This is a genomic window from Benzoatithermus flavus, from assembly GCF_037908215.1.
GTDB lineage: Bacteria > Pseudomonadota > Alphaproteobacteria > Geminicoccales > Geminicoccaceae > Benzoatithermus > Benzoatithermus flavus.
On the sequence record NZ_JBBLZC010000007.1, the window covers coordinates 1 to 56,146 of the forward strand.

Here is a 56,146-nt window from a genome sequence, read left to right on the forward strand (position 1 = left end):
GCGGTCCGCTTGGCCCGCCGGCTCGGCAGCGAGCCCGCCGGGTGCGCGCTGCTGTCGGCCGGCGCCGCCGCGCCGGCACCGGCCCGGCCGCGTCTCGCCGGCCTGCCCCGCCGCCCGCGCGGTCCTTGACCGGCCGACGTGAGCCACCCGTCAGTGCCGGGTGCTCGCCTCCTCGCTGTGAGCGGCGGCGTAGCTGCGCGCGCGTCTGCCGCCGCGGCCGGGCGGCGTCGCCTCCGCTCCCGGCAGGGGTTCGTACTGCTTCCAGCCGGTTGCCCGCCACTGGCCGGCGCGCTCGTCGAGATCGATCGCACCCGCACTTTCGAGGACCGCCATCGTCTCCTCGACCCGCGCCTCCTCGACCCGGGCCGCGACGAGAACGCCGCCGCGACGGATGCCTTCCTCGTAGCTGCGCTGGTCCTCCGACGGCAAGAACAGGGCCGCGAGCGAGGCCAGAAAGCCGCGCTCCTCCTGCGGCGGCTCGCTCGTCGTGCCCACGGGGGCGGAATCGTCACGGATGATCGCGACGGCGCTGCCCGGCACGCCGATGCCGGCGAGGTCGGCCGCTGCCCGCTCGGCCTCGGCCCGACCGTCGAAGACGGCCGCTACCGTGTGCATGGCGGCCCCGGCTCGCTCGGCCGTGGCGCCGGCCGTAGCCGCGGCTGTCGTCGCCGCCGTCGTGGTGCCCTCGCTCCGGGCGGCGGACGACGATCCCGTATCCTCGCTCTGGGGTGCTGCCGCCGGCTCGATGGTGGCAGGACCGCTCGTGGAGCCGTGCTTGGGCGCATCGGCCGAAGGCGTCGCGTCGAGGCCGTAGGCGGCGGCCACCGGCGTGCCGTAGCCGCCGAGCGTGGCGGTCGTGCCCTGCTGGCGCAGGCGCAGATTGTTCTGGACGTGGACGATGCCCGGGACCTCGAGCGCCAGGTCTTCGGCACGGCGGCGGGTGCCGCGATCGTCGACGAAGCCCTTGAGCGTCACCTCGCCGTTCTCGGCCGTGACCTCGATCTCGGACGCATCGACGAACGGATCGTCGGTGAGCCGGTCGCTCACATCCTCGAGAATGCGCCGGTCGGAACGGCGATAACTTCTGGGCCCGCGCCCGCGATGGCCGCCCGCCTCGCTGCTCCAGTCGCCGTAGAGCTCGCGCCGCCACTCGGCCGGCCCGGACCAGAAGCCCCGCTCGCCCCAGCCGCGACCTTCCTCGCGCCAGCCGCCGAAGCGGCCGGAACTCTGCTCGGCCCAGGACTCGTGGGGCCTGCTGCCTTCGTCGCCCTCGTCGCGCCAACCACGCTCGCTGGCCATGACCGGCCTCCCCTGATCGATCCTGCGGGATGGACCGACAGGAAAGAGCGCGACGCCGGCGCGGGTTCCAGCGCTTCAGCCCGCCCGTTCCGGGAACAGTCCGGCGAGCCCGGCCTCGCTCGCCGGGCACACGCCGCGCTCGGTGACGAGCGCCGTGACGAGGCGGGCCGGCGTCACGTCGAAGCCCCAGTTGCCGGCGGGCGAGCCCTTGGGCGTGATGCAGATGGTCTCGATCCGCCCATCCGCGGTGCGGCCGCGCATGTGCGTCACCTCGGCCTCGCCCCGCTCCTCGATCGGGATCTCGGCGAGGCCGTCGCACATGGTCCAGTCGATGGTGGTGGAAGGCAGCGCCACGTAGAACGGCACGCCGTTGTCCTTGGCGGCCAGCGCCTTGAGATAGGTGCCGATCTTGTTGGCGACGTCGCCGCAGCGCGTGGTGCGGTCGGTGCCGACGATGCACAGGTCCACCATGCCGTGCTGCATGAGGTGGCCGCCGACATTGTCGGCGATCACGGTGTGTGGCACCTCCTGGTGCAGGAGTTCGAAGGCGGTGATCGCGGCACCCTGATTCCTGGGCCGGGTCTCGTCGACCCAGACATGGACCGGGATTCCTTCCTCCTGCGCCCGGTAGATCGGGGCCGTGGCCGTGCCCCAGTCGATCGTGGCGAGCCAGCCGGCGTTGCAGTGGGTGAGGATGTTGACGGGCTCGCCCGGCTTCTTTCTCGCCGCGGCCGCGCGGATGAGCGGCAGACCGTGATCACCGATCGCCTTGCAGATGGCGACGTCCTCGTCGCAGATCGCGGCGGCCTCGGCATAGGCCAGCTCGATCCGCCGCTCGTAGGGCTGGTTGAGCAGCCGGCTGCGCATCCGATCCAGCGCCCAGCGCAAGTTGATCGCGGTCGGGCGGGTGCGGATCAGGCGGGCGTAAGCGCGCTCGATGCCCTCGTCGGTGACGTCCTCGCGCAGGCCCAGGCACATGCCGTAGGCGGCGGTGGCGCCGATCAGGGGCGCCCCGCGCACCTTCATCTCCTCGATCGCCTCGGCGGCATCCCCGAGCGATCGCAGCTCGGCGATCTCGATCTCGTGTGGCAGCCGGGTCTGGTCCAGGATCATGACCGTCCAGCCGTCCTCGGCGACCCAGATCGTGCGGTAGTGCTTGCCGTCGATGCGCATGCGCTCTCCCCTCCTTGGCCGCGGGAGATTAGGGGGCGGCGGCCTGCCTCGGCAATGCCGGCGGCCGGAACCCTCAACGCACGGCCGCGGGGGATGTTGCCGAGCGCCGCGCGGGATTGGCGTCGCCGGCGGGCGTGCTATCTAGCGCGCGTCATGCTGCACCTCAACGACATCACGCTCCGCATCGCCGGCCGTCCGCTCCTGGAAGGGGCGACGCTGCACGTCCCGGCCGGGACCCGGATGGCGCTCGTCGGCCGCAACGGCACGGGCAAGTCGACGCTTCTCAGGCTGATCGCCGGCGAGCTCCAGCCCGATGCCGGCTCGATCCGGCTGCAGACAGGGGCCCGGATCGGCGTCGTGAAGCAGGAAGCGCCGGGCGGCACAGCGACGCCGCTCGAGGCGGTGCTCGCGACCGACACGGAGCGTGCCAGCCTCCTCGCCGAAGTGCCTACCGCCACCGACCCCGCCCGCATCGCCGAGATCCACAACCGCCTCGCCGAGATCGGCGCCGACGCCGCACCCGCCCGTGCGGCCCGCATCCTGAAGGGTCTCGGCTTCGACGATGCGGCGCAAGCGCAGCCCCTCTCCTCGTTCTCGGGCGGCTGGCGGATGCGCGTGGCACTCGCCGGTGTCCTCTTCCTCGAGCCCGATCTGCTCCTGCTCGACGAGCCCACGAACCATCTCGACCTCGAGGCGGCGATGTGGCTCGAAGAGCATCTGAAGCGCTACCCGCGCACGCTCATCCTGGTCAGCCACGACCGCGACTTTCTGAACTCGGTGCCGGAGAAGATCTGCCATCTCGAAGGCCGGAAGCTCACGGTCTATGTCGGCGGCTACGACCAGTTCGAGCGCCAGCGGCGCGAGAAGCTCGTGCTCGCCGAGAAGGCAAGAGCGCGCCAGGAGGCGGAGCGGGCGCGCATCCAGGCCTTCGTCGACCGGTTCCGCTACAAGGCGAGCAAGGCGCGCCAGGCGCAGAGCCGGATCAAGATGCTGGAGCGAATGCAGCCCATCGCCCAGGCCCTGGTCGAGCCCGAGATCCGCTTCAGCTTCCCGGCCGCCGCCATTCCGGCGCCGCCGCTCGTCACCATGGAGATGGCGCGCGTCGGCTACGGCGCGAAGGTCGTGCTCGATCGGCTCTCGCTGCGGATCGATCCCGACGACCGCATCGCGCTGCTCGGCCGCAACGGCAACGGCAAGAGCACCTTCGCGAAGCTCGTCGCCGGCAGGCTCGAGCCGATGGCGGGCGAGCTGACTCGGGCGCGCGGGCTGAAAGTCGGCTTCTTCGCTCAGCACCAGATCGAGGACCTCCTGCCGGAGGAGACCCCGATCCGCCACGTCCAGCTTCGCCGGCCGTTGGAGACCGAGCAGCAGGTACGAGCGCGCCTCGCCCGCTTCGGGCTCGGCCAGGAGCGGGCCGAGACCAAGGCCAGGCATCTCTCGGGCGGCGAGAAGACCCGCCTCGCCATGGCGCTCATGTGCCTCGACGAGCCGCAGCTCCTGATCCTCGACGAGCCCACGAACCATCTCGACATCGACAGCCGCGACGCTCTGGTCGAGGCGATCAACGAGTTCGCGGGTGCCGTGATCGTCATCAGCCACGACCGGCACCTCGTCGAGCTCGTGGCCGACTCTTTGTGGCTCGTGGCCGACGGCCGGGTGAGGCCCTACGAGGGCGATCTCGACGACTACCGGAAGCTCTTCCTCGAGACCTCGAGCGAGCCCGCCCCGGCGCCGAAGGAACCCGAGAGGCCGAAGGCCGACCGGCTCTCGGCGAGCGAGCGGCGCTCGCGGCTGGCACCGCTGCGCCAGCGGGCGAAGGAGGCCGAGCGCGAGGTGGAGAGGCTCGTCGCCGAGCGGGAACGGCTGGAGGCCAGGCTCGCCGATCCCGCGAGCTACGCCGACGGCACCGACATCGGGGCGCTGCAGAAGCGCCTGGCCGAGCTCGCCGCGCTCATGGAGGCGGCCGAGACACGCTGGCTCGAGGCCGAGGCCGAGATCGAGCGCGTCGAGGCGGCGGCATGAGAACCCTGCAGCAGCTCGGATGTTGAGGATGAGGCGGATCCGCTGCTCGCCGCTGCCGGCGCAGCGTCCGGCCATGGCCTGCGGGATGCCGGGCTCCCGCGGGTGGAGACACGTCCATGCAGCGCATCACCTCGGCCTCGTTCCTCGTCCTGAGGGCCGCCCTTTTTGTCGCCCGGCCGGCGGCGGCGCAGGATGCGGCCCACGCCTGCGCGAACGAGGTGCAGCGGCTGTCGGAAGCCTTCCAGATAGGCGAGACCAAAGGCGAGGCGAAGGTGACCATCCAGCAGGCGCCGGGCGCGCAAGGGAGCGAGCCTCGGCGAGGAGCAGCGCCGGCAGATCGGCCGGCTCGTCAAAGAGGCGCGCACGGCCGGCGAGCGGGGCGATGAGGCGACCTGCCTGCAGCGGCTCGGCGACGCCCGCGTCATGCTGCGTCAGGCCGGTCTCGGCGGCGGCCAGTCCGGCGTGGCCAACACCGGCCCCGGCACGGCCGGAAGCGCTGGCGCCGTCGGTGCTGGCCCCGCCTCCGGTGCTGCGGGCGTCACGTCCGGAACCGGCGCAACGGGTGCAGCACCCGGCGCGAGCGGCGGCAACCGAGCGCCTGCTCCGATCATGCCAGAGCCGGTATTCGCTCCCCAGCCCTGCTCCCCGAAGCTGCCGTTTCCATCAGTCCGGCGATAGAAGCGGCGGCGCGGCTCGTCTATAGAGGCGCGCAGCTTTCGGAACGGATGGATACGAACGATGAAGGCGGGCTGGCAGTTCTGGATCGATCGCGGCGGCACGTTCACCGACGTGGTGGGCCGAGCACCCGACGGCTCGATCCGGATCCACAAGCTCCTCTCGGAGAACCCCGAGCAGTACAAGGACGCGGCGATCCAGGGCATCCGCGACCTCTTGGGCCTCGGCAAGAACGAGAAGCTGCCCGATGCGATCATCGACGCCGTCAAGATGGGCACCACGGTCGCGACCAATGCGCTGCTCGAGCGCAAAGGCACGCCCACCGTGCTCGCGATCACGCGGGGCCTGGGCGACGCGCTCCGCATCGGCTACCAGCACCGCCCCGACATCTTCGCCCGCCACATCGTGCTCCCTGAGCAGCTCTACACCCGTACGATCGAGATCGAGGAGCGGCTCGAGGCCGACGGCACGGTGATCCAGCCCCTGGACCGCGACAAGGCCAAGGCCGATCTCGCCGCCGCCTACGCCGAGGGCTACCGCGCCGTCGCGATCGTCCTCATGCACGGCTACCGCTACCACCAGCACGAGATCGCGGTGGCCGAGATCGCGCGCGAGATCGGCTTCACCCAGATCTCGGTGAGCCACGAGGTGAGCCCGCTCATGAAGATCGTGGGCCGCGGCGACACCACCGTGGTCGATGCCTATCTCTCGCCGATCCTGCGCGAATACGTGGACCGGGTCGCGGCCGAAACCGGCGACGTGCGGCTGATGTTCATGCAGTCGAACGGTGGCCTGGTCGATGCCCACCGGTTCCAGGGCAAGGATGCGATCCTCTCCGGGCCGGCGGGTGGCATCGTCGGTGCGGCCAAGACGGCGGCGCTTGCCGGGTTCGATCACATCATCGGCTTCGACATGGGCGGCACCTCCACGGACGTCACCCACTATGCCGGGGCCTTCGAGCGCGCCTTCGACACCGAGGTGGCGGGGGTACGGATGCGCGCGCCCATGATGAAGATCCACACCGTCGCGGCCGGCGGCGGGTCGATCATCAGCTTCGACGGCCAGCGCTTCCGGGTGGGGCCCGAGAGTGCCGGCGCCAACCCCGGCCCTGCCTGCTACCGTCGCGGCGGCCCGCTCGCCGTGACCGATGCCAACCTCATGGTCGGCAAGCTCCTGCCGGACTTCTTCCCGCACGTGTTCGGTCCCAATGCCGATCAGCCACTCGACGCCGAGGTGGTGAGGGCGACGTTCGCGGCCTTGGCGCACGAGGTCGAGCGCGCCACCGGGATCAGCCGCACGCCCGAGGAGCTGGCGCACGGCTGCCTTGCCATCGCCAACGACAACATGGCGAACGCGATCAAGGAGATCTCGGTCCAGCGCGGCATCGACGTCACGCGCTACACGCTGTGCTGCTTCGGCGGTGCGGGCGCCCAGCACGCCTGTCAGGTGGCCGATCTTTTGGGCATCGGCCGCGTCTTCATCCATCCTTACGCTTCCGTGCTCTCGGCCTACGGCATGGGCCTCGCCGACGTGCGCACGCTGCGCCAGAAGGCGATCGAGCGCCCCTTGGACGAGAGCGTCACCGCCGAGCTGGCCCAGGCGGTGGAGCAGCTTCGCAAGGAAGCGCTGGACGAGCTCCACGCCCAGAACGTGCCCGACGAGCGGATCACGACCGAGGCGCGGGTTCATGTCCGCTATGCCGGCACCGATACCTCGCTCGAGGTGCCGCTCGCCGACGTCGCGGGCCTGCGCGAGGCGTTCGAGGCCGAGCATCGCACGCGCTACGGCTTCATCGTCGAGGGCCGCGGCCTCGTGGTCGAGGCGGTGACGGTGGAAGGCATCGGCGCCATGGAGGCGGTCGAGGAGCCGGAGCTGCCGGTGCTCCCACGCGAGATCAACGCCCCGCTCGAGCCGATCCTGAAGACCCAGATCTTCACGAGCCGCGCGCCCCACCAGCCGGCCGAGCGCTTCGAGGCCGCCGTCTACACCCGGGAAGCGCTGCGCCCCGGCGACCGCGTCACCGGCCCCGCCCTCGTCTGCGGCGCCACCACGACCGTCGTGGTCGAGCCGGGCTGGGCGCTCGCGGTGACGCCGCGCGATCATCTCGTGCTGGAGCGCGTCGAGCCGCTGGCACGCGAGGTCGCGGTCGGCACGCACTGCGACCCCATCCTGCTCGAAATCTTCAACAATCTCTTCATGACCATCGCCGAACAGATGGGGGTCACGCTCCAGAGCACCGCCTATTCGGTGAACGTCAAGGAACGGCTCGACTTCTCTTGCGCGGTGTTCGCGGCCGACGGCTCGCTCGTCGCCAACGCGCCGCACATGCCGGTCCATCTGGGCTCGATGGGTGAATCGGTCCGCACCATCCTGAAGCTCAACCGCGACAAGCTGAAGCCCGGCCGTGTGTGGGCGCTCAACAATCCCTACAACGGCGGCACGCACCTTCCCGACATCACGGTGGTGATGCCGGTGTTCGAGGGCGACGAGCTCGTCTTCTTCACCGCATCCCGCGCGCATCATGCCGACGTCGGCGGCATCACGCCAGGGTCGATGCCGCCCGACAGCACCCACATCGACCAGGAAGGTGTCCTGTTCGACAACTTCCTCCTGGTCGAGGACGGTCAGCTCCGCGAGCAAGCGCTGCTCGAGCTCTTACGCTCGGGGCCTTATCCGGTGCGGAACGAGACCCAGAACGTGGCCGACCTCCAAGCCCAGATCGCGGCCTGCCAGCGCGGCGCCAACGAGCTCGGCAAGATGGTGAGCCAGTTCGGCCTCGCCACGGTCAAGGCCTACATGGGCCACGTCCAGGACAACGCCGAGGAGAGCGTGCGCCGCGTGCTCGACGTGCTGCAGGACGGCGAGTTCACCTACCCGCACGACGCCGGGCCGGTGATCAAGGTCAGGATCTCGATCGACAAAGAAGCGCGCCGGGCCAAGGTCGACTTCACCGGGACGAGCGAGCAGCAGCCCTGGAACTTCAACGCGCCCGCGGCCGTGACCCGTGCCGCCGTGCTCTACGTGTTCAGAACGTTGGTCGACGACGACATCCCGATGAACGAGGGCTGCCTGAAGCCCATCGACATCGTGCTGCCCGAGGGCTCGATCGTGGCCTGCAAGTACCCGGCTGCGGTCTGCGCGGGCAACGTCGAGACCTCGCAGTGGGTCACGGACACGCTCTATGGCGCTCTGGGCGTGCTCGCGGCGGCGCAGGGGACCATGAACAACTTCACGTTCGGGAACGACAAGTACCAGTATTACGAGACGATCTGCGGCGGCTCGGGGGCGGGACCCGACTTCGACGGCACCTCGGCCGTCCACACCCACATGACCAACTCGCGCCTGACCGATCCCGAGGTCCTGGAGTGGCGCTATCCCGTGCTCCTGGAAAGCCACCGCATCAATCGCGGCTCCGGCGGCAAGGGCAGGCACAGAGGCGGCGACGGCACGATCCGCCGCATCCGCTTCCTCGAGCCGATGCAGGCAGCGCTGGTTTCGAACCATCGCAAGGTGCCGCCCTTCGGCCTCAAGGGCGGCGAGCCCGGCATCGTTGGCGATCAGTGGGTCGAGCGCGCCGACGGGCGGGTCGAGAAGCTGGAAGGCCGCTGCCGGACCGAGGTGGGCGTGGGCGACGTGTTCGCCATCCAGACGCCGAGCGGCGGGGGCTACGGGGCGCTTTGAGCCCGTGCTAAGGTAGGGCCGGGTCGCCGAAGGAGGGTCCTCATGGGCGAGCCGGCCTTGCCGGTCTTCCACGACGTGGAGGCGTTCCTCGCCTGGGAGGAGCGCCGGGAGGAGCGCTACGAGTTCGTGGGCGGTGTCCTCACCCCGATGGCAGGGGGCACCGAGAACCACGACCTGATCAGCGCCAATGCCATTGGCGCGCTCTATGACCGCCTGCGCGGCTCGCCCTGCCGCGCGCACGGCAGCAACCTGAAGGTCCGCTCGCCGGTGGGCGCCATCATGTACCCCGACGCCTTCGTCCGCTGCGGCCACGCGCAAGGAGGCCGCACGGTCGTGGACGATCCGGTCCTCGTGGTGGAGGTGCTCTCGCCCGGCACGCAGCAGGCGACCTCACCCGCAAGCGCTGGGCTTACCAGGCCATCCCCAGCCTGCAGGCGATCCTGTTCGTCGCCGCCGACGAGCCGCGCGTCGAACTCGCCGTCCGCGGCCCCGACGGGAGCTGGATCTCGCGCCACTATGCCGGCCTCGATGCGTCGCTGCCTCTCGCCGCCCTGGACATCGAGCTGCCGCTCGCCGATCTCTATGCGGGCGCGGCGCTGGAGCTTGAACCTCTGTTAGCTGATGGCTAACTCTTGTCGCGTAGAGCTGACACGCTCCGCCTTTGGAGCCTCAAGCAAATGGAGGCAAAGCAGCGGAACAGAATCCGCGCCAAGCTCGACGAGCTCGCCCAGGACCCTCGGGCACGGCATCTGGATATCAAAAAGCTGGAGGGCCGGCCCGGCTACCGGCTTCGTGTGGATGACTGGCGTGTGATCTACGAGATCGAGGATGTCGTGCGGGTCGTGACAGTGCAGAGGATCGCGCCACCGGGGAGCGTCTACCGTTGACGGTGCAGTTCATCGTGGAGGAAGGGCAGCCGCGGTTTGCCGTGTTGCCCATCGCAGAATACCAAAAGCTCGTCGAAGCCGCCGAGATGCTGGACGACATTCGGGCCTATGACGAAGCCAAGGCGCGCAACGAAGAGGCCTTGCCGATCGAGGTGGCCGACCGCATCCTCGCCGGCGAGAGCGGCATCCGGGTGTTCCGCGAGTATCGCGGCCTCACCCAGCAGGCCCTGGCCGACCAATGCGGCATCTCCAAGCCCTATCTGTCGCAGATCGAGGCCGGCCAGCGCACGCCCTCGACGGAGGTGCTGAAGAAGCTGGCGGCCGCTCTGGCAGTCGAGATCGACGATCTTGTCTGAGCCCGCTCTTCGCCGACAAGGCGGGCGTATGCAGCGCGACCCGCTCGAGGTCCTGCGCACGGTCTGGGGCTATCCCGCCTTCCGCGGCCTGCAGGAGGAGGTGATCCGCCACGTCCTCGATGGCGGCGACGCGCTCGTGCTCATGCCGACGGGCGGCGGCAAGTCGCTCTGCTACCAGGTGCCGGCCTTGTGCCTCGACGGGCTCACCATCGTGATCTCGCCGCTCATCGCCCTGATGCAGGACCAGGTCGCAGCATTGACCCAGCTCGGCGTGCGCGCCGCCATGCTCAACTCGACGCTCGAGTTCCGTGAAGCCATGCGGGTCGAGCGCGCCATGGAGCAGGGCGAGCTCGATCTCGTCTACGTGGCACCCGAGCGGCTGAAGGCCCTGGGCTTCCTCGACCTCCTCGCCCGCTGCCGCCTGGCCCTGTTCGCGATCGACGAGGCGCACTGCGTCTCGCAGTGGGGCCACGACTTCCGCCCCGACTATCTCGAGCTCAAGCTGCTGCACGAGCGGTTCCCCGACGTGCCGCGCCTGGCCCTCACCGCCACCGCCGATGCGCCCACCCGGCGCGAGATCGTGGAGCGGCTCGACCTCGGGGCAGGCCGCGTGTTCGTGGCCGGCTTCGACCGGCCCAACATCCGCTACCGCGTCGTGCCGAAGCTCCAGCCCAAGGCACAGCTCCTGGGCTATCTCGGACGCGAGCAGGCCGGCAGAAGCGGCATCGTCTACTGCCTCTCGCGCCGCAAGGTCGAGGAGACCGCGGCGGCGCTCGAGGAGGCAGGCTTCGATGCGCTGCCCTATCATGCCGGGCTCGACAAGGAGGTGCGCGCCGCGAACCAGGACCGCTTCCTCGAGGAGGAGGGTCTCGTCATGGTGGCGACCATCGCCTTCGGCATGGGCATCGACAAGCCGGACGTGCGCTTCGTCGTCCATCTCGATCTGCCGAAGAGCCTCGAGGCCTACTACCAGGAGACCGGCCGGGCCGGGCGCGATGGGCTGCCTTCGGAAGCCTTCATGCTCTACGGGCTCGACGACGTGGCGAAGCTCAAGAGCCTCCTGGCGCGCTCGGAGGTGCAGAGCGAGCGGCAGCGCCACGTCGAGCGGCAGAAGCTCGAAGCGCTCCTCGGCTACTGCGAGACCACGCGCTGCCGCCGGCAGGTGCTGCTCGCCTATTTCGGCGAGGAACTGCCGGAGCCTTGCGGCAACTGCGACGTCTGCCTCGAGCAGCCTGCGAGCTTCGATGGCACCGAGCTCGCCCAGAAGGCGCTCTCCGCCATCTACCGTACCGGCCAGCGCTTCGGCGCCGGGCACGTCATCGACGTGCTGCGCGGGGAGAGCAGCGAGCGCATCGAGAGGCTCGGCCACGACCGGCTCTCGGTCTTCGGCATCGGCCGCGACCTCGCCCCGCATGCCTGGCGCTCGGTCCTGCGTCAGCTCGCGGCCCTGGGTCTGATCGAGGTGGATGTCGAAGGCCACGGCGGCATCGCCCTTGCCGGCGGCTGCCGGGCCGTCCTGCGCGGCGAGCGCTGCGTGTCCTTGCGCCGCGATCCGACACCGACGCGCGGGTCCGACCGGAGGAAGGGCATCGTCCGTACCTCCCCGCTCCTGGCGGAGGATCCCGCGGCCGACGCGCTGTTCCAGAAGCTACGGCGGTGGCGGCTCGAGACTGCCCGGATGCAGGGCGTGCCGCCCTATGTCATCTTCCACGACACGGCTCTCATGGCGATGGCACGGGCGCGGCCGGCGAGCCGGCACCAGCTCGCCGGCCTGCCCGGCGTGGGTGCCGCCAAGCTCGAACGCTACGGCGACGCGCTGCTCGAGCTCATGCGCGAGGGCTGACGATATCCGATCGGGACTTGGAGCCGTCCGCCGGACGGCGCATATTCATGGTTCACGCTGTGCGACCGAGGCCTGCGCGCCAGGAACGAGGGAGTGGATCATGCTGGGACGACCTGTGCGCGACTGCATCGTCAGGGACGAGCCTTTGTGCGGCCATCCGGCCGACACCGTCCACGACGCCGTCGTCCGGATGGCCGAGCATTGTTGCAGCAGTATCTTGGTATGCGAGGGCGAGCAGCTCCGTGGCATCTTCACCGAGCGCGATCTCCTGGTGCGGGTCGTCGCGGCCGGCCGCGATCCCGACAAGACCAAGCTCGCCGAGGTGATGACGGCCGACCCCGACACGATCGAGGGCTCGGAGCCGGTGATCGAGGCCATCCGTCGGATGGACGAGTGCTGCTACCGTCATCTGCCGGTGATGGAGAACGGCAAGATCCTGGGCGTGGTGGCGCTGCGCGACCTGCCGCTCCAGGATCTGGTGGCGATGGCGCCCGAGCTCGACCAGCGCCATTCGCTGGCCGAGCGGATGTGGTAGAGTTGCAGATTTACTTGCCGCTGGCAGCAGACGATTCGCTCATGGCCCGTTTTCTCGTCATCACAGGCCTCGTGCTGGTCGCGATCGGGCTCCTGTGGCCGCTGATCCAGAAGCTCGGCCTCGGCCGCCTGCCCGGCGACATCGTGATCGAGCGCGAGGGCTTCTCGCTCTACGTGCCCATCACCACCTCGATCCTCGTGAGCCTCGCGCTCAGCCTCGTCTTGTGGCTGATCAACCGATGACCGGAAAGGACGAGAAGCCGAAGCGGGCGGGACCACCCGAGCCGAAGCTGCAACCGCCACGAAAGGAGCCGGCGCGCGCCGGCAAGCTCGCGGGCCGGCTCCAGGCCCTCTCGCGCAAGCTGCTCGGCAAGCACTACGCCGGCAAATACCGCAGCGGCGGCCACTAGCAGAGACGCCCGCCCGCATCTCGAAGCCGTTCCGGGTCTATGTCATCGGCCATGTCGGCATGGCCGTCCTGCGCGGGCTGCTGGGGCACCGGCTGCTGCGCCGGATGGGCCCGCTGCCGTCCTGAAGCTCCTGCCCGCCGGCTCGAGGTGATCCGACCGGAAGACGCAAGAAGTCGGCTCGACCCGATCGAGCCGGTCTCGATCCCTTCACGGCTCCTCCCACGTGCCGCGCTCGGCGGCGCGGAACACGGCGTCGATCACGCGCATGTTCAGGAGGCTGTCCTCGAGCGGTACGGGCTGGGGCGTTCCGTCCTGGATGCTCGCCGCGAATGCATCGACCATGATGCCGTACTGATCGCAGGTCGCAAGCTCCACCGTCTCGCTCACGACCCCGCCCAGGCCCGCGCCGTCGTAGATCAGGATCCGGCAGGGCCGGTCGTTCGGCGCGTTGAACGGGATCTCGACCTCGAGTCGCGCCTTCGTGCCGATGAACTGCATGGTCTGGCGCGCGACGAGCTGGGTGCCGTAGGTGAAGATGCACTGCACGCCCGGGTAGTCGAGCATCACCGAGCCCAGCCGGTCGATCTCCATGTCGGGGTCGCGCTCGATCATGGCGGCGACCCGCCGGGGCTCGTCATCGGTGACGAAGCGCGAGGTGGTGATCGGGTAACAGCCGATGTCGAGCAGCCCGCCGCCGCCCCAGCCCATGACGTTGCGGATGTTCGCAGGATCGGCGAGATGATAGCTGAAATGGCCGTAGATCGCCTTGAGCACGCCGATCCGGCCCGAGCGCACGAGCGCCTTCGCCCGCAGCCACTGCGGGTGCGTGCGGACCATGAAGGCTTCCTGGATCGTCACCCCCGTCCGGTCGCGCACGGCGATCAGCTCCTCCACGTCGGCGGTGGTGATGCCGAGCGGCTTCTCGCAGAGCACGTGCTTGCCGGCCTCGGCCGCCCGTATCGTCCAGGGCACGTGAAGATGGTTCGGCAGAGGGTTGTAGACGGCATCGATGTCGGGGTCGGCGAGGAGGGCCTCGTAAGAGCCGTGGACCCGCTCGATCCCGAGCCTTTCCGCCACCTCGCGCCCGCGCTCCGGATCGCGCGAGGCGATCGCCACCACCTCGCAGCGCGATGCCCGCTGCATGGGCGGGATCACCTTCTCGCGCGCAATCTTGGCCGTGCTCAGAACACCGAAGCGCAGCTTCCGCATGGATCTCCTCCCTTCTTCTGTCGCGCGGGAGGTTAGCAGGAGCGGAGGTGCTTGGCCCGCAGCTTCTTCGTTCGGTCCGGCTTCAGGTGGCGGTGTGGCCGGAGCCGCGCCGATGCTGACGCCAGGCGAGGGCGCCGAGTCCGCCGAGCGCCGAGCCGAGCAGGAGAGCGGCCGCCGGGAGCGGGCTCACGATGTCGTAAGCCTCGCTCCCGGGCACGACGCTGTAGCTGATCGCAGCGGCCGGACGGGGCTCGCGATCCTGGAAGGAAAGGTTAGCGAATGCCTGCCTCATCGCGAGGAACGAGTCCAGATCGATCCCGCCGGGCCCGCTGCCCTGAACGTAGCGGTAGGTTGTGAGATCGCCCACGCCGATGCCTTCACCAAACCGGTCGAGGCTCAAGAAATGGTCGACAGGATAGCGCCGGTCCGGATCGGGCGACGCATCTGGCCCTTCGGCTTCAGCCGTCGCGTGAACGGCAGCAGCAGCCTCCGCCGGAGCGAGCGCCAAGGCGACGAACGCCGCCGCCGTCAGCCGAGCCAACATTGCACTTCCCCAAAGTGAAAACGGCGCTTAAAGGTTCTCCCAGGCCGATCCGCAAGGTTGATTAATGGCAAATTATCCAATCGTTACAGCCGCGTCAAGAAAGCCGTGACACCTGCGGGCATGCCATGGCGAAGGAGCTCGCCGGCGACCGGCGAAGCGATGCGATCCGGCTCTCTCGATACGGGCGCACCCGGAGTCGAGTGAAGCGGCAGCGACGATAGGTAGCAGGCGACCCCGTCGGGCTTCAGCCAGCCGGGTCATGGCCGAGCAGGCGCCGCAGGCTCAGCGCGTTCCTGACCGCATCGTCCGCCTCGGCGGTGTTGTCGAAATAGACGAGGACGTCCCGCCCGTTGCCGCGCTCCGCCTCGAGCCAGCGGGCCCAGTCGGCGAGCGCGCGCTCGGGATAGGAGCCGCGATAACGGCGCTCGTGGCCGTGCAGCCGGACGTAGGCGAGAGAGCCGGTCGCGATCCGGGGCGAGCGCAGCTCGGCGAGCTCGAAGCTCACGAAGGCGGCATCCGCCCGGTCCAGAAGCCGGAGCACCGGATCGGTCCACCAGCCCGGCTCGCGGAACTCGAAGGCACAGCGCAGGCTTGGTGGCAGGCCGGCGAGAAAGCTCTCGAGGAGCGGCAGGTCCGGCCGCAGGTTCGGCGGCAGCTGGAACAGGATCGGGCCGAGCTTGTCGCCGAGCGGCGCCAGCCGCTCGAGGAAGGTCGCGAGTGGCTCGGCGCAGCCGGCGAGCCGGCGCTCGTGCGTCAGCAGGCGCGAGGCCTTCACGGCGAACAGGAAGCCCGGCGGCGCGATCTCGGCCCAGCGGGCCACCATGGCCGGGCCGGGCAGGCGGTAGAAGCTGGCGTTGAGCTCGACCGTGTCGAAGCGGCCGGCATACCAAGCGAGCCAGTCCGCCTGCTTCAGGCCTTTGGGGTAGAAGGTCCCGCGCCAGTTCGGGTAGGTCCAGCCCGAGGTGCCGACGCGGGCGGTTCCTAGCCGGCGCGGGCGGGCACGCGCTTCTTCGGCCACGAGAGGTGACGCAGCTCGCCGACGATGCCGCGGCGGAAGGTGAGGACGCAGAGCACGAAGATCGCACCTTGCACCACCGTCACCCAGGCGCCGAGCTGGGCCAGATAGTTCTCGAGGGTCACGATCACGAAGGCGCCCACGACCGGACCGAACACGGTGCCGAGCCCGCCGAGGAGCGTCATCAGCACGACCTCGCCCGACATGGCCCAGTGCACGTCCGTGAGCGAGGCGAGCTGGAACACGATCGCCTTGGTGGCGCCGGCCAGGCCCGAGAGCCCGGCCGAGAGGACGAAGGCCAGGAGCTTGTACTGGTCGGTGCGCCAGCCCAAGGAGATGGCGCGCGGCTCGTTCTCCCGGATCGCCTGCAGCACCTGGCCGAAGGGCGAGTGGATCGTGCGGTGAATCAGGAGGAAGCCGCCCATGAACACGACCAGCACGACGGCATACATGGCGAGCGGCTCGTTGAGGTCGATCAGCCCGAAGAGCTGGCCGCGCGGCACACCCTGGATGCCGTCCTCGCCGCCGGTGAAGGGAGCCTGGAGACAGAAGAAGAACACCATCTGAGCGAGCGCCAGCGTCACCATGGCGAAGTAGATGCCCTGGCGGCGGATGGCGATGGCGCCGACGACCACCCCGAGGACGGTGGCGGCGACAGCGCCCGAGAGGATGGCAAGCTCGGGTGTGAAGCCCCAGACCTTGGCGGCGTGGGCGCTGATGTAGCCGGCCGTGCCCAGGAACATGGCGTGGCCGAACGAGAGCAGGCCGCCATAGCCGATCAGAAGATTGAAGGCGCAGGCGAACAGCGCGAAGCAGAGCGCCTTCATCAGGAAGACGGGGTAGAGCACGAAAGGCGCGACGAGGAGCGCTGCGAGCATCGCCGCCATGATCAGCCAATCGCGACGACTCCCCGTCTCCATGGGAATGCCGACGGCCTCCTCTGCCCGGGTCACCATCCTCAAGCCCTCCCGAACAGGCCGGCAGGCCTGATCAGCAGCACGATCGCCATCAAGACGAAGATCACGGTGTTCGAGGCCTCGGGGTAGAACACCTTGGTCAGGCCCTCGATCACGCCGAGTCCGAAGCCGGTCACGATCGAGCCCATGATCGAGCCCATGCCGCCGATCACGACCACGGCGAAGACGACGATGATCAGGCTCGAGCCCATGGTCGGGTTGACCTGGTAGATCGGGGCGGCGAGGACACCCGCGAGCGCGGCCAGCGCCACGCCGAAGCCGTAGGTGAGCGTGATCATGCGCGGCACGTTGATGCCGAAGGCCTGAACGAGCGTCGGGTTCTCGGTGGCGGCGCGCAGGTAAGCGCCGAGCTTGGTCCGCTCGATCACGAACCATGTCGCGAGGCACACGGCGAGCGAGGCCACCACCACCCAGCCGCGGTAGGTCGGCAGGAACATGAAGCCCAGATTGTAGCCGCCCATGAGCTGCGGCGGGATGGCGTAGGGCTGGCCCGAGGAGCCGAACTGGTTGCGGAACAGGCCCTCGATGATGAGCGCCAGGCCGAAGGTGAGCAGCAGCCCGTAGAGATGGTCGAGCTGGTAGAGCCGCCTGAGCATGGTGCGCTCGATCAGCATCCCCAGGAGACCCACGGCGAGCGGCGAGAGCAGGAGCGCCCACCAGTAGCCGATCCCGGCGTATTGGAGCAGGAACCAGGCCACGAAGGCGCCCATCATGTAGAGCGCCCCGTGGGCGAAGTTGATGATGTTGAGGAGCCCGAAGATCACCGCGAGCCCGAGGCTCAGCATGGCGTAGAAGGCGCCGTTGATCAGCCCCAGCAGGAGCTGACCGAACAGCGCCTGCGGCGGGATGCCCAGGAGCTGCTGGATCATCCGAGCGCCCTCCGACCCGACTGCCCGCCGCTCACGACTTCACGAGCGGGCAGCCGCCCTTGTCGAGCGGCCGGAACGCCTCGGCCGCCGGGATCGTGGCCTTCAGCGTGTAGTAGTCCCAAGGCCCCTTGCTCTCCTCGGGCTTCTTGACCTCGAACAGGTACATATCGTGGATCTTGCGGCCGTCGACCCGGATGGTGCCCTTGCCGAACAGCGGATCGTCGGTCGGAATCTCCTTCATCTTGGCGACCACGGCCTTGCCGTCGCCGTCGCTGCCCAAGGCCTTCAGCGCTTTCAGATAATGGAGCGTGCCGGCATAGACGCCGGCCTGGACCATGGTCGGCATCCGGCCGCCGTTGCGCTCGCCGAACCTCTTCGCGAAGGCGCGGGTCTGGTCGTTGAGATCCCAGTAGAAGGACTCGGTGAAGGTCAGCCCTTGCGCCACCGGCAGGCCCAGCGCGTGGACGTCGGAGAGGAAGAGGAGGAGCGCCGCGAGCTGCTGCCCGCTCTGGGTGATGCCGAACTCCGCCGCCTGCTTGATCGAGTTGGTGGTGTCGCCGCCGGCATTGGCGAGGCCGATCACCTTCGCCCCGCTGGCCTGCGCCTGGAGCAGGAAGGACGAGAAGTCCGACGTGCTCAAGGGATGGCGGACCGAGCCCAGGACCTTGCCGCCGTTGGCCTCGATCACCGCCGTCGTGTCCTTCTCGAGGGCGTGGCCGAAGGCGTAGTCGGCGGTGATGAAGAACCAGGTGTCGCCGCCGTTCTTGACCACGGCCTTGCCGGTGCCGTTGGCGAGCGCCCAGGTGTCGTAGGTCCAGTGCACCGTGTTGGGCGAGCACTTGGGTCCGGTGAGGTCGGAGGTGGCGGCACCCGAGTTGATGAACACCTTGTTCTTCTCGCGCGTCACCTCGTTGACCGCGAGCGCCACGGCCGAGTTCGGCACGTCGATCACCATGTCCACACCGTCGACGTCGTACCACTGCCGGGCGATGTTGGAGCCGATGTCGGGTTTGTTCTGATGATCGGCTGAGACGACCTCGATCGGGGTGCCATCGAGGCTGCCGCCGAAGTCCTCGATCGCCATCCTCGCCGCCATGACCGAGCCCTGCCCACCCAGATCGGCATAGAGGCCGGACTGGTCGTTGAGCACGCCGATCCTGACCTTGCCGCCGGTCATCTCGGCCTGCGCGGTGCCGGCCAGGAGCACGCTCGCCGCAACACCCGTCAGAAGATCCTTGATCCGCATCGTCCCGCTCCTCGTCGTATCGTTTCCGCCATCCCGGCCATCCCGGCTCACACGCCGAGATATTCGTGCAGCATGTCCATCCGGGCCTCGAGCTCGGCTCTCGGGATCGTATCCACGATCCGGCCGTGCTCCATGACGTAGAACCGGTCCGCCACGGTCGCGGCGAACCGGAAGTTCTGCTCGACCAGCAGCACCGTGAACCCCTTCTCCTTGAGGGCTCTGATGCTGCGGCCGATCTGCTCGATGATCACCGGTGCCAGCCCTTCGGTCGGCTCGTCGAGCAGCAGAAGGCGCGCGCCCGTCCGCAGGATGCGCCCGATCGCCAGCATCTGCTGCTCGCCGCCGGAGAGCTTGGTGCCCTGGCTGCTCGCCCGCTCGCGCAGGTTGGGAAAAAGGGTGTGGATCTCGGGAACGGTCATGCCGCCCGGCCGCACCACGGGCGGCAGGGTCAGGTTCTCGGCGACGCTCAGGCTCGCGAAGATACCGCGTTCCTCCGGGCAGAAGCCGATCCCGAGCCGCGCGATTCGGTGCGAAGGCAGGTCGATCGTCTCCTTGCCCTCGAAGCGGACGCTGCCGCGGCGTGCTGGCACGATGCCCATGATCGATTTCATGGTGGTCGTCTTGCCGGCGCCGTTGCGGCCGAGCAGGGTGACGACCTCGCCTTCCGGCACGTCGAAGGTCACCCCGTGCAGGATGTGCGATTCGCCGTACCAGGCATGGAGGTCGCGCACGGCGAGGAGCGGCTGCGCGGCACCGCCGCCGATGTCACGCATGGCCGGATCCCATGTAGGCCTCGATCACCCGGGGGTTCCTCGAGACCGCTTCGTAGTCGCCCTCGGCCAGGATCTCGCCGCGGGCGAGCACGGTGATCCGGTCGGAGAGGTCGGCGACCACGGAAAGATTGTGCTCGACCATGAGCACGGTGCGGCCCTTGGCCATGCGCTTCACGAGCTCGGCGATGCGGCCCACGTCCTCGTGGCCCATACCGGCCATGGGCTCGTCGAGCAGCATCATCTCGGGCTCGAGGGCGAGCGTGGTGGCGAGCTCGAGCGCGCGCTTCCGGCCATAGGACAGCTCGACCGCCGGCACGCTCTCGAACTCGAGGATGCCCACCGCATCGAGCAGCTCGCGCGCCTGGCCGTCGTACCGCTTCAAGACACGCTCCGAGCGCCAGAAGTCGAAACAGTCGCCGCGCTTGCGCTGGAGCGCTATCCGCACGTTCTCGAGGGCGGTCATGTGGCCGAACACGGCCGAGATCTGAAACGAGCGCACCATGCCCTGCCGGGCGATGTCGGCCGGCGAGGAGCGTGTGATGTCGCGGCCATTATAGAGAATCCGGCCACCCGTCGGCTCGAGGAATTTCGTCAGGAGATTGAAGCAGGTGGTCTTGCCGGCTCCGTTGGGGCCGATCATGGCGTGGATCGTCCCCCGCCGCACGGCGAGGCTCACCTCGCGCACCGCCACGAAGCCGCGAAAGGCCTTGGTCAGGCCCTCCGTCCGTAAGATCACGTCCTCCATCGTGCGTCGCCGACACGCCGGCCGGCTCCCGAAGCTGCGGTCACGGTATCGCCTCCCGTCATCACGCGCTCACCCCTGGCTTAATGGTGCGGCCGTCCCAGAGCAAGACACCACCGCAGGTAAGGCGGACGGGTCCGTTCAGAGCAGGCTGAGCTGTCCGTCTGCCGTCGGCCGGCGGAACAGGTCGGTGCGCTGTGGCAGCGCACGGCGATCGAGGCCCAGCCGGCGGACCGCCTTGCGGAAGCGCTGGGCGATCAACTCGGCGAAAGCGCCCTGCCCCCGCATCCGGCTACCGAAATCGGGATCGTTCAGCCGCCCGCCGCGGCACTGGCGTACGAGCGAGAGGACGTGCCGGGCGCGCAAGGGAAAATGCGCCTCGAGCCAGCCTGCGAACAGATCCTTCACCTCATAGGGTAGCCTCAGGAGCACCCGGCCGGCCGTCGAGGCCCCGGCTGCGGCCGCCTGCTCCAGAATGGCCTCGATCTCGGCATCGGTCAGCCCCGGAATGATCGGGGCCACCATCACGCCCACGGGCACCCCGGCCTCGGCCAGCGTCCGCATGGCCATGAGCCGCCGCTGCGGACTCGAGGCGCGGGGCTCCAGCGTGCGCGCGATCTTAGGATCGAGCGTCGTGAGCGAGAGATGGACGTTGGCGAGCCCGTCCCGCGCCATGGGTGCGAGCAGGTCGAGGTCGCGGCAGACCAGGGCCGACTTGGTGACGATCCCGACCGGGTGGCGCGCTTCGGCCAGCACCTCGAGGATCGCCCGTGTCACCCGCAATCGGCGCTCGAGCGGCTGGTAGGGGTCGGTGTTGGCGCCGAGCGAGATCGGCCGGCACCGGTAGCCCGGCTGCGCCAGTTCCTGCCGCAGGAGCCGGGCCGCGTCCTGCTTGACGAAGATCCTGGTCTCGAAGTCGAGCCCGGGCGAGAGCCCGAGGAAGGCATGGGTCGGGCGGGCGTAGCAGTAGATGCAGCCGTGCTCGCAACCGCGGTAAGGGTTGATCGATTGATCGAAAGGAACGTCCGGCGACTGGTTGTGGGTGATGATGGTGCGTGCACGATCCGGCAGCGCTTCGGTCCGGGGCGAGGGCTCCATCGCGAGCTCGTCGAGGCTGCCCCAGCCGTCGTCGAACGCCTCGCGGGCATGGCGCTCGTAGCGGCCCTCGGGGTTGCAGGTGGCGCCACGTCCTTTGTGCGCCCGCGGCAGCATGACGGCTCCAGATGAGAACATTCGACGAACAAATACCGCCGGGACTCGCCCCTGCCAAGCCCCGGCATTAGCTTCCCCCCGACGCTGAAGGGATCATCCATGCCGACGACCGCTCCTCATGGCTCCTGGCGTTCGCCGATCACGGCGGGCCTGATCACCGGCAAGCAGGTCGGGCTCGGCAGCCCCTGGCTCGACGGGGACGTCGCCTACTGGACCGAGAGCCGTCCGCTCGAGGGCGGCCGCGTGGCGCTGCTGCGCCGGCTCGCGAACGGCCGGACGGAGGAGGTGGCGCCGCCGACCTTCAACCTGCGCACGCGGGTGCACGAATATGGCGGCCGGCCGTTCACGGCACGGGACGGGATCGTGGTCGGGGTCGAGCTCAAGGACCAGCGCGTTTACCGTTTCGAGCCCGGCCGGGTGCCCGTGCCGCTCACGCCCGAGAGCGGCGGCGCCTTGCGCTACGCCGACCTCGTGCTCGACCTGGCGCGGCAGCGGCTGCTCGCGGTGCGCGAAGACCATCGCGGCGGCGGCGAGCCCAGGAACACGCTGGTCGCCATTCCGCTCGCGGGCGATCCCCACGAAGGCGCGGTGCTGGCCGAAGGCCACGACTTCTTCGCCTATCCCCGCCCGAGCCCCGACGGTAGATCGCTCGCCTGGCTCACCTGGGACCATCCCGACATGCCCTGGGATGCAACCACGCTCTGGGTCGCGGAGCTCGATGCGGCCGGCCGGCCCGCGGATCCGCGCGCCATCGAGACCGGGGTGGCGGAGAGCCTGGTCCAGCCCGAATGGTCGCCGGACGGAAGGCTCCACGTCATGTCCGACCGCAGCGACTTCTGGAGCCTCTATCGGGTGCGTAATCTCGACCTCGAGCCGGTGGCGCTGATCGCGGCCGAGCTCGCGGGGCCGTTGTGGCAGCTCGGCTCGCGCTGGTACGATTTCCTCGATGCCGGCACCGCGGTCGCGATCGCCACCGAGCGCGGCGTCCAGCGCCTCACCCTGCTCGATCTCGTCGCCGGCACCGAGCGCCCGCTCGATCTGCCCTTCGTCGAGTATGCCGGCGTGAGCTGCGCCGACGGTGTCGTCCTCGTCCAGGCGCTCCCGGCCGACGGGCCGGCGCAGCTCGTCCGGGTCGAGCCGAGCCGGAGCGGCTTCGCCACGATCGCGAGCGCCGGTGCCCTCGATCTCGATCCCGGCCACATCTCTCTGCCCGAGCACATCACCTTCCCGAGCGAAGACGGACGGCAGGCCTTCGCCCTCTATTACCCGCCGCGCAACCCCGATTACGTTGCACCCGCAGGTGAGCTGCCACCGCTCGTCGTGCGCAGCCACGGCGGCCCCACCGGCCGCGCCTCGCCGGCCTTGAACCTGCAGATCCAGTTCTGGACCAGCCGCGGCTTCGCCGTGGTCGATGTCGACTATGCCGGCAGCACCGGCTACGGGCGCGCCTATCGCAGCCTGCTCGAGGGCAAGTGGGGCATCGCCGACGTCGAGGACTGCATCGCAGCAGCGCGCTTCCTCGCCGAGAGCGGCCGGGTCGACCCGAGCCGGCTCGCGATCCGGGGGGGCAGCGCCGGCGGCTACACCACGCTCTGCGCGCTCGCTTTCCACGACTTGTTCAAGGCAGGCGCCTCTTGGTATGGCATCGGTGACCTCGAAGCGCTCGCGCGCGACACGCATAAGTTCGAGAGCCGCTATCTCGACCGGCTGGTCGGCCCCTGGCCGGATGCGGTCGAGCTCTACAAGGCGCGCTCGCCGATCCACCACACGGACGGGCTGAACTGTCCGATCGTCTTCCTGCAGGGCGAGGACGACAAGGTCGTGCCGCCGAACCAGGCCGAGATGATGGTGGAGGTCCTGCGCAAGAAAGGGCTGCCGGTGGCCTATCTCCTCTTTCCCGGCGAGGGCCACGGCTTTCGTCGCGCCGAGACCATCGAGACGGCGCTCCTCGCCGAGTACGGCTTCTTCTGCCGCGTCTTCGGCATCGAGCCCGCCGAGCCGCTGCCGCCGCTCAGGATCGAGAATCTGGGCTGAGCGCGCCGAAGCCCGGCCGTTTCCGTCAAGGTCGCGTCCGATTCGATCATGGCGCCCGCCGCTTCGCCGCTAGCCTGAGCGGCGAAACCCGCCGTAGCTTCGAAATGTCCGGCGCGGCGGAACGATCGGGAGAGGTTGCGACATGATCAAGCGCCATCTGCTGCTGGCGGCCTTCCTCGCCGCCGTGGCCTCGCAGGCGGCCCTGGCCGACGAGCCGGCCGCCTGCCGGAGGGTCTGGTTCTCGGACCCCGGCTGGACCGACATCACCTCGACCACCTCGCTCGCGAGCGTGGTGCTGAAAGGGCTCGGCTACCAGCCGAGCTCCCAGATCCTTTCGGTCGCGGTCACCTTCGAGAGCCTGAAGAACGGCGACATCGACGTGTTCCTGGGCAACTGGATGCCGGGCCAGCAGGCGATGCTGGAGGAGTATCGGGCGAAAGGCGTGGAGCTGATCCGCCCCAACCTCACCGAGGCCAAGGTGACGCTGGCCGTCAACCGGGCGGCCTTCGAGGGTGGGGTGAAGAGCTTTGCCGACCTCGCGGCGCATGCCGACAGGTTCGGCAGGAAGATCTACTCGATCGAGCCCGGCTCCTCGGCCAACAAGCACCTCTCCACCATCATCGAGACCAACGATTTCGGCCTCGGCGGCTGGGAGCTGGTGGAATCGAGCGAGCAGGGCATGCTCGCCCAGGTGGATCGCGCCATTCGCCGCGGCGAGTGGGTGGTGTTCCTGGGCTGGGCGCCGCATCCCATGAACGTGCGCTACCAGATCGACTACCTCGCCGGCGGCGACAAATATTTCGGTCCCAATTACGGGGGGGCGACGGTCCAGACCCTGACCCGCCCGAACCTCGCGAAGGAATGCCCCAATCTCGGCCGCTTCCTCCAGCAGCTCGCCTTCTCGGTCGGCATGGAGAACGAGATGATGGACCTGATCCTGAACGAAGGCCAGGACGGCGAGACGGCGGCACGCAACTGGCTGAAGCAGCACCCCGACGTGCTGAGCCCCTGGCTCGACGGGGTGACGACCATGGACGGCGAGCCGGGGCTCGCGGCGGTGAAGGCATCGTTGTGAGCGGCAAGGCCAGGCGCGGTCACGACTTCACGGCCGCGGTCCTGGCCCGCTCCTGCTCGCAGGCCGGCAGGAGATGCCTGGCACCCATCTGCGTCACCTCGGCGGCGCTCAGGCATACCGGCAGCTCCAGGAGCTTGAACGTGTCGACGAAGAAGGCCTCGTCGGCCTCGCGGGCGAACGTATAGTCCTCGTCGAGCATGCGCTCGGCCGAAACGTTCGGGAACGCGGCGAGAAGCTTGGCCTCGGCGCTCGCCGATTCGGCAGGGCGATCGCGCGGCGTGCAGCATGGCCTCGGCCTCCTCGAACCGGCCGGCGTAGGTGCGGGCCAGCGCCAGGGTCGCGAGCGATTCGGCGTCCTGCGGATCGAGCGCCACGGCCTTCTCGGCGTCGGCCGTCATTTGAGCGATGGCTTTGGCGCCGTCGGCGCCGTACATGATCGAAAAGTTGTACAGCCATGCCCGAACGCCGTAGGCGCGCGCGAGGCCGGGGTCGAGCGTGATCGCCTTGGTCAGCAGCTCGATCCCGCGCGGGATGGACTCCCTGGTCACCGCGGACTTCGCCTCCTCACCCAGGAGGAAATAATCGTAGGCACGAAGATCCGAAGGTCGCAGCCGCTTCGCCCGCTGCACCTCGTTCTTGGTGACCTGACCCATCGAGAGATCGCCGCCCAGCGCCGCCGCGACCTTCTCGGTCACCTCGGTCTGCGCGGCGAAGACGTCCATAGCCGGCCGGTCCCCCTGCTGGACGTAGCAGGACATCCTATCATCGGACCGGCTAGGCGGCCACTCCAGGCTCAGCCGGTCTGCATGCCGTGGCGCACCGCGAGCCGCTTCAGGGGTGCCACCCGCTCGATGGCGCCCAGCGCCAGGCTGCGGGCGGCCTTGAGCGGCGGCAGGTCGTTCGTGAACACGCGGATCAGACCGTCCGTGAGCCATAAGCGCTGCATGTTGTCGGCCCGGCGCCGGCGGGCATAGGGCAGGAGCGTCTCGCCCGAGCCGAGGTCGAGTCCGCGGGCGCGGGCGGCCTGGAGCGCTTCGGCAAGGGCGCCGATGTCGGCGACACCCATGTTGAAGCCCTGGGCGTGGATCGGGTGCACGCCGTGCGCGGCATCGCCGACGAGGGCTAGGCGCGGCGCCACGTAGCGGTGGGCGTGCTGCGCGCCCAGCGGATAGGCGCTGGGTCCGCTTTCGATCTCGACCCGGCCGAGCACGCCGCCGCTCCGCTCGGTGAAGAGCGCCAGGATCTCGCCTGGCTCCAGCGCCAGGAGGCGCAACGCTTCCGCCGAAGGCTCGACCCAGGTGATGCCCGTCCGCCGGCCCGGCAGCGGCAAGGTCGCGAGCGGGCCGCCGCGACGCAGCCATTCGTGCACGGCGCCGTGATGCGGCCGGTCGTGGCGCAGCACGAAGGTGAGCGCGTGCTGGCCGTAAGTCCAGCGGTCGACCCCGATCCGGGCGAGCTCGCGCACCCGCGAGCCGCGGCCGTCCGCGCCTACGACGAGCGGCGCCGCCACCGTGCGGCCGTCCGTGAGCCTCGCTGCGATGACGCCGGCCTCGCGCCGGAGCTCCGCCACCTCGCCTGCGAGCCAGGCATCGTGCCCGGCCTCGGCGAGGAACGCTCCGAGCAGGCCCTTGCGCAGGCGTCCGTGCTCGATGCCGACCCCGAACGGGCCCTTGCCGTGGCTCCGGCTGTCGTAACGGACCCGTCCGCCACCCTCAACGTCGACCACCTCGACCCGCTCGATCTCGGCCGTGTGCGCCGCGATCTTCGGCCAGACGCCGAGCTCTTTGGCGATGCGCACGCTGCCGGCGAGAAGGGCGAGGCTCCGGCCGTCGGCGGGGGCGGCCTCGATCGCAGCCAGCGGCTGGCGCTCGATCAGACGGACGGCGAAGCCCATGTGGGCGAGGGCAGCACCCAGCATCAGCCCGGCATGGCCGCCGCCTACCACGAGGACGTCGCAACGGATCGTATTGGACATGGCGGGAGTTCTGCCGGACCGCGGGCACCCCGTCCAGCGGGATGCCGCTTCGGACACGGGTCGGGTGCTCAGGCCGGGACCGCGGTGAAGAGATCGGCCTCGACCGGGTCCTTGATCCGGCGCAGGAGCGCCGCCTTCAGCTTCTGTAGGGCCCGGTGCTCGATCTGCCGCACGCGCTCCTTGCTGATGCCGAGCCGCTGGCCCAGCTCCTCCAGCGTGCGGCCGTCCTCGCGCAGGCGCCGCTCGCGGATGATGGTCTGCTCGCGCTCGCTGAGCTCGGCCAGGGACGAGGCCAGCCAGCGCGCCCGCTCGCGCGTGTCGTGGCTGCCGCCCACGATCTCCTCGGGGTTCGGCCGCTCGTCGGCGAGGAAGTCCTGCCAGGCGTCCTCGCCGCCGGGGCTGATCGCGACGTTGAGCGACTGGTCGCCGCCCATGAGGCGCATCTCCATGGCCTCGACCTCGGCCACCTCGACCTCGAGCTCGTTCGCGATCCAGGCCTTGCCCTCCTCGCCGAGCTGGCCGTAGCGGCCGTCGTCGATCCTGGCGCGCAGACGGCGCAAGTTGAAGAACAGGGCCTTTTGCGCCGCCGTGGTGCCGGTGCGGACCACCGACCAGTTGCGCAGGATGTAGTCCTGCATGGCCGAGCGGATCCACCAGGCGGCATAGGTCGAGAAACGGACGTCGCGTTCCGGCTCGAAGCGGGCCGCGGCCTGCATCAGGCCGACGACACCCTCCTGCACGAGATCGCCGAGCGGCAGGCCGTAGTTCTTGAAGCGGCTTGCCGTACTGATCACGAGACGCATATAGGACTGGATGAGCTCGTGGAGCGCGCGCTCGTCGCCGTCGTTGCGCCAGCGGCGCGCCAGCTCGAGCTCGTGATCGCGCGACAGGAGCGGGGCATTCATCGACTCGCGGATCAGGCGCCGGTTCGCCCGCTGCGCGTCGACGGTGTCGCTCAAGGCCATGATGTGCCTCCATGGTGCCATCGCCAAGGCGCTCGTCTCCATTCCATCAACGTCTGATCGCCCGTGCGGTGCCTCTCGCAAGTGCTATACGACTGCTACGGCCGGCGCGATCACCGGTGGCACGCGGTTGTGAACGGAAAGGAGACCGGAACGCGCGTCCGGACTGTGGCAAGCCGGTCATTGGGCCGTGAGGGCGCCCATGCTAGACTGAAGACGGATTTTGGAGTTTCCCCGGTAAAGTGCGGGCTCGAGCGGGAGGTCTCCGGCCATGGGCGGGGAATCGAGCATCTCGGCAAGGGTGCGCATCTACGGTAGAGTGCAGGGCGTCTGGTATCGAGGCTGGACGGTCGATCAGGCCAGGACCCTCGGGCTCGACGGTTGGGTGCGCAACCGGTCGGACGGGTCGGTCGAGGCCGTGTTTCACGGACCCGAAGCTGCGGTACGGAACATGATCGCGCGCTGCCGGCAAGGCCCGCCGGCGGCACGGGTCGAGCGGATCGAGGAAATGCGCGAAGTCGAGGCCGTGCCCGCGGGCTTCGTGCAGAAACCGACGGCGTGACCGGGAGACGATGTCGGGCTGAGCGGGGCAGCAGCATCATGTCGCGAGCGAACGGAGTCCCTTTCCCCTCTTCCGTCCGGACGAGCGCCACCCGGCGCGGCGCGCTCGGCCTGCTCGGTGGCGGTCTTCTGGCCCAGACGGCCATACCGGTGGCATCCGCCGCCATCGCTGCGTTCCCGCTGCGCGATCTGCGGTTCGACATCTATCGCAAGGGCGAGAAGATCGGAGAGCACGGCGTGCGGTTCAGCCCGGCCGGCGACGGCAGGCGGGCCGTCACCGAGGTCGATCTCGCGGTCAAGGTGGCCTTCATCACCGCCTACCGCTACGCCCAGACCGGCGAGGACGTGTGGCGCGACGACGGGGTGCTCGTGAGCACGCGCATCCGCACCGTGGACGACGGCAAGGAGACGCTCGTCACCATAGCCCCGGAGGACGGCAGGCTGCGCGTGAGCGGACCCAAGGGCGACTACGCCCTGCCGTTCGGCGCCATGACCGACATCAACTTCTGGAACGAGGCGATCACCCGGCAGTCGCGGCTGATCGACAGCCAGACCGGGGAGCTGGTCACCATCGCCGTCAAGCCGGACGCGGTCGAGAAGCTCGCGATCGGCGGGCGCACGATCACCGCCCGGCGCTTCGCCATGAGCGCCACCAAGGGCCGAGGCGGTACGGCCTGGTACGACGAGGCCGGCAGCCTCGTACAGGCCACGGTGCTCACCCGCGGCGAGACGCTGGAATACCGGCTCGCCGCCTGACCCGGAGCGCCCGTTCCGGCGATCATCCCGGCCTCGATCCAGGCGTCCTCGTCCGGTGAGCGCCGGTGCACAACGTCTGCATCGGGCATCACATGACCTCGGCGTGTGCATCGAAGCACCGAGCTGCCCACAACGCAAGGATGGCGGCCGCGTGGAAATGAACAGGAAATTGCGCCGGCTCGCGGCTCTCGAGCGCAAGCGCGGGCTCGCCCGCGCCGCCTAGCGTCTGTCCCGCTCACAAGGGCGGCAGCAGCCGGAGGCCTTCCGGACCGGCGGCGACGTAGCCGCGATCGGTGAGCTTGAGGTGTGGGATCACCGGCAGAGGCAGGAAGGCGAGCTGCAGCAGCGGCTCCTCGAGCGTGCAGCCGCAGGCGGCGGCCGCCGCCCGCAAGGGCCGCAGGCGCTCCTCGACGAAACCGAAGCTCCGGTCGCTCATGAGCCCCGCTACGGGCAGCGGCAGATCGGCCAGGACGGTTCCGTCCCGCACCACCACGGCCCCGCCCTGCAGCCCGATCAGATGGTTCACGGCCACGGCCATGTCGGCGTCGGCGTCGCCGACGACGATCAGGTTGTGGCTGTCGTGGCCGATGCTCGTGGCGACGGCACCGCGCAGAGGCCCGAAGCCGGTGACGAAGCCTTTGCCGATGTTGCCGTTCCGGCCATGGCGCTCGAGCACGGCGAGCTTCAGGATCTGCCGCTCGCGGTCCGCGACCAGAAATCCCTGCCGCTCCGGCAGCTCGAGCTCGCGGTGCTCGGTCAGGAGCGAGAACGGCAGCACCCCGATCACGGGCGTCGTCCCGCCACCCTTCGCCGGAACGGCGAAGTCGGCAGCGCTCACCTCGGCCCGGCGGACCGAGCCGTAGCCTACGGGCTCGGGATGGGTCCTGCCCGCGAACAGCTCGGCCTCGACGAGCCGCCCACCGCAGACCACCTGCGCCACCGCCACGGCCTCGAGATCGTCGAGGATCACGAGATCCGCACGGTAGCCGGGGCCGATCACGCCACGGTCCCGCATGCCGAACGCCATGGCCGCCCCGAGCGAGGCGGCGCGGTAGACCGGGATCGGCGGGGCGCCGGCCCGGATCACCTTCCGCATGGCGGCGTCGATGTGGCCCTCGTGGGCGATCTCGAGCGGGTTGCGATCATCGGTGCAGAACGCGATCCGCGGCCAGGTCGCCTCGGTCAGGAGCGGAGCGAGGGCCGTGACGTTCTTCGCGATCGAGCCCTCGCGCATCAGGACGATCATGCCCTTCTTCAGCTTCTCGGCCGCCTCCTCCAGTGTCGTGCATTCGTGGTCGGTGCGAATGCCGGCGGCGAGATAGCCGTTGAGCGGCCGCCCGCGCAAAAGCGGCGCGTGACCGTCGATGTGCCCGTCCGCGAAGGCCGAAAGCTTCGCGAGGAGCCCCGCGTCCTTCGCGAGCACGCCCGGAAAGTTCATGACCTCGGCGAGGCCGAGTGCTGCCGGATGGGCGCGCAAGGGCAGGAGATCCTCGAGCTCGAGCCTGGCACCCGCGGTCTCGAGCCCGGTCGCGGGCACGCACGAGCTGAGGTTGACGCGCAAGGTCATGGCGAGGCTCGTGCTCGCCTCGAGGAAGTAGCGGATCCCGGCCACGCCCAGCACGTTCGCGATCTCGTGCGGGTCGCAGATCGCCGTCGTCGTGCCGCGCGGCAGGACGCCCCGCTCGAACTCGGCCGGCAGCACGAGCGAGCTTTCGATGTGGAGGTGCGTGTCGACGAAGCCCGGGGCGACGATCCGGCCACGGGCGTCGATCTCGCGCCGCCCGCGATAGCTCTCGTGCGTGCCGACGATCGTCTCGCCGCAGATCGCGATATCCCCCTTGGCGATGGTGCCGGTCGCGGTGTCGAGGATGCGGGCGTTCCTGATGACGAGATCGGCCGCGTCCCGGCCGCTGCCTTGATCGATACGTCGTGCGAGCTCGTGCTGCGTCGTCATATCCTGCCATCCCGCCGATCCCTGCAGGTGCCAGCATGCGCCATTCCCTGCCCGCGATCCAGGGGCGGAACCGTGACGGCGCAGGGCGCTTCCTGAGGATGGCGCAGGCACCGCCCACGCCTGGAGACATCCCATGACCATCACCAGCGCCGTGGATCAGGTGACGCCCGACCTGACCCGGCTCCGCTTCCTCTTCGTCAACCTCTATCTCTGGGGCGAGCCCGGCTCCGGCAACTGGGTGCTGATCGATGCCGGGCTCAACGGCGCGGCCGAGGCCATCCTCGCCACCGCCGAAGAGCGGTTCGGGAAGGATGCCAGGCCCGCCGCGATCGTCCTCACCCACGGCCACTTCGACCACGTGGGGGCGCTGCCCGAGCTGCTCGAGCGCTGGGGCGACGTACCGATCCACGCGCATCCTCTGGAGATGCCGCATCTCACCGGCCGGGCCGACTACCCGCCGCCCGATCCCACCGTCGGCAAGGGTGCCATGGCGCTCCTGTCGTTCGCCTACCCGAACAAGGCGAGCGACTTCGGCGCCCGCGTCCGGCCCCTGCCCGAGGACGGCAGCGTGCCGTTCATGCCGGGCTGGCGCTGGCTCCACACGCCCGGCCACACGGCCGGCCACGTCTCCCTGTTCCGCGACCGGGACCGCTGCCTCATCGCCGGCGATGCCTTCACGACCGTGAAGCAGGAATCGCTCTACGCCGTCCTGACGCAGGAGCAGGAGGTCCACGGGCCTCCGGCCTATTTCACCCCCGACTGGGCCGCTGCCCGCCAGTCGGTCGAGAAGCTCGTGAGCCTGCACCCCGCGATCGGCGCCACGGGCCACGGCACGCCCATGCGCGGCGAGGAGCTCGCGAAGGGCTTGGCCCATCTGGTCGAGGAATTCGGCGAGGTCGCGGTCCCGTCGCAGGGCCGCTACGTGCCCTGAGCCCGCTACCGGCGACTTGACCCTTCGGCCGACATGGTGGTTGATCCGGGCACGGGCCGTTCGCACCCGACCCGGGAGCCGCGCCGGAACGGAGGGTTGCCGCCAGATGCATACCTATCGCGCCGACAAGGCCCTGCTGCCGCACGGCTGGGCCGAGGACGTGCTGATCGAGGTCGACGGCGAGGGCAACGTGGCGAGCGTAGCACCCGGCAGCAAGGACGATGCGGCCGAGCGCATCCGCGGCATCGTGCTGCCCGGCATGGTCGATCTCCACAGCCACGCCTTCCAGCGCGGGCTCGCCGGCCTGACCCAGCGCCTGGCCACGCAGGCGGCGACCTTCTGGGGCTGGCGCGAGCGGATGTACGACTTCGCGGCGCGCCTCACACCCGACGACCTGCGGGCGATCGCGGCCCAGCTCCAGGTCGAGCTCTTGAAGGGCGGCTATACCACGGTCGTCGAGTTCCACTACCTCCACCACCAGCCCGACGGCAGCCCTTACCCCGAGCGGACCGCGATGGCGCTGGCCCTGCACGAGGCGGCGCTCGAGACCGGGATCGCGCTCACCCTGCTGCCGGCGGTCTACATGCAGGCCGGCGTCGACGGCGGCGCGCTCGAAGGCGCCCAGCGGCGCTTCGCGCTCGATCCGGAAGGCTGGATGCGCCTGATCGAGGACCTGGAGGCGAGCTTCGCCGACGACGGCGACCGCTGCCTCGGCCTCGCCCTTCATTCCGTGCGCGCCGTTCCGCCGCCGGCGATCACCGAGGCCGTGGCGGCGGCACGGGGTCGGGGCGGGTTCATGCCGATCCACATCCATCTCGCCGAGCAGCCGAAGGAGGTACGCGACTGCCTCGAGCGCTTCGGCCGGCGGCCGCTCGATGTCCTGTGCGATGCCGCCGAGCCCGGCCACGACTGGTGCCTCGTCCACGGCACCCACCTGAGCGAGGAGGAGCTCGCTCGGGTCACCGCGGCCCAGGCGGTGATCGGGCTCTGTCCCACGACCGAGGCCGATCTCGGCGACGGCGTGTTTCCCCTCGCCGATCACCTGGCGCTCGGCGGGCAGTTCGGCATCGGCTCGGACAGCAATGTCGGCACGAGCGCCGCCGAGGAGCTGCGGCTGCTCGAGTACGGCCAGCGGCTCGCGCATCTGCGGCGCACCGTGGCGGCCACGTCCGAGGAGCCGCATGCCGGCCGCCTGCTCTGGTGTCGGGCGCTCGCTGGGGGCGCCAAGGCCGCGGGCCGGCCGGTGGGCCGCCTGGCGCCGGGCTTCCGGGCGGATCTGATCGTGCTGGATCCTGACCATCCGAGCCTGGTGGGCAGGGCCGGCAATCTCGTCCTCGACGCGCTCCTGTTCGCGCCGGGTCCGAGCGCCATCAGCGACGTGATGGTCGGCGGCCTCTGGTGCGTGCGCGGCGGACACCATGCCGCCGAAGCATCGATCGCCCGCGCCTACCGGCAGACGATGGAGCGTCTGCTCGCCTGAGGGCGGGACCGGACGCTGCAGCTCCTTTCGGTCGGGTCGGAAGGATCGGCGAGCGTTCAGGGTACCTCGTATCCTGGCGGCGGGCCTTGTCCTGGGGTGGACGCCGCGAGCAGACGCCCGGCTTGCCACGGAGCTTGGCCGGGGCCGCGCGGGAACATCTCCGCATCCAGCTCGATGATGCTTCTTGGCGTTGCCGGTTCGTCCGGGCGATCGGCCGTCGCCTCCAGGCTCGACCTGCTGCAGCATGCGCTTGCTGCGGCAGCAGACGCTCGGCCGGCCGGACCCGGTAGCTGGCGCCGATGGGCAGAGCTGCGTCGTCGAGGTCGTAGCGGGGGGCTGCGCACGATCCCGCCTTTCGCGCCGCCACCGATCCCGGGATGGGCGAAAGCATCCGGCTGCTCCTGGAGCAGGAAGGCGAGATTCTCGGCCGCCATGCTCGGCGAGGGATCGTGGCCGACGTTCGTCTCGCCCACGATCTCGGCCGCTGCGTCCACCGCCGGCTCGGCTTCGCGGGTGTCGTCGATCGCCGACGGATGGCCGCGCCGGAGGTCCAGAGAGATGGCGACACCCGTGGCGGTTCCGCTGCCTCGCCGATCCGGCGCGGGCATTGCTCCAGGAAGGTCCGTGTCTCCGGCTGCAAGGTCCGCGAGCAGGCCCGGCGGGCGGCGAGGATCGTCGTGCAGGCCGCGCGTCCGCTCGGCCGGAAAGCGCCCGGGCAGGCCGTTCTCGACCATGCGCGTGCCGGCGCTGCTTTCGCCTCCGATCTCCTCGGCCGGCTGGAGGACGGGGCCGTCGAAGCTGCGGATCTCGGCGAGGTAGCGGTCAGCGCCCCGAAGCATGGCGATGTACCCGTCGTGCCCCCAGGCGCGCATCCGCCCCGGCACCTGCGACGCCAGGGCAGCCCGATCCGCCGGCACGAGCGTGCGGCGGATCACCCCGACCACGCCGGTGCGGGCGAGGCCGGCATGGCCCTCGTCGCCCCCCGAAGCTCCCGAGCTTGCCGGCGCGACGAAGGCCGCGGTCGCGTGCTCCTCGCAGCCCGACTCCGGCCGCGCGTGCCGATGGCGGCGCCGGGACGCGATCCCGTCCCGAAGCACGGCGACGCAGTCGGGGCCGGGCATGATGCGCGACCCGGCTCGAGGCTGCGGCCGCTTCGGCACGCCACCGCCCACCACTCTCGCCCGCGAGCCGTCGTCCGTCGCGCCTCACCCGGGCGCAAAGCTCTGGACGAGGCTGCCGACCACGAGCGCCCAGCCGTCGACCAGCACGAAGAAGATCAGCTTGAACGGCAGCGAGATCATCACCGGCGGCAGCATCATCATGCCCATCGCCATCAGCACCGACGCCACGACCATGTCGATGATCAGGAACGGGACGAAGATCAGGAAGCCGATCTCGAATGCCCGGCGCAACTCGCTGATGACGAAGGCCGGCAGGAGCACCCGGTAGGGGATGTCCTCGGCCTTCCCGGGCGGTTCGATCCGGGCGATCTCGACGAACAGCGCCAGGTCCGCCTCACGTGTCTGGCGCAACATGAAGCCGCGGAGCGGCACGGCGGCTCGGGCGAGCGCCTCCTCCTCGTCGATCTCGTCCGCGAGCAGCGGCTCGATGCCGTCGCGATAGGCGGTCTCGAGCGTGGGCGTCATCACGAAGAGGGTGAGGAACAGCGCGAGCCCGATCAGCACCGGGTTGGGTGGCGTCTGCTGCAGGCCGATCGCCGTGCGCAGGAACGACAGCACGATGACGATCCGGGTGAAGGAGGTGACCATCACCAGGATCGAAGGGGCGAGGCTCAGCACCGTGAGCAGGAGCACGAGCCGGACGATCTGGCCCGTGACACTCCCGCCCTGGCCCAGATCGACGCTCAGCGACTGAGCCGCGGCAGCGCCGCTGCCAGCGAGGAAGACGGCGCCGGCAGCGGCCAGGGGCGGCCAGCAGCACCGCCGGGACGGCCTCGTGCGCTCCGTGCTCATGCCGCGGCTTCCTCCGGCGCGGGTGACGATGACGCCGCCGGCACGGTCTCGACGAGCGTGATGCCGGTGGGACCGATCGCGAGCAGATGCTCGACCGCATCGCGGCGGACCAGGACGAGTCTGATCCGGGCATCCACCATCCGGGAGGCGACGATCGCGAGTCGTCTGCTGGCTGCGGCAGCCGAGCCGCCTGCGTCGTGGCGGCGCAGGAGCCACGCCAGAGCGAGCAGAAGGAGAAGCACGCCGGCCAGCGCCGCGGCGGTGCGCAGGAGAGGCGCCAGCTCCGGCGCGAGCGGCGTCATGGCCGGCTGCCCGGAACGGCGTAGGCGGCATCGGCGCGGCGATGGCGCACGAGCGCGCGAAGCTGCTGCAGGCTCAGGCTGCGCTCCCTCTCGGCGACCTGGGCGAGAAGCATCAGTTCGTCGAGGAGCCCCAGCAGCGCTCGGACCGCTTCCGGTGCCTTGGCGGCGCCGTCCGGCGCAGGTGCCGGCAGATCCGCGAGCAGATGGCGCAGGGGTGACAGATCCACGGCCTGCCCGGCGTCGAGCCGCTGCCGTGCTGCCGCCACGGCAGCCGTGAGCTCTCTGATCCGCTTGCCCGGATCGGCGGCGTCCGCATCGACGGCATCGGCGCAGCCCATTCCCGGCTCTCCCATCGCTCGATCGCACCTCTGTCGCGAGCGAGGCTAGCCCTTTATGGTTAAGGACTGCTTAACCGGCCGCAGCACCCGGCCGTTCTCCCTTCGAAGGATATCGTCGAGATGAGCGATGCCCGCCTGAGCGAGGAAGAGATCCGCCGCTACGCGCGCCACATCGTCCTGCCGGAACTGGGCGGTGTCGGCCAGCTCCGCCTGCGTGCCGCCCGGGTGCTCGTCGTCGGCGCCGGCGGCCTCGGCAGCCCGCTCCTGCTCTACCTCGCCGCGGCCGGGATCGGCACGCTCGGGATCGTCGACGACGACCGGGTCGACCCGTCCAACTTGCAGCGCCAGGTGCTGTTCGACGACGGGGCCGCGGGCCGGCTCAAGGCCGAGGTCGCCGCCGAGCGCCTGCGCCGCCTCAATCCTCACGTGCGTGTGATCGCGCACCCCTTTCGTCTCGACGCTGCCAACGCGGCCGAGCTGATCGAGGCCTACGACCTCGTCGCCGACGGCAGCGACAACCTGCCCACCCGGCTTCTCGTCCACGATACCTGCCGCGCCCTGCGGCGGCCTCTGGTGAGCGCGTCCGTGCAGGGGCTGGACGGCCAGCTCACGACTTGGAAGGCCTATCTCGGCGGCCCGCATCCCTGCATGCGCTGCCTGCTCGATCCCGACATGGCGCCGGACGCACTGCCGTCCTGCGCCCAGGCCGGCGTGCTCGGGCCGGCGGCGGGTGTGCTCGGGACCCTGCAGGCCGTCGAGGTGATCAAGGAGATCGCGGGCATCGGCGTCTCTCTGTCCGGAACGCTCTTGGTCTACGATGCCGCGAGCGCATCCCTGGAGCGGGTGCGCGTCGGCCGGCGCCCCGGCTGCTGCGGCTAGACCTTGTCCCGGCGACGGGTCTTGTGACCCCAGGTCGCAGCACCAGGGGGTGACTCCCGTGTATGCCGGGGCAAAGGTTCCGGTTGCGTTCGTGGGACCGGCTGGGGTAATTGGCGCACAACGGCAAGGCTAGACGTACCAGCATAAGGGCTGGCCCGACGCTGCGGAGTTCCAGGTCAGAGATGTTCGCCCGGTGCTCCAAGCAGCGGGGCCGCTCGATGGAGGGCGAATGTCCGACATCATCTCGAACGATTATCGGCCGTCCGAGGACGAGCCGTACATGAACCCGCGCCAGACCGAGTACTTCCGGCGCAAGCTTCTTCGCTGGCGCGACGAGATCTTGCGCGGCTCGGATGTAACCTTGCGGCAGCTCAAGGAAGAGGACATGCGCCTGCCCGATCAATCCGATTGGGCCTCGGCGGAGATCCAGCGCGCCTTCGAGCTCCGCACCCGCGATCGTGAGCGCAAGCTCTTGAGCAAGATCGAGGCGGCGCTCAAGCGCATCGAGGACGGCAGCTACGGCTACTGCGAGGAGACGCAGGAGCCGATCGGCATCAAGCGGCTCGAGGCGCGCCCGATCGCCACCTTGAGCATCGAGGCCCAGGAGCGCCACGAGCGCCGCGAGCGGGCCTACCGCGAGGAGTAGGCCCGACCGCGCCGGTCGTCCCGGCACGGGACCGGCATCCAGCCGGCATATCCTGCCGGGTGCCGGCAGCTTCTGCCGCATCGGCCCGTCCGGATCGTTCCGGATGCGGGGCGCGATGCCCGGAACACGGGGTTTCCCGCTCTTGGCACGGTGGTTGCTTTCAGCCGTGCCATGGACAGCTTGCCCCTTTCTCCATCGAGCACGAGCCCGGCGCGCCCGGGGAAGCCGAAGGCCGCGAGCCCTCCGGCCGATGATGCGTTCCTGTCCCTGCTCGTCGGCCTGCTGGCGGCTGGAGCCGCATCGGGTCGAGCATCCGCCATCGATGGCTCGATGCCATCGGATCAGTCTCCGTCCGATGCCCCTCGCAGCCATCTCCCGGCTGTTGCCGACGTTCCGACGCCGGGTGGGCCAGGTGTGGCCGTCGGAGAGCTTGCCGGCCTCGCCCTGCCGGATGCGATGCCGGCAGTCTCCGACAGGCCACCCGTGGTGCCGCCGGATACGGACGGCGCGCAAGCCGCTGCCATCCCTGCACCATCGAGCGCATGGCCGGACTCCGGCGCGACGCTCGCCCTCGCGCGGCCGGCGGCCGATACCCGCGCCGGTCAGCTCCAGAAGGATGCGGCATCGTGGCCGCACCGCTCGGAGACGGGCTTGGCAGCGCGGCGCGGCAATGCCTGCAACGGGCATCCAACGGCGAACGGTACCGGAGGGCTGGCGGCAGACCCAGAGCCTGTCCTGCCGCGGCCGTCGGAAGCCTCGTCATCGGCGGCCGGCCTGCTTGCGAGCGCCGGCGGACACGGCAGCGGCCCGCCACCGGCCATCGCCGGCCCTTCGGATCCGATGCCGACGTCCATGCCGGCATTTGCGCCGGCCGAAGCTGCGCCGCCTCGGGTCGACGCGAGCGCCGGCCCGCCCTTGCAGCCGTCCGTGCCGCCCGCGCCTTTGGCGCCGCCCCATGTCCTTGCCGGCCAGGTCATGGCGCGGCTCGTGCGTCATGACTCCGGCAGCGGCCACCGGCTGACGATCGAGCTCGATCCGGCCGAGCTCGGTCCGGTCGAGGTGACGCTCCGGCTCGACGACCGGGGTAGCGCCACGGCGGTGTTCACGGTCGACCGGCCCGAGACACTCCATCTCCTGCAGCGGGATGCACGCACGCTCGTCGAGATGCTGGAATCGGCCGGCTTCGCGCTCGACGTCGGCGGCCTCGGCTTCAGCCTGCGCGACGACGGGCAAGGCCGTCATCGGATGTCGCAGCAGCCCGAATCCGCCGAGCCGCGCTGGCTGCAGCGCCACGATGCCGGAGATGGTGGGCATTCCGGGCACGGCGTCGTGGCGAGCCGCAGCCTTTTGGATCTCAGTGTGTGACCGGGGCGCCGACCCACGCCCGAGCAGAGAAACGACCATGACGATCACCACCGCTTCCAGCGCCACCACCGGCACCGTCGCGATGGCACCTACGAAGGGTCTCGCCGGCAATTTCGACACGTTCCTGAAGATCCTGACCACGCAGCTCCGGCAGCAGGACCCGCTCTCGCCGATGGACGCCACCACGTTCACCTCGCAGTTGGTCCAGTTCGCGTCGGTGGAGCAGGCCATCCAGACCAACACGAAGCTCGGCGAGCTCACCAGACTGGCCCGGGCGAGCAGCACCACCTCGGCAATGGGTCTCCTCGGCCAGGAGGTGAGCGCTCGGGCGGACAGGCTGTCTCTGCCCGCCGAGGGCGACGTCACCATCCGCTATCGCCTGCCGAAGCCGGCTGCCGAGGTGACCGTCTCGGTGCTCGACGCCAAGGGACGGGTCGTCGGCACGGTCGTGGGCAGCAGGACGGCCGGCGAGAACGCCGTCTCCTGGAACGGCATCGCTCCCGACGGGCAGCGTCTGCCTGCGGGCGAGTACGATGTGAGAATAGCGGCCAAGACCGCCGATGGGTCTCCGCTCGCGGCGGAGCAGTTCCTGCGCGGACGCGTGCAGGCCATCGAGCGCAAGGACGGCGATTTGCAGCTTCGGGTGGCCGACGCTCTCGTGCCGCTCGACACGGTGAGCCTCGTCCGCCAGCCCGGTCCGTCCTCGTGACCGCCTGCGCTCGGGGCGGCCCGCCTTTCACCCTCGCTTCGGGAGCTTTCGCATGAGCCTGTTCGGTTCGCTCTTCTCCGGCGTGTCGGGGCTCAATGCCCAGAGCCGGGCCATGAGCATGATCTCCGACAACGTCGCCAACGTGAACACCACCGCCTTCAAGGGTGCCGACGTGCAGTTCGCGAGCCTCGTCACCCGCCAGCGCGGTGCCGTGAGCACCTACAGCCCGGGTGGCGTGCGTGCCCAGAGCCATTACACCGTGACGAGCCAGGGCCTGATCCAGAGCAGCGCTTCCCCCACCGACGCCGCGATCTCGGGAGCCGGTTTCTTCGTCGTCAACACGCTTCCCCGCGGCGATGGCGAGCAGCTCTACACCCGGGCCGGTTCGTTCGAGCCCGACTTCGAAGGTAAGCTGCGCACCGCATCGGGGCAGTATCTCCAGGGCTGGGCGCTCGACGCCGACGAGAAGGTCGCCGACGTCAACAGACTGGAGACGGTGAACATCCGCCGCATCAACGGCTTCGCCGTCGCCACCACCACGGTCGAGGTCGGCGCCAACCTCGATGCGGACGAGGCCCCTTATGCCGGCGCCTATGCTGCCGGCGACATGGCGGCCTGGCAGGCCTCCGGCGGCGCGAGCGGGGTGAAGCCGAGCTTCACGCGCCCGGTCCAGATCTACGACAGCCTCGGCCGAGCGCACGACGTGACCTTGGCCTTCCTGCGGACCGGTGCGGCGAACAGCTGGGCGGTCGAGCTCTGCGCCGATCCGGCCGCGGTCGATGCGACCGTCCATGCCGACGGCCTGCTCGCCTCGGGCACGGTCACCTTCTCCGGCACCGGCACCCTCGCTAGCGCCGATCTCACCCCCGTGGTCTCCGGCACGGCCGGCACGCCGGTCGAGATCCGCTGGGCCCGGCCGGACGGCGCCGATCCGAGCCGGATCACCTTCGATTTCGGCACCATCGGCGGAACCGATGGGCTCAGCCAGTTCGCGAGCCCCACCAACGTGGCCTTCGTCCGTCAGAACGGGGCGCCCGTGGGCGAGCTCAACGGTGCCGCCATCGACGAGAACGGTTTCGTCGTCGCCTCGTTCACCAACGGCGAGACACGCCGCCTCTATCAGCTGCCGATCGCCACCTTCGCCAATCCGTCGGGGCTCGACCCGCGCTCGGGCAACGTCTTCGGCCAGACCGACGTCTCGGGCGAGTTCAACCTGCGTCTGCCCGGTCGGGGGGGCGCCGGCACCATCACGCCATCGGCTCTGGAGTCGGCCAATGTCGACCTGGCAGAAGAATTCACCAAGATGATCGTCACCCAGCGAGCTTATTCGGCAAATGCCAAAGTCATCAATGCGGCCGATCAGATGCTAGACGAGCTGATCCGGGTAGCAGGCTGAGGAGATATTGGTAAATGAGATTTATCCTTGATATCGAGACAAGAGGAATAATTCGGATGCAATTTCCCATTAACCCGGCTCGTGTAGAACGAGTCCCTGGATGATCTCAATCGACGGGCAACGAGAATGTCCATGGAGATGCCGATGTCGGAGCGGGAGCTGAGCCGGCCGTCGCCGCCGCGCAGCCGGGTCATCGAGCCCGGCGACCTGCCGCCGCCGGAGACGCGCCGATGGGTCGCCCGCCGCAAGGCCCAGATCGTGGCGGCCGTGCGCAGCGGCGTTCTGGATCAGGAGGACGCCTGCCGGCGGTACAACATCTCGCCCGAGGAGTTCGCTTCCTGGGAACGGGCGATCGATCGCCACGGGCTGCGCGCTCTGCGGGTCACCAAACTGCAGGAGTTCCGGCAGAGCTGAGCCCGACCCGGAGCCGGAAAGCGCAGCTAACCGATCCTTTACCTTCCCGGACTAGCTTCGCCATGCCTGACGATGGGATCGGGTGTGGCTGGAGCGCATGGAACAGAAACTCACCATCACCGCGGAAGCCGCGACCGAGGTCGACCGCCGCGGTGGGGCGGGCAGGATGCCGCTTCCGGGCGCCGCTCTGGTCAGGGCCCTGGGCCCGGGCCGCATCCTCGCCCTGGGTGCCGTGGCGCTGGCGCTCTTGGGCTTCTTCGCCTACGTGATCATGCGGGCGACCGAATCACCCTATACCCTCCTGTTCTCCGGCCTGGAGCTCACGGACGCGCAGCAGCTCGTCGGCCGGCTCGATGCGCTCAAGGTGCCGTACCGGCTGAGCCCCAATGGCGATGCCATCATGGTGCCGGCCGACGAGGCGCTGCGCCTGCGCATGAGCCTGGCCGAGGAGGGCCTGCCGGTCGGCAGGACCGTGGGCTACGAGCTGTTCGACCGGGCGAACCCGTTCACCACGAGCGACTTTCTCGGCAACGTCACCCTGCAGCGGGCCATCGAGGGCGAGCTCGCCCGGACGATCGCCACGCTCCACGGCGTGCGCGCGGCGCGGGTCCATATCGTCGAGCCCAAGCGGAGCCTGTTCGGCCGCGAGGAAGTGCGGGCGACCGCCTCCATCGTCGTCTCGCTGCGCCGCCCCGGCGCCCTCGAGAAGCAGGAGGTCGCCGGCATCCGGCATCTGGTCGCGGCCGCGGTCCCGGGGCTCGATCCGGGGGCCGTCACCATTCTCGACGATGCGGGCAACCTCCTCGCCGAGCCGTCCGGTCCCAACGGCAGCGTCATCTCGCTCGACGAGACCGAGGAGCATCGCGTCGCCTTCGAGAACCGCCTGCGCAGCAAGATCATCCAGCTGCTCGAGCGCACGGTGGGAGCGGGCAAGGTCGACGCCGCGGTCAGCGCCGATCTCGATTTCGACGAGGTGGCGACGATGGCCGAGCAGTTCGACCCGGACGGTCAGGTCGTCCGCAGCACCCAGTCCACCGAGGAGGCCAGGGACTCCAAGGAGAATGCCGCGAGCGAGGCGGTGACGGTCGCAAACAACCTGCCGACGGAGCGCCAGGCGGCCGAGCCCGGGCCCAAGAGCAGCGACCGGTCGAACCGCAAAGAGGAGACCGTCAATTACGAGATCTCGCGGACCGTCCGCAACCAGACCAAGCGCGGCACGACGGTCCGCCGGCTCTCGATCGCGGTGCAGGTCGACGGGACCTATCGCGAGCAGCCGGACGGCACCAAGGCCTACGAGCCGCGCAGCGCGGAGGAGCTGGCGCAGATCGCGGCTCTGGTCCGCAGCGCGGCCGGTATCGACGACGGCCGGGGCGACAGGCTCGAAATCGCGAGCCGCCCGTTCGCGCCCGTCGAGCTGCCGGAGACGCCCGAGCCGTCCTGGCAGGACCATCTGCCCATCGCCGCCGATCGCCTGATCGAGCTCGCCGCCTTCGGCGTCCTCACCGTTCTCGTTCTGCTCTTCGGTGTCCGGCCGCTGCTCGCGCGCCTGCTGCCGCGAGCCGAGAACGGGCAGGCCGATGCGGCAGCCCCGTCCTGGGCCGGCGCGGACGGCAAGCCGCTCCTTTCCGGGGATGGCAGGGCTGCGCCGGGCGAGGCGATCACCACGCAGGACGCCGCTCGGCTGGGGGGAAAGGGTCCGAGCGCCACTTCGCCCGCGATCGCGCACGGCTCGGCCGTGGCGAGCCGGATCGGCGAGGAAGGGACCGGCGATGCGGCCGAGGGCTCGCCGACCGGCAGGGTTCTCGCGGCCGTCGATGCCGATCCCGAGCGCGCCGTGCGCGTGATCCGCGCCTGGCTGCATGCGAGCTGAGGGGAAATCCATGAGCGGAACCGCCGGTGATCACGGCTTGTCGGGAGCGGAGAAGGCGGCCGTGGTGATGCTGGCCTTGGGCGAGGAGCGGGCGGCCCGGCTGCTTTCGCTTCTCGGCCAGCCCGAGGTGATGGAGATCTCCCGGGCGGTGGCGTCGCTCGGGCCGGTCGAGGCGGGCGTGGTCGAGGCGGTGCTGAACGAGTTCGCCGGGTGGCTCGCCCGTGCCGGCGGGATCGTCGTCGGCGGAATCGAGGCGACCGAGAAGCTGCTCCGCCATCTCGATGCGGGGCGCGCCGACACCGTGATCGCGGAGATCCGGGGGCCGGCGGCGCAGAGCATCTGGGAGCGGCTCGCAAGCGTCGACGAGGCCGTCCTCGCCTCCTATCTCGAGCGCGAGCACCCGCAGGCTGCCGCCCTGATCCTGTCCCGGATCGATCCGACGCATGCGGCCCGCGTGCTGAAGCGTCTGCCCGAGGATCCCGCGATCGACGTCGTCATGCGGATGCTGCGGCTGGACACGGTGCGGCCTGACATCGTCGCGGACGTCGAGCGCAGCCTCGAGGGCGCCCCGTTCCTGGACGGCTCGGAGCGCGCCAGCCAGCGCGACCGGCACGCGCTCGTGGCCGAGCTCTTCGATCATCTCGATCGGACCACCGAGACGCGGCTCATTCGTGCGCTCGAGGAGCGCAGCAGAGAGGCGGCCGAACGAGTGCGCTCCTTCATGTTCACCTTCGAGGATCTGACGCGTGTGGACGGGAGCGGCATCCAGAAGCTGATCCGCTCGGCCGGCAACCAGCGCCTCGCCACGGCGCTCAAAGGGGCGAGCGAGCCGCTGCGCGGACTGTTCTTCGGGAACATGTCGGAGCGGGCCGGAAAGATGCTGCGCGAGGAGATGCAGGCCATGGGTCCGATCCGCCTCAAGGACGTCGAGGAGGCGCAGCAGTTCCTGGTCAACCTGGCCAAGGAGCTGGTGGCATCCGGCGAGATCGTCCTCGCGAGCGGTAGCGACGAGCCTTTGGTCGAGTGAGGAGGACCGCCCGATGCCGGCCACGCCCGTGTTCACCAGCCTCTCCTCCGCCCGCCCGGTCCCGCGCCATCGCGGTCCCGGCCGCCCGCCCGCCTGGCCGAGCCTGACCGAGAGCGATCCGCTTCCGGCCGGCCGCCCGGATGCTCGCGAGACGCGCGAGCCGGCGCCGGCCTCGTCTGCGCTCCGGTTCGACGAAGACGAGCTCGCGGCCGTGGCCGCCTCGGTCGCCTGGATCTGGTCCCGGCAGGCACGGGCGGACACCTTGCGCGCGCTCGCGGCGCGGCAGACCGAGGCGCTCGAGCGCGCGGCAGCGGCCCTCGTCGAGGTCGCGCGCGCGCAGCGCGACGTGGATGCCCGGGCTCGCGGCCAGATCATGGACCTCGTCGCCGCGATCGCGAGGGCGCTCGCCCTCGAGTCCGGCGACAGCCGCATCGCCAGCAACCTCGAGGCGCTCCTTCGCGGGGCGCCGGAGACGACGAGCGCGTGCATCGTGGTCGAGCCGCTCGCGGCCGAAGCGCTGCGCGCGCACCTTCCCGCGGTCGCCGCGCGCGCCGGCTTTCGGGGCAGCCTCGAGGTCGCGGGCGATCCGCGGTTGGCGCCCGGCACGGTGCAGCTCTTCTGGCCGGACGGCTGGTCCGAGCACGTGCCGGCGCACATCCACGAGCGCATCATGGAGATCCTGGCGGCCCACGCGCCGCCTCCGGAGGGCCGGCCGACACCCATCGCGTCGCGCGCGGTCGAGGTCATCGAGAACGGGAGCAGCCATGCCCACGATTGAGGCCGACGGACAGGAACTCTCGGACCGGGCCGAGGCGGACATCCCGGCCGACCGGGCACCGCTCGGGCAGCTCAGCGCCGTGCACGACATCGCCGTGCGCCTTTCCGTGGTGCTGGGCAGGGCGACCATGCCCGTGAGCCGGCTGCTCCAGCTCGGGCGCGGGGCGGTGGTCGAGCTCGACCGCGGGCTCCACGAGCCGGTCGAGATCTACGTCAACGACCGCCTCGTCGCGCGCGGCGAGGTGACCGTGATCGACGACCATCTCGGGGTCACGCTCACCGAGATGGCGAAGGGGGGCCGCTGATGCGCGGCATGACCGGCAGGGGCGCATATCTGTCCTCGGGGGCGGCACGCCGGCACCCGCTCGGCACCGTTCCCGGTTCTTGGGCGAGGGGAGAGGCATGAGGGTTCTCATCGTCGGCGCCGCCCGACCCGAGATCGCGCTCGCGGCGGATGCGGCGCGGGAGCGCGGCGCCGAGGTGCGTCACGTCCCGAGCTTTCCGGCGGCGCTCGACCTTCTGCGGCAGGGCCAGGGCGCCGATCTGCTCCTGGTCGACGCCGACGACGAGATCGATGCCGCCATCGCACGGCTCGCCGCCGAGCGGATCTTTCTGCCCGTGGTGGCGTACGGCATCGGCTGCACGCCGCAGCGTGCGGCCGCCGCCATCAAAGCCGGTGCCCGCGAATTCCTTCCCTTTCCGCCCGAGCCCGAGCTGATCGCGGCCATCCTGGAAGCGGTCGGCGAGAGCCGGCAGGAGCTCGTCTGCGCCGACCCGCGTATGACGGAGCTCCTGGGGCTCGCCCGGCGCTTCGCCGCGACCGACGCCTGCGTCCTCGTCACCGGCGAGAGCGGGACCGGCAAGGAGATGCTGGCCCGCTTTCTCCACCGCCACAGCCGCCGCGCCGGTGGGCCGTTCGTCGCCGTCAACTGCGCCGCCGTCCCCGAGAGCCTGCTCGAATCCGAGCTGTTCGGCCACGAGAAGGGCGCCTTCACCGGCGCCGTCGCACGGCGGATCGGCCGCTTCGAGGAGGCGAACGGCGGCACGCTGCTCCTCGACGAGATCAGCGAGATGGAGCCGCGCCTGCAGGCGAAGCTCTTGCGCGCCATCCAGGAGCGCGAGATCGACCGTATCGGCGGCCGGCATCCGGTCAAGGTCGACATCCGGCTGATCGCCACAAGTAACCGCGACCTCGAGCAGGCGGTGGCGGAAGGGACGTTCCGCGCGGATCTCCTGTTCCGCCTGAGCGTGCTCACGCTGGAGCTGCCGCCCCTGCGCGAGCGGCCTGCCGACATCGCGGCGCTGGCCCGCCATTTCGCGACGAAGCTCGCCCGCCTGAACGGCCTGCCCGAGCGGCCGCTGAGCGAGGACGCGATCCGGCGCCTCACGGCGCTGCCCTGGCGCGGCAACGTGCGCGAGCTCGAGAACTGCCTTCACCGTGCGGTGGTGCTCGCCCGCGGCGAGCGGATCGAGGCCGAGGACATCCATCCCACCGTGGGCGCCGGCCGGCAGCAGGAGCAGCCCAAGGCCACGGGCCTCGTCGGGCGGACCGTGGCCGAGGTCGAGCGCAGCCTCATCATCGACACGCTGCGCCACACGCTGGGCAACCGCACCCAGGCGGCGGGCATCCTCGGGATCTCGATCCGCACGCTGCGCAACAAGCTGCGCCAGTACGGCGGGGAGGGCGTTCCGGTGCCGCCGCCCCCGACCGAGCACGCCGCCTGAGGAATCGGGGAAGCGAGATGGCAGCCGAACTCACGGCTCTTCCGAAGCTGATCCTGCCGCGCCTCCGGCTCGCCTTGCGGCAGAGCGACATCCTCCTGGCGCTCGGGGTGATCGCCATCCTGGTCGCGCTGATCCTGCCGCTGCCGAGCCTGCTCCTCGATCTCTGCCTCGCCCTGTCGGTCACCTTCTCCGTCCTGATCCTGCTCACCGCCCTTCTCATCGAGAAGCCGCTCGAGTTCAGCTCGTTCCCGGCCGTGCTCCTCATCGCCACCATGCTCAGGCTGGCGCTCAACCTCGCCTCCACCCGCCTGATCCTGGGACAGGGCCACGAAGGCCCCGCCGCCGCCGGCCACGTCATCGAAGCGTTCGGCCGGTTCGTGATGCAGGGCAACCTCGTCATCGGCGTCATCGTCTTCGGCATCCTGGTCGTCGTGAACTTCGTCGTGATCACCAAGGGCTCGGGCCGCATCGCCGAGGTGGCGGCGCGCTTCTCGCTCGACGCCATGCCCGGCAAGCAGATGGCGATCGACGCCGATCTTTCGGCCGGGCTGATCGACGAGGCGGCAGCCCGCGAGCGGCGCAAGGCGCTCGAGGAGGAGAGCGCCTTCTTCGGCGCCATGGACGGTGCCGCCAAGTTCGTGCGCGGCGACGCCATCGCCGGCCTCCTCATCACCGGCATCAACCTCGTGGGCGGGCTTCTCGTCGGCGTCGTCCAGATGGGGGTGAGCTTCGCCGACGCCGTCCACACCTACACGCTGCTCACGATCGGCGACGGTCTGGTCTCGCAGCTCCCGGCCCTGATCGTCTCGACCGCTGCCGGCCTTCTGGTCGCGAAGGCGGGTGTCTCCGGCCGCGCCGACGTCGCTCTGTTCGGCCAGCTCGGCGCGCGCCCGCGCGCGCTCGCCGTGACCGGCGGCCTCATGGTGCTGCTCGCTGTCCTGCCGGGGCTGCCGGCCCTGCCGTTCATGCTCCTCGGCGCCGCCGTCGGCGGCCTGGCCTGGCACGGCCTGCGCGGCCCGGCCGCCGAGGCGGCACGAGCCCAGCCCGCCACGGCCACGGCACCGCCCGAGGAGCCGCCGGTCGCGACGGCGCTCGCCATGGACGCGCTCCGGCTCGAGCTCGGCTACGGGCTCCTGAGCCTGATCGGCGAGGGGCACGGCACGCGGCTGCCGGACCAGATCAAGGCGCTCCGTCGGCAGCTCGCAAGCGAGCTCGGCTTCGTCATGCCCTCGGTCCGCATCCAGGACAACATCCAGCTCCCGGCCAACACCTATGTCGTGCGGCTCAAGGAGATGGAGGTCGGCCGCGGCGAGATCCGGACCGGCATGCTGCTCGCGATGGACCCGCAGGGCCGACCGATCGACCTGCCGGGCGAGCCGACGATCGAGCCCACCTTCGGCCTTCCCGCGATGTGGCTCCTGCCGGGCCTGCGCGAGGAGGCCATCCTCAAAGGGCTCACCGTCGTCGACCCGGCGACGGTGATCACCACGCACCTCACCGAGATCGTGCGCGAGAACCTCGCCGATCTTCTGACCTACGCCGAGACGCAGAAGCTCCTGAGCGAGCTGCCGGCCGAGTACCAGAAGCTCCTCGGCGAGCTGGTGCCGGCGCGGATCACGACTGCCGGCATTCAGCGCGTGCTGCAGGGCCTGCTCGCCGAGCGCGTCTCGATCCGCGACCTGCCCTTGATCCTGGAGGCGATCGGCGAGGCGCTGGCCGTGACGCAGAACGTCGTCCTCGTGATCGAGCATGTCCGCGCCCGGCTCGCGCGCCAGATCAGCACCGCCTGCACGGCCGAATCGGGCGCCATTCCGATCGTCACCCTCTCGCCCGCCTGGGAGCAGGCCTTCGCGGCCGCGATCGCGGGCGAGCGCGAGGAGCGCCAGCTCGCCATGGCGCCGAGCGAGCTGCAGCGCTTCATCCAGGCCCTGCGCGATGTCCTCGAGGCGCACGCCATGCAGGGAGAGCTTCCCGTCCTCGTCACCACACCTTCGATCCGTCCGTTCGTCCGCGCGGTGGTCGAGCGGTTCCGGCCGGCGACGGTGGTCCTGTCGCAGAACGAGATCCATCCCAAGGCACGCATCCGAACACTGGGCCAGGTCTGATCCATGCGCTTGAGAAGCTTCGAGGCCCGCTCGATGGGCGAGGCGATGCAGCAGATGCGGGAGACGCTCGGCGAGGAGGCGGTGATCGTCGCCACCCACGAGTTCGCCGACCGGGTTCGCGTCACCGCCGCCGCCGACATGACGGACGCCGATCTCGCCGGTCTCCTCGCGCCGGAGCCGGCAGCTCCGGTCCGGGCCACCATCGAAGCCTGCCTCGCCTACCATCGCGTGCCGGCGGCGCTCGCGGGGGCGCTCCTGGCCGAGCTGGCCCAGGCTCATGCTGCCGACCCGGCGGCCGCTCTGGCACGGGTGCTCGAGGCGCGCTACCGCTTCTCGCCGCTCGGGTTTCCGGCGACGCGACCGGTGGTCCTGGTGGGCCCACCCGGTGCAGGCAAGACCGCGGCCGTGGCACGGCTCGCGGCCCAGGCACGGGTCGGCGGGCACGAGGTCCGGGTGCTCTCGACCGACGGGGCCCGCGCCGGCGGCCTCGCTCAGCTCGGGACCCTGCTCGAGCCGCTCGGGCTGGAGCCGGCATCTGCGGCCGGTCCCGAGGAGCTGGGCCGGCTGGTCGCGATCGCCGAAGCCGGGACCGGCCTTCTGATCGACAGCACGGGCATCAATGCCTTCAACGGCGGCGAGGTGGCAGCGCTCGCCGAGTGTCTGCGCGCGGCCCGGGCGGAGGCGGTGCTGGTGCTGCCGGCGGGCCTCGACGTCGAGGACAGCGTGGAGATCGCCGGCAACTTCGCGGCGCTGGGTGCGAGGCACCTGATCGTGACCCGGCTCGATGCCGCGCGTCGGCTGGGCGGCGTGCTCGCCGCCGCCGACATGGGACTGGCCTTCGCCGGTGCCAGCATCGGGCCTGCCATCGGCTGCGGCCTGCCCGGCCTGAGCGCTGCCGGACTCGCCCGCGTCCTTCTGCACCGGGCCGGGATGTTCGGTTCACCTGCCTGATCGGATGCCGCCGGATGCGGGCGTCGTTTCCCTTCGCCCGAGCGGTGCCATGGATGAGCGCGCCGCCATCTTGCCGCATCGGGTGTCGTGACGGCATGAGGAGGCGAGCCATGGTTGCGGGAGAGGACGGCATGAGCCGGCTGGACAGCTTCATCCGGCGCCTGGAGGCGCAGCGCGCCTGCCTCGACGCCTCGCGCGCGCTGATCGCAGGCCTCGACGGGCCGATCCTCGAGCTGGGCCTGGGCAACGGACGCACCTTCGACCATCTGCGCTGCCTCTACCCGGATCGCGAGATCTTCGTCTTCGAGCGGCGGCCGGACGCACACCCGGCCTCCATGCCGGATCCGGATCACCTGATCGTCGGCGATCTCGAGGAGACGCTGCCGGGGGCCCTGGCCCGCCTGCCGGGGCCGGCGGCGCTCGTCCACAGCGACATCGGCACGGGCGATGCCGCGCGCAACGCGAGGATCGCCCGCTGGCTCGCCGCCACGCTGCCGCCATTGATCCGGACCGGCGGCGTCGTGGCCTCGGACCAGAAGCTCGAGAGCCCGGACCTCCTGCCGCAGCCTCTGCCGGATGCGCTTTCCGCGGAGCGATATTTCCTCTACCGTCGGCGGTAGATGAGAACACGTCCACGACACGAGACGGGCAGTCGGGCAATGCGGCCGGCAGCAGTGGCAGCGGAATCGCTCGGAACACGGCCATGAGCGCCGAGACCGGGCTCACGGTCCGTTTCTGGGGTGTGCGCGGGACCGTCCCCTGTCCGGGACCCTCCACCTTGCGCTACGGCGGCAACACCGCCTGCGTGGAGGTATGCTGCGGCACGCGGCGGCTGATCTTCGATGCCGGCACGGGCCTGCGCGCCCTCGGCCGGGAGATGGTGAGCAGCGGCGAGCGGGTCGACGCGCATCTGTTCTTCACCCACACCCACATCGATCACGTCATCGGCCTGCCGTTCTTCCGCCCCGCCTACGACGCGAAGAACCGGTTCCAGTTCTGGAGCGGCCATCTCGCGCGCCAGGGCCACACGCTCGCTTCCGTCCTGCAGCAGCTCATGCAGACCCCGTTCTTCCCGGTACCGCTCGGCATCATGCATGCCTGCATCGGCTTCAACGACTTCGTGCCGGGCGCTCCGATCGAGCCGGGCGAGGGCATCCTCGTCCGCACGGCGGCGCTCAACCATCCCGGTGGTGCCGTCGCCTACCGTGTCGAGTACGGCGGGCGAGCCGTCTGCTACGTCACCGACACCGAGCATGTGCCGGGCGTTCCCGACCGCACGGTGCTCGAGCTCATCACCGGGGCCGACATCGTCATCTACGACTCCACCTACACCGATGAGGAGTTCGAGCGCTTCAAGGGTTGGGGCCACTCGACCTGGCAGGAAGGGATCCGCCTGTGCGAGCAGGCCGGGGTCGGCCGCTTCGTCGCGTTCCATCACGATCCCGACCACGACGACGAGGCCATGGACCGGATCGCGACGGCGGTGGAGCAGGCCCGCCCGGGCTCGCTCGTCGCCCGAGAGGGGATGGTGATCGCCCTTTGAGCATCCGGATCGCGATTCCGCCGCGGTCACGTGGCGCACCCGGCCGCCCCTGGCGGCGGCTGCGCCTGGGCCTCGGCACCCTGCTCGGTGCGAAGCCCGGCGGGTTCTTCATTCCTTATCGTCATGCCGCCGTCGTTGCGCCCGTCGCCTATCCGGCGCTGGAGCCCCTGCTCGTCGCGAGCCTGCCGGTGATGCTCGGCGTCTTGGCCCGGATCGAGGCTTCGGCCGAGCGCCTTCTGACCCTCGCGGGCCCGCCTCCGGCGCCACGCTGGGATCAGGACTGGTTCCCGCGCCTCGATGCCGCAGCGCTCTACACCCTCGTCCAGGCGGTGCGGCCGCGCCGCATCCTCGAGGTCGGCTCGGGCCACTCCACCCGGTTCGTGGCGCGCGCCGTGGCCGATGCCGGTCTCGACTGCGCCATCACCTGCATCGACCCCGAGCCCCGCGCCGATCTCGGCCGCCTGCCCGTCAGGCTCGAGCGCCGCGTCCTCGCTCCCGCCGATGCGGCCTTGGCCGAGACGCTCGAAGCCGGCGACATGCTGCTCGTCGATTCGAGCCACATCGCGATGCCGGGCAGCGACGTCGATCTCCTCCTGAACGGTTTCCTGCCGCGCCTGCGCCCCGGCGTGCTCGTCCACCTCCACGACATCATGCTGCCCGATCCTTATCCCGAAGCCTGGGTCTGGCGCGGCTACAACGAACAGGTCGCGGTCGCCTGCCTTCTTCACGGCGGCGGCTGGGCGATCCGCTTCGCGAGCCACTATCTCGTGACGCGTCATGCGGCTCGCCTGGCGCAGGGCGTGATCGCCCGGTTGCCGCTGCCCGAAGGAGCCATCGAGGGCAGCTTGTGGCTCGAGAGGCTGCCGGGCGGTCCGACCGAGCCCTGAAGTGGCTCGGAAAACCCGAGCCGCCGATCCGTGCCGGACGCGAACCCGTGCCCCGGAAGAACGTGGAGCAGGAACGATCGACCCCGAGCGCCTCGTTTGGCGCTCGGGGTCTTTGCTCCGGCAGCTCTGCCCGTGCTGCCCGGCGTTCCGGGAGGCCGCCGTTGTGCGCACGGCGCCCCCCGGCTTCGGCTCAGACCCGGAAGATCCAGTTGCTCAGGAGCACCACGGAAATGCCTGCGGCCAGGGTGAGATAGGGCAGAATACCGGCCCGGCGCACGTCGAGGTTCCGGGCATCGACGTGCAGGTCGCGCAGCATGTCCTCGGGGAACCGGCCGCGGTCGACCACGTAGTGGCGCCAGAGGAAGACCGGGATGACCAGCGCCATGGCGACGAGGCCGGAGGCCAGGGTTCCAGGACCCCAGACATTGGCGCCGGCACCCAGGAAGACCATGTTGACGAACGAGAGCGCGACGCCGGCGGCGAGGAAGATGCTGGGCGCCCGCCACGGCCGGGGCGTCTCGGCATTGTCGATCCGGTGGATCCAGCCGGCGTTGAGGTTCAGGAAGTTGAACACGAGATAGCAGCAGTTCGACACCGCCAGCACGAACACGTAGTCCGACATCATCAAGAGCAGCACGTTGAAGCCGAGGTCGGTCCACATGGCGCGCGTGGGCGCGCCGTGCTCGTTGACGTGGGAGAGATAGCGCGGCAGCCAGCCGTCGACCGAGCCCTGGTAGAGCGTGCGCGAGGAGCCGGCCATGGCGGTCATGATCGAGAGCACGAGGGCGAGCAGCAGCATCACGACGAGAAGCGCCCGCACGAGCTCGCCGCCGCCCACCATGTCCGCCATGGCGGCGGCCACGCCGGACCCGTCGTAGATCCCGGGCTCCAGCATCCGTTCGAGGCCGAGCGAGCCCTGGAACGACAGCGGCACCAGCGAGAAGATCACGATGCACAACAGGCCCGAATAGATGATGCCCTTGGCGGTGTCGCGCTGCGGGTTCTTGAGCTCGCTCGTGTAGCAGACGGCCGTCTCGAAGCCGTAGGTCGACCAAGCGGCGATGAACATGCCGCCCAGGAACAGGGTCCAGCCCGCGAGCGTCCAGTCGCCGGCGATGGGGGCACCTTGCGCGTCCTTGGCGAGCGGCCCCAGCGGGAACAGGTTGCTCGCGACCACGTCGCCCGTGAGCAGCGGGACAAGGCCTACGATCAGGAGCGGGATGATGACCGCGACGCCGACGATGGTCTGGATCTTGGCGGTGCGCAGGATGCCGTGGTGCTGGATCGCGAACACGATCAGGAGCAGCACCGTGCCCAGGATCGAGGTCGCATTGATCCGCAGGGTGAGGCCCTGCTTGAGGAAGCTCAGGTCGGCGAGCTGGATGCTCCAGGAGAGAATGGCCGAATCGGCCGGGAACAGGGCATTGAAGATGTAGCCCGCGGCGATCCCGGTTCCGATCGCCAGCACCGGCGACCAGGCTATCCAGTTGCACCAGACCGAGAGCGGCGCCACGATCCGGGCGTAGCGCACCCAGGCCGCAGCGCCGTAGATCGAGGCGCCGCCGGACTTGCTCGGAAACATGCCCGCGATCTCGGCGTAGGTGTGGGCCTGGATGTAGCCCATCAGCACCGAGAGTATCCACACCAGCCAGGACGGTTTTCCGATCGTGGCGGCGATGCCGCCGATCGAGAACAGGACGAGTGCCGGCACGCCGCTCGCGACCCAGAACACGTCCCGCCAGTCGATCTCGCGGCGGAGACCGGCTTCGGTCTCGCGCACCGCGACGAAGTCGATGCTTTGCGTCGCCATGGGTTGGCCTCCCTGCCCGGCTCAGCTTCTAGCGGCTCCGGTCGTCCGTATGGGCGGACGACGCGGCCCGAGCCGCTGCTTCTTGGCAGAGCGCTAAGCTAACCTCTTTCCGCCCGATTGCAAACCTTTTGCGACCAATGCCGGGCCAGAAGATACCGGTTCAGCGGTGGCCATCGCTCTGCGCGCCCACGAGATCGGCGCGCGCCTTGTCCATCTGGGCGCGCATCGCCGCGGCGGCGGCATTGGCGTCACGGCGGCAGATCGCCTCGAACACCGCCTCGTGCTGCTCGTTGTAGAGGCGCATGTTCTCGGGGTTCAGGACCTTGGCGCGCATCGCCGCCCACTGGGCGTGCTGGCGTACCTCGCTGATCCGGCGATAGAGCCAGCTCATCAGGACGTTGCCGGTGGCGTTGGCGAGCGCCAGGTGGAACTGCTCGTCGGCGGCGGCATAGGCCACGGGATCGTCCTCGCTCGCCTTGAGCGCCGCCAGCGCGGCACGCAGCCGCTCGAGATCGCGGCCGGTCGCGTGCAGGACCGCGAGCCGCGCGATCTGCGGCTCGACGGCGCTCCTGACCTCGATCAGCTCGAGCGGGCTCGTGAGCTCGGCGATCTCTTCGTCGGAGACCTCGCTGCGGTAGGTGACGAACGTGCCGCTGCCGATGCGCCGCTCGACGAGCTGCTGCTCCTCGAGCCGCCGCAGCGCCTCGCGGACGGTGCTGCGCGAGGCATTGTAGTGTGCCGCCAGATGTCGCTCGGCCGGCAGGCGCTGGCCGGCGCCGTAGACGCCGCCGAGAATGGCGTCCTTCAGCTCCTGGGCGATGTGGTCGGCTCCCGTCAGGCTCATCGGAGCCGCCCTGGGAGAAGCCGTGCTCTGGTCGGAGACGTCCATGTCGCTGCCCACCTTCTGCCGGTCGGCAACGCCTGCCGCCGTCGCACCAATCATAACCAATTTTTCTGTTTGGCGTGGAATTGGTTTTGTAATAGGTCTTGAGGCTGAAAGACGGGTGGGACGGGAAGCCCCGTCCGAAGGGCGCCCGCGCGCATCAGGGAAGACTGCAACCATGGCCCTGCCCGAGGGTGTGAAGTATCTGGTGATCGGTGCGGGAGTGCACGGCCTCAGCACCGCCTACCATCTGGCGCTCCAGCTCAAAGCCCGCGGCCTCGGCGACGGCTCCGACATCCTGGTGGTGGACAAGACGGGGATCGCGGCGGGCGCCTCGGGCATAGCCTGCGGGGTGGTCCGCAACAACTACTATCAGCCCGCCATGCGCGAGCTGATGGCACATTGTGTCACCATCTGGGAGCAGCACGCCGAGCTCCTGAGCTACCACCCCGTGGGCTACATGCAGATCAGCCCGGAGTGCATGCGCGAGCAGGTGGCGACGATCTACGAGCAGGAGCGTGCGATCGGCTATCCCTCGGTCTTCATCGAGGGTGCCGAGGCCTGCGACCGCTACATGAAGGCGATGCTCGAGGACTGGTCGGCACGAGGCATCACCTCGGTCCTGCACGAGAAGAAGGGCGGCTACGCCAACAACACGAAGAGCGTCTACGGACTCGCGACCCTGGCCGAGAGCCAGGGCGTGCGAATCGTCAGCGGCCTCAAGGTGGTGGGCTTCGAGCGCGCCAACGGCAGCTCGGGCGCCGTCGCCGCCGTCCTCACCGAGCGCGGCCGGATCGCCTGCGAGCAGGTGATCGTGGGCGTGGGTCCCTGGGTGAAGCAGATCTGGGACATGCTGGAGCTGCCCAAGACCGTGACGATCCAGGGCCGCGACGGCCGGATGCACGAAGGAGTCAGGATGTGGACCTACTGGTCGCTGCAGGAGGGCACGCTCGGCGTCGATCCCGACCTGCAGCGCACCAACAGCGGCGGGATGCCGCCCGTGATCCACGTCGACACCGACGCGCCGCTCTATTCCGACGTCGACGGCTCGCTGATCACCGACAAGCTCTGGGGCATCTACTACAAGCCGGACTTCCATTTCGGCGGCATCCAGGGTGGGGCAATGCCGTATCGGGTCGAGACCGATCCCGACCTGGTCCAGGTCGATCCTTACGGGCCGGAGAGCCCCGACTTCGTGGTCGGCGACGACTTCGCCCATATGTGGTGCTCGGCGCTGGCCCATTGCCAGAAGCGGTTCAGCGGCCAGATCGGCAAGTACAAGAAAGAACCCTCGGGCGGGATCGGCTGCTTCACGCCCGACAACTTCCCGGTCTTCGACCGGTTCTGCGAG

At 70.0% G+C, this 56,146-nt stretch carries 53 protein-coding genes (1 of these 53 cut by a window edge); 32 read left to right on the plus strand and 21 right to left on the minus strand.

Features of this window, described 5'->3' with window-relative positions; all coding sequences use genetic code 11:
* Positions 1–150 precede the first annotated feature (150 nt).
* Complete coding sequence (locus U1T56_RS08570) at positions 151–1,299, minus strand: BON domain-containing protein (protein WP_418159044.1); 1,149 nt, start codon at positions 1,297–1,299, stop codon at positions 151–153.
* A gap of 75 nt (positions 1,300–1,374) precedes the next feature.
* Positions 1,375–2,472 (minus strand): S-methyl-5-thioribose-1-phosphate isomerase, encoded by a 1,098-nt coding sequence (gene mtnA, locus U1T56_RS08575; RefSeq protein ID WP_418159045.1) that lies wholly within the window; start codon positions 2,470–2,472, stop codon positions 1,375–1,377.
* Between the two features lie 153 nt (positions 2,473–2,625).
* Here mtnA and U1T56_RS08580 point away from each other — a divergent pair, with 153 nt between their 5' ends.
* The 9 genes from U1T56_RS08580 to U1T56_RS08620 all read left to right on the plus strand — a co-directional run bounded on the left by U1T56_RS08580 (position 2,626) and on the right by U1T56_RS08620 (position 12,880).
* A complete protein-coding gene (locus tag U1T56_RS08580) occupies positions 2,626–4,494 on the plus strand; it encodes an ABC-F family ATP-binding cassette domain-containing protein (protein WP_418159046.1) in 1,869 nt (622 codons plus the stop codon).
* Between the two features lie 738 nt (positions 4,495–5,232).
* Entirely contained in the window at positions 5,233–8,850 is a 3,618-nt protein-coding gene (locus U1T56_RS08585; protein ID WP_418159047.1) for a hydantoinase B/oxoprolinase family protein, read from the plus strand.
* A gap of 42 nt (positions 8,851–8,892) precedes the next feature.
* Complete coding sequence (locus U1T56_RS08590; protein ID WP_418159048.1) at positions 8,893–9,468, plus strand: Uma2 family endonuclease; 576 nt, start codon at positions 8,893–8,895, stop codon at positions 9,466–9,468.
* 14 nt (positions 9,469–9,482) lie between these two features.
* Entirely contained in the window at positions 9,483–9,737 is a 255-nt protein-coding gene (locus U1T56_RS08595) for a type II toxin-antitoxin system RelE family toxin (RefSeq protein WP_418159049.1), read from the plus strand.
* A 2-nt stretch (positions 9,738–9,739) separates the two neighbouring features.
* Positions 9,740–10,093: a helix-turn-helix domain-containing protein gene (locus U1T56_RS08600; protein ID WP_418159221.1), complete on the plus strand. Its 354-nt coding sequence runs from the start codon at positions 9,740–9,742 to the stop codon at positions 10,091–10,093.
* 28 nt (positions 10,094–10,121) lie between these two features.
* The gene (gene recQ / locus U1T56_RS08605) at positions 10,122–11,936 is read left to right on the plus strand and encodes a DNA helicase RecQ (protein ID WP_418159050.1); all 1,815 of its coding nucleotides are present in this window, start codon (positions 10,122–10,124) and stop codon (positions 11,934–11,936) included.
* Between the two features lie 100 nt (positions 11,937–12,036).
* Positions 12,037–12,471, plus strand: coding sequence for a CBS domain-containing protein (locus U1T56_RS08610; RefSeq protein ID WP_418159051.1), 435 nt, complete (start codon positions 12,037–12,039; stop codon positions 12,469–12,471).
* Positions 12,472–12,512: 41 nt separating this feature from the next.
* The gene (locus U1T56_RS08615; protein WP_418159222.1) at positions 12,513–12,713 is read left to right on the plus strand and encodes a DUF2905 domain-containing protein; all 201 of its coding nucleotides are present in this window, start codon (positions 12,513–12,515) and stop codon (positions 12,711–12,713) included.
* Positions 12,710–12,880, plus strand: coding sequence for a hypothetical protein (locus U1T56_RS08620; RefSeq protein WP_418159052.1), 171 nt, complete (start codon positions 12,710–12,712; stop codon positions 12,878–12,880). Before U1T56_RS08615 ends, U1T56_RS08620 begins: the two co-directional genes overlap by 4 nt.
* Before the next feature lie 207 nt (positions 12,881–13,087).
* Here U1T56_RS08620 and U1T56_RS08625 read toward each other — a convergent pair whose 3' ends face one another.
* The 9 genes from U1T56_RS08625 to U1T56_RS08665 form a co-directional block, all read right to left on the minus strand.
* Positions 13,088–14,089, minus strand: a complete 1,002-nt coding sequence (locus tag U1T56_RS08625; RefSeq protein ID WP_418159053.1) for a Gfo/Idh/MocA family protein — start codon at positions 14,087–14,089, stop codon at positions 13,088–13,090.
* Between the two features lie 82 nt (positions 14,090–14,171).
* Complete coding sequence (locus U1T56_RS08630) at positions 14,172–14,456, minus strand: hypothetical protein (protein ID WP_418159054.1); 285 nt, start codon at positions 14,454–14,456, stop codon at positions 14,172–14,174.
* A 421-nt stretch (positions 14,457–14,877) separates the two neighbouring features.
* Positions 14,878–15,651: a DUF72 domain-containing protein gene (locus U1T56_RS08635; protein ID WP_418159055.1), complete on the minus strand. Its 774-nt coding sequence runs from the start codon at positions 15,649–15,651 to the stop codon at positions 14,878–14,880.
* Positions 15,615–16,535 carry a branched-chain amino acid ABC transporter permease gene (locus U1T56_RS08640; RefSeq protein WP_418159223.1) on the minus strand — a complete coding sequence of 307 codons (921 nt, stop codon included), beginning with the start codon at positions 16,533–16,535 and terminating at the stop codon, positions 15,615–15,617. The genes U1T56_RS08635 and U1T56_RS08640 overlap by 37 nt, the downstream gene beginning before the upstream one ends.
* Before the next feature lie 71 nt (positions 16,536–16,606).
* Positions 16,607–17,494 (minus strand): branched-chain amino acid ABC transporter permease, encoded by an 888-nt coding sequence (locus tag U1T56_RS08645; protein ID WP_418159056.1) that lies wholly within the window; start codon positions 17,492–17,494, stop codon positions 16,607–16,609.
* A gap of 31 nt (positions 17,495–17,525) precedes the next feature.
* Positions 17,526–18,740, minus strand: coding sequence for an ABC transporter substrate-binding protein (locus U1T56_RS08650; protein ID WP_418159057.1), 1,215 nt, complete (start codon positions 18,738–18,740; stop codon positions 17,526–17,528).
* A gap of 47 nt (positions 18,741–18,787) precedes the next feature.
* Positions 18,788–19,513 (minus strand): ABC transporter ATP-binding protein, encoded by a 726-nt coding sequence (locus U1T56_RS08655; RefSeq protein WP_418159058.1) that lies wholly within the window; start codon positions 19,511–19,513, stop codon positions 18,788–18,790.
* Positions 19,506–20,258, minus strand: a complete 753-nt coding sequence (locus U1T56_RS08660; protein ID WP_418159059.1) for an ABC transporter ATP-binding protein — start codon at positions 20,256–20,258, stop codon at positions 19,506–19,508. Before U1T56_RS08660 ends, U1T56_RS08655 begins: the two co-directional genes overlap by 8 nt.
* A gap of 138 nt (positions 20,259–20,396) precedes the next feature.
* Positions 20,397–21,467 (minus strand): PA0069 family radical SAM protein, encoded by a 1,071-nt coding sequence (locus U1T56_RS08665; RefSeq protein WP_418159060.1) that lies wholly within the window; start codon positions 21,465–21,467, stop codon positions 20,397–20,399.
* A 99-nt stretch (positions 21,468–21,566) separates the two neighbouring features.
* On the opposite strand from U1T56_RS08665, the gene U1T56_RS08670 reads away from it, so the two are divergent.
* Entirely contained in the window at positions 21,567–23,501 is a 1,935-nt protein-coding gene (locus U1T56_RS08670; RefSeq protein ID WP_418159061.1) for a S9 family peptidase, read from the plus strand.
* Positions 23,502–23,643: 142 nt separating this feature from the next.
* Positions 23,644–24,576 (plus strand): choline ABC transporter substrate-binding protein, encoded by a 933-nt coding sequence (locus U1T56_RS08675; RefSeq protein ID WP_418159062.1) that lies wholly within the window; start codon positions 23,644–23,646, stop codon positions 24,574–24,576.
* 19 nt (positions 24,577–24,595) lie between these two features.
* Here the strand turns inward: U1T56_RS08675 and U1T56_RS08680 are convergent, their stop codons facing one another.
* The 3 genes from U1T56_RS08680 to U1T56_RS08690 all read right to left on the minus strand — a co-directional run bounded on the left by U1T56_RS08680 (position 24,596) and on the right by U1T56_RS08690 (position 27,516).
* A complete protein-coding gene (locus U1T56_RS08680) occupies positions 24,596–24,775 on the minus strand; it encodes a hypothetical protein (protein ID WP_418159063.1) in 180 nt (59 codons plus the stop codon).
* Between the two features lie 594 nt (positions 24,776–25,369).
* Positions 25,370–26,551, minus strand: a complete 1,182-nt coding sequence (locus U1T56_RS08685; protein WP_418159064.1) for an FAD-dependent monooxygenase — start codon at positions 26,549–26,551, stop codon at positions 25,370–25,372.
* Positions 26,552–26,619: 68 nt separating this feature from the next.
* Positions 26,620–27,516, minus strand: coding sequence for an RNA polymerase factor sigma-32 (locus U1T56_RS08690; protein ID WP_418159065.1), 897 nt, complete (start codon positions 27,514–27,516; stop codon positions 26,620–26,622).
* A gap of 268 nt (positions 27,517–27,784) precedes the next feature.
* On the opposite strand from U1T56_RS08690, the gene U1T56_RS08695 reads away from it, so the two are divergent.
* Positions 27,785–28,075 carry an acylphosphatase gene (locus tag U1T56_RS08695; RefSeq protein ID WP_418159066.1) on the plus strand — a complete coding sequence of 97 codons (291 nt, stop codon included), beginning with the start codon at positions 27,785–27,787 and terminating at the stop codon, positions 28,073–28,075.
* Positions 28,076–28,113: 38 nt separating this feature from the next.
* Positions 28,114–28,830 carry a DUF6134 family protein gene (locus tag U1T56_RS08700; RefSeq protein WP_418159067.1) on the plus strand — a complete coding sequence of 239 codons (717 nt, stop codon included), beginning with the start codon at positions 28,114–28,116 and terminating at the stop codon, positions 28,828–28,830.
* A gap of 235 nt (positions 28,831–29,065) precedes the next feature.
* On the opposite strand, the gene ade is transcribed toward U1T56_RS08700, so the two are convergent.
* Positions 29,066–30,784, minus strand: a complete 1,719-nt coding sequence (gene ade, locus U1T56_RS08705) for an adenine deaminase (RefSeq protein WP_418159068.1) — start codon at positions 30,782–30,784, stop codon at positions 29,066–29,068.
* Between the two features lie 133 nt (positions 30,785–30,917).
* On the opposite strand from ade, the gene U1T56_RS08710 reads away from it, so the two are divergent.
* The gene (locus tag U1T56_RS08710) at positions 30,918–31,715 is read left to right on the plus strand and encodes an MBL fold metallo-hydrolase (protein WP_418159069.1); all 798 of its coding nucleotides are present in this window, start codon (positions 30,918–30,920) and stop codon (positions 31,713–31,715) included.
* 106 nt (positions 31,716–31,821) lie between these two features.
* Positions 31,822–33,195: a formimidoylglutamate deiminase gene (locus U1T56_RS08715; protein WP_418159070.1), complete on the plus strand. Its 1,374-nt coding sequence runs from the start codon at positions 31,822–31,824 to the stop codon at positions 33,193–33,195.
* 56 nt (positions 33,196–33,251) lie between these two features.
* On the opposite strand, the gene U1T56_RS08720 is transcribed toward U1T56_RS08715, so the two are convergent.
* The 4 genes from U1T56_RS08720 to U1T56_RS08735 form a co-directional block, all read right to left on the minus strand.
* Positions 33,252–34,130, minus strand: a complete 879-nt coding sequence (locus U1T56_RS08720; protein WP_418159071.1) for a M20/M25/M40 family metallo-hydrolase — start codon at positions 34,128–34,130, stop codon at positions 33,252–33,254.
* 270 nt (positions 34,131–34,400) lie between these two features.
* Entirely contained in the window at positions 34,401–35,168 is a 768-nt protein-coding gene (gene fliP / locus U1T56_RS08725; RefSeq protein WP_418159072.1) for a flagellar type III secretion system pore protein FliP, read from the minus strand.
* The gene (locus tag U1T56_RS08730; protein WP_418159073.1) at positions 35,165–35,470 is read right to left on the minus strand and encodes a flagellar biosynthetic protein FliO; all 306 of its coding nucleotides are present in this window, start codon (positions 35,468–35,470) and stop codon (positions 35,165–35,167) included. Before U1T56_RS08730 ends, fliP begins: the two co-directional genes overlap by 4 nt.
* Positions 35,467–35,808, minus strand: a complete 342-nt coding sequence (locus U1T56_RS08735; protein WP_418159074.1) for a hypothetical protein — start codon at positions 35,806–35,808, stop codon at positions 35,467–35,469. Before U1T56_RS08735 ends, U1T56_RS08730 begins: the two co-directional genes overlap by 4 nt.
* 120 nt (positions 35,809–35,928) lie before the next feature.
* Between U1T56_RS08735 and U1T56_RS08740 the strand changes: the two genes are divergently transcribed.
* The 16 genes from U1T56_RS08740 to U1T56_RS08815 all read left to right on the plus strand — a co-directional run bounded on the left by U1T56_RS08740 (position 35,929) and on the right by U1T56_RS08815 (position 52,102).
* Positions 35,929–36,687: a HesA/MoeB/ThiF family protein gene (locus tag U1T56_RS08740; RefSeq protein WP_418159075.1), complete on the plus strand. Its 759-nt coding sequence runs from the start codon at positions 35,929–35,931 to the stop codon at positions 36,685–36,687.
* 229 nt (positions 36,688–36,916) lie between these two features.
* Entirely contained in the window at positions 36,917–37,333 is a 417-nt protein-coding gene (gene dksA / locus U1T56_RS08745; RefSeq protein WP_418159076.1) for an RNA polymerase-binding protein DksA, read from the plus strand.
* 852 nt (positions 37,334–38,185) lie between these two features.
* A complete protein-coding gene (locus U1T56_RS08750; RefSeq protein ID WP_418159077.1) occupies positions 38,186–38,698 on the plus strand; it encodes a flagellar hook-length control protein FliK in 513 nt (170 codons plus the stop codon).
* Positions 38,699–38,735: 37 nt separating this feature from the next.
* Positions 38,736–39,407, plus strand: coding sequence for a flagellar hook assembly protein FlgD (locus tag U1T56_RS08755; protein WP_418159078.1), 672 nt, complete (start codon positions 38,736–38,738; stop codon positions 39,405–39,407).
* A 52-nt stretch (positions 39,408–39,459) separates the two neighbouring features.
* The gene (gene flgE / locus U1T56_RS08760) at positions 39,460–40,803 is read left to right on the plus strand and encodes a flagellar hook protein FlgE (protein WP_418159079.1); all 1,344 of its coding nucleotides are present in this window, start codon (positions 39,460–39,462) and stop codon (positions 40,801–40,803) included.
* 144 nt (positions 40,804–40,947) lie between these two features.
* Positions 40,948–41,217, plus strand: a complete 270-nt coding sequence (sciP, locus tag U1T56_RS08765) for a CtrA inhibitor SciP (RefSeq protein ID WP_418159080.1) — start codon at positions 40,948–40,950, stop codon at positions 41,215–41,217.
* Between the two features lie 97 nt (positions 41,218–41,314).
* A complete protein-coding gene (gene fliF, locus U1T56_RS08770; protein WP_418159081.1) occupies positions 41,315–43,087 on the plus strand; it encodes a flagellar basal-body MS-ring/collar protein FliF in 1,773 nt (590 codons plus the stop codon).
* A 10-nt stretch (positions 43,088–43,097) separates the two neighbouring features.
* Complete coding sequence (fliG, locus tag U1T56_RS08775) at positions 43,098–44,114, plus strand: flagellar motor switch protein FliG (RefSeq protein ID WP_418159082.1); 1,017 nt, start codon at positions 43,098–43,100, stop codon at positions 44,112–44,114.
* A 13-nt stretch (positions 44,115–44,127) separates the two neighbouring features.
* A complete protein-coding gene (locus tag U1T56_RS08780) occupies positions 44,128–44,892 on the plus strand; it encodes a FliH/SctL family protein (RefSeq protein ID WP_418159083.1) in 765 nt (254 codons plus the stop codon).
* Complete coding sequence (gene fliN, locus U1T56_RS08785; RefSeq protein ID WP_418159084.1) at positions 44,879–45,196, plus strand: flagellar motor switch protein FliN; 318 nt, start codon at positions 44,879–44,881, stop codon at positions 45,194–45,196. Before U1T56_RS08780 ends, fliN begins: the two co-directional genes overlap by 14 nt.
* 97 nt (positions 45,197–45,293) lie before the next feature.
* On the plus strand, positions 45,294–46,616 hold the full coding sequence (locus tag U1T56_RS08790; protein ID WP_418159085.1) for a sigma-54 interaction domain-containing protein: 1,323 nt from the start codon (positions 45,294–45,296) through the stop codon (positions 46,614–46,616).
* Between the two features lie 17 nt (positions 46,617–46,633).
* Complete coding sequence (gene flhA, locus U1T56_RS08795) at positions 46,634–48,721, plus strand: flagellar biosynthesis protein FlhA (RefSeq protein WP_418159086.1); 2,088 nt, start codon at positions 46,634–46,636, stop codon at positions 48,719–48,721.
* Between the two features lie 3 nt (positions 48,722–48,724).
* Entirely contained in the window at positions 48,725–49,672 is a 948-nt protein-coding gene (locus tag U1T56_RS08800; protein WP_418159087.1) for a flagellar biosynthesis protein FlhF, read from the plus strand.
* A gap of 131 nt (positions 49,673–49,803) precedes the next feature.
* Entirely contained in the window at positions 49,804–50,292 is a 489-nt protein-coding gene (locus tag U1T56_RS08805) for a class I SAM-dependent methyltransferase (protein ID WP_418159088.1), read from the plus strand.
* A gap of 83 nt (positions 50,293–50,375) precedes the next feature.
* Positions 50,376–51,215: an MBL fold metallo-hydrolase gene (locus U1T56_RS08810; RefSeq protein WP_418159089.1), complete on the plus strand. Its 840-nt coding sequence runs from the start codon at positions 50,376–50,378 to the stop codon at positions 51,213–51,215.
* Positions 51,212–52,102: a class I SAM-dependent methyltransferase gene (locus U1T56_RS08815; protein ID WP_418159090.1), complete on the plus strand. Its 891-nt coding sequence runs from the start codon at positions 51,212–51,214 to the stop codon at positions 52,100–52,102. The genes U1T56_RS08810 and U1T56_RS08815 overlap by 4 nt, the downstream gene beginning before the upstream one ends.
* A 190-nt stretch (positions 52,103–52,292) precedes the next feature.
* Here the strand turns inward: U1T56_RS08815 and U1T56_RS08820 are convergent, their stop codons facing one another.
* Both U1T56_RS08820 and U1T56_RS08825 read right to left on the minus strand, forming a co-directional pair.
* Positions 52,293–53,912: an APC family permease gene (locus U1T56_RS08820; RefSeq protein WP_418159091.1), complete on the minus strand. Its 1,620-nt coding sequence runs from the start codon at positions 53,910–53,912 to the stop codon at positions 52,293–52,295.
* 160 nt (positions 53,913–54,072) lie between these two features.
* On the minus strand, positions 54,073–54,756 hold the full coding sequence (locus tag U1T56_RS08825) for a FadR/GntR family transcriptional regulator (protein ID WP_418159092.1): 684 nt from the start codon (positions 54,754–54,756) through the stop codon (positions 54,073–54,075).
* Positions 54,757–54,973: 217 nt separating this feature from the next.
* On the opposite strand from U1T56_RS08825, the gene U1T56_RS08830 reads away from it, so the two are divergent.
* Positions 54,974–56,146 carry the 5' portion of an NAD(P)/FAD-dependent oxidoreductase gene (locus tag U1T56_RS08830; protein WP_418159093.1) on the plus strand. Its footprint extends 174 nt past the window's final position, so only the first 1,173 of its 1,347 coding nucleotides appear in the window; its start codon is at positions 54,974–54,976; the stop codon falls past the right edge of the window.

Bases quoted from the DNA above. Each gene is read 5' to 3' on its own strand.
- U1T56_RS08570 (WP_418159044.1), bottom strand. From the start codon at position 1,299: ATGGCCAGCGAGCGTGGTTGGCGCGACGAGGGCGACGAAGGCAGCAGG.
- mtnA (WP_418159045.1), bottom strand. From the start codon at position 2,472: ATGCGCATCGACGGCAAGCACTACCGCACGATCTGGGTCGCCGAGGAC.
- U1T56_RS08580 (WP_418159046.1), top strand. From the start codon at position 2,626: ATGCTGCACCTCAACGACATCACGCTCCGCATCGCCGGCCGTCCGCTC.
- U1T56_RS08585 (WP_418159047.1), top strand. From the start codon at position 5,233: ATGAAGGCGGGCTGGCAGTTCTGGATCGATCGCGGCGGCACGTTCACC.
- U1T56_RS08590 (WP_418159048.1), top strand. From the start codon at position 8,893: ATGGGCGAGCCGGCCTTGCCGGTCTTCCACGACGTGGAGGCGTTCCTC.
- recQ (WP_418159050.1), top strand. From the start codon at position 10,122: ATGCAGCGCGACCCGCTCGAGGTCCTGCGCACGGTCTGGGGCTATCCC.
- U1T56_RS08610 (WP_418159051.1), top strand. From the start codon at position 12,037: ATGCTGGGACGACCTGTGCGCGACTGCATCGTCAGGGACGAGCCTTTG.
- U1T56_RS08615 (WP_418159222.1), top strand. From the start codon at position 12,513: ATGGCCCGTTTTCTCGTCATCACAGGCCTCGTGCTGGTCGCGATCGGG.
- U1T56_RS08620 (WP_418159052.1), top strand. From the start codon at position 12,710: ATGACCGGAAAGGACGAGAAGCCGAAGCGGGCGGGACCACCCGAGCCG.
- U1T56_RS08625 (WP_418159053.1), bottom strand. From the start codon at position 14,089: ATGCGGAAGCTGCGCTTCGGTGTTCTGAGCACGGCCAAGATTGCGCGC.
- U1T56_RS08640 (WP_418159223.1), bottom strand. From the start codon at position 16,535: ATGGCGGCGATGCTCGCAGCGCTCCTCGTCGCGCCTTTCGTGCTCTAC.
- U1T56_RS08645 (WP_418159056.1), bottom strand. From the start codon at position 17,494: ATGATCCAGCAGCTCCTGGGCATCCCGCCGCAGGCGCTGTTCGGTCAG.
- U1T56_RS08650 (WP_418159057.1), bottom strand. From the start codon at position 18,740: ATGCGGATCAAGGATCTTCTGACGGGTGTTGCGGCGAGCGTGCTCCTG.
- U1T56_RS08655 (WP_418159058.1), bottom strand. From the start codon at position 19,513: ATGCGTGACATCGGCGGCGGTGCCGCGCAGCCGCTCCTCGCCGTGCGC.
- U1T56_RS08660 (WP_418159059.1), bottom strand. From the start codon at position 20,258: ATGGAGGACGTGATCTTACGGACGGAGGGCCTGACCAAGGCCTTTCGC.
- U1T56_RS08665 (WP_418159060.1), bottom strand. From the start codon at position 21,467: ATGCTGCCGCGGGCGCACAAAGGACGTGGCGCCACCTGCAACCCCGAG.
- U1T56_RS08670 (WP_418159061.1), top strand. From the start codon at position 21,567: ATGCCGACGACCGCTCCTCATGGCTCCTGGCGTTCGCCGATCACGGCG.
- U1T56_RS08675 (WP_418159062.1), top strand. From the start codon at position 23,644: ATGATCAAGCGCCATCTGCTGCTGGCGGCCTTCCTCGCCGCCGTGGCC.
- U1T56_RS08680 (WP_418159063.1), bottom strand. From the start codon at position 24,775: ATGCTCGACGAGGACTATACGTTCGCCCGCGAGGCCGACGAGGCCTTC.
- U1T56_RS08685 (WP_418159064.1), bottom strand. From the start codon at position 26,551: ATGTCCAATACGATCCGTTGCGACGTCCTCGTGGTAGGCGGCGGCCAT.
- U1T56_RS08690 (WP_418159065.1), bottom strand. From the start codon at position 27,516: ATGGCCTTGAGCGACACCGTCGACGCGCAGCGGGCGAACCGGCGCCTG.
- U1T56_RS08695 (WP_418159066.1), top strand. From the start codon at position 27,785: ATGGGCGGGGAATCGAGCATCTCGGCAAGGGTGCGCATCTACGGTAGA.
- U1T56_RS08700 (WP_418159067.1), top strand. From the start codon at position 28,114: ATGTCGCGAGCGAACGGAGTCCCTTTCCCCTCTTCCGTCCGGACGAGC.
- ade (WP_418159068.1), bottom strand. From the start codon at position 30,784: ATGACGACGCAGCACGAGCTCGCACGACGTATCGATCAAGGCAGCGGC.
- U1T56_RS08710 (WP_418159069.1), top strand. From the start codon at position 30,918: ATGACCATCACCAGCGCCGTGGATCAGGTGACGCCCGACCTGACCCGG.
- U1T56_RS08715 (WP_418159070.1), top strand. From the start codon at position 31,822: ATGCATACCTATCGCGCCGACAAGGCCCTGCTGCCGCACGGCTGGGCC.
- fliP (WP_418159072.1), bottom strand. From the start codon at position 35,168: ATGAGCACGGAGCGCACGAGGCCGTCCCGGCGGTGCTGCTGGCCGCCC.
- U1T56_RS08730 (WP_418159073.1), bottom strand. From the start codon at position 35,470: ATGACGCCGCTCGCGCCGGAGCTGGCGCCTCTCCTGCGCACCGCCGCG.
- U1T56_RS08735 (WP_418159074.1), bottom strand. From the start codon at position 35,808: ATGGGCTGCGCCGATGCCGTCGATGCGGACGCCGCCGATCCGGGCAAG.
- U1T56_RS08740 (WP_418159075.1), top strand. From the start codon at position 35,929: ATGAGCGATGCCCGCCTGAGCGAGGAAGAGATCCGCCGCTACGCGCGC.
- dksA (WP_418159076.1), top strand. From the start codon at position 36,917: ATGTCCGACATCATCTCGAACGATTATCGGCCGTCCGAGGACGAGCCG.
- U1T56_RS08750 (WP_418159077.1), top strand. From the start codon at position 38,186: ATGCCGGCATTTGCGCCGGCCGAAGCTGCGCCGCCTCGGGTCGACGCG.
- U1T56_RS08755 (WP_418159078.1), top strand. From the start codon at position 38,736: ATGACGATCACCACCGCTTCCAGCGCCACCACCGGCACCGTCGCGATG.
- flgE (WP_418159079.1), top strand. From the start codon at position 39,460: ATGAGCCTGTTCGGTTCGCTCTTCTCCGGCGTGTCGGGGCTCAATGCC.
- sciP (WP_418159080.1), top strand. From the start codon at position 40,948: ATGTCGGAGCGGGAGCTGAGCCGGCCGTCGCCGCCGCGCAGCCGGGTC.
- fliF (WP_418159081.1), top strand. From the start codon at position 41,315: ATGGAACAGAAACTCACCATCACCGCGGAAGCCGCGACCGAGGTCGAC.
- fliG (WP_418159082.1), top strand. From the start codon at position 43,098: ATGAGCGGAACCGCCGGTGATCACGGCTTGTCGGGAGCGGAGAAGGCG.
- U1T56_RS08780 (WP_418159083.1), top strand. From the start codon at position 44,128: ATGCCGGCCACGCCCGTGTTCACCAGCCTCTCCTCCGCCCGCCCGGTC.
- fliN (WP_418159084.1), top strand. From the start codon at position 44,879: ATGCCCACGATTGAGGCCGACGGACAGGAACTCTCGGACCGGGCCGAG.
- U1T56_RS08790 (WP_418159085.1), top strand. From the start codon at position 45,294: ATGAGGGTTCTCATCGTCGGCGCCGCCCGACCCGAGATCGCGCTCGCG.
- flhA (WP_418159086.1), top strand. From the start codon at position 46,634: ATGGCAGCCGAACTCACGGCTCTTCCGAAGCTGATCCTGCCGCGCCTC.
- U1T56_RS08800 (WP_418159087.1), top strand. From the start codon at position 48,725: ATGCGCTTGAGAAGCTTCGAGGCCCGCTCGATGGGCGAGGCGATGCAG.
- U1T56_RS08805 (WP_418159088.1), top strand. From the start codon at position 49,804: ATGAGCCGGCTGGACAGCTTCATCCGGCGCCTGGAGGCGCAGCGCGCC.
- U1T56_RS08810 (WP_418159089.1), top strand. From the start codon at position 50,376: ATGAGCGCCGAGACCGGGCTCACGGTCCGTTTCTGGGGTGTGCGCGGG.
- U1T56_RS08820 (WP_418159091.1), bottom strand. From the start codon at position 53,912: ATGGCGACGCAAAGCATCGACTTCGTCGCGGTGCGCGAGACCGAAGCC.
- U1T56_RS08825 (WP_418159092.1), bottom strand. From the start codon at position 54,756: ATGAGCCTGACGGGAGCCGACCACATCGCCCAGGAGCTGAAGGACGCC.